Source organism: Rhizobium glycinendophyticum, from assembly GCF_006443685.1.
Classification (GTDB): Bacteria; Pseudomonadota; Alphaproteobacteria; order Rhizobiales; family Rhizobiaceae; genus Allorhizobium; species Allorhizobium glycinendophyticum.
Genome location: NZ_VFYP01000001.1, coordinates 226,214 through 280,398 on the forward strand (window position 1 = coordinate 226,214; position 54,185 = coordinate 280,398).

At 62.4% G+C, this 54,185-nt stretch carries 62 protein-coding genes (2 of these 62 running past the window's edge); 35 read left to right on the plus strand and 27 right to left on the minus strand.

Annotated features, from left to right (window positions below):
* On the minus strand, window positions 1-58 hold the beginning of the coding sequence (locus FJQ55_RS01100) for a carbon-nitrogen hydrolase family protein (RefSeq protein ID WP_140825893.1). 818 nt of this gene lie to the left of the window's left edge; the window shows 58 of its 876 coding nt (coding positions 1-58); its start codon is at window positions 56-58; its stop codon lies off the left edge, out of view.
* Window positions 55-648, minus strand: coding sequence for a GNAT family N-acetyltransferase (locus FJQ55_RS01105; RefSeq protein WP_140825894.1), 594 nt, complete (start codon window positions 646-648; stop codon window positions 55-57). The genes FJQ55_RS01100 and FJQ55_RS01105 overlap by 4 nt, the downstream gene beginning before the upstream one ends.
* Before the next feature lie 81 nt (window positions 649-729).
* Between FJQ55_RS01105 and FJQ55_RS01110 the strand changes: the two genes are divergently transcribed.
* Window positions 730-1,131: a ketosteroid isomerase-related protein gene (locus FJQ55_RS01110; RefSeq protein ID WP_140825895.1), complete on the plus strand. Its 402-nt coding sequence runs from the start codon at window positions 730-732 to the stop codon at window positions 1,129-1,131.
* An 84-nt stretch (window positions 1,132-1,215) separates the two neighbouring features.
* Here the strand turns inward: FJQ55_RS01110 and FJQ55_RS01115 are convergent, their stop codons facing one another.
* Complete coding sequence (locus FJQ55_RS01115) at window positions 1,216-1,446, minus strand: DUF2171 domain-containing protein (protein ID WP_140825896.1); 231 nt, start codon at window positions 1,444-1,446, stop codon at window positions 1,216-1,218.
* Between the two features lie 167 nt (window positions 1,447-1,613).
* Between FJQ55_RS01115 and FJQ55_RS01120 the strand changes: the two genes are divergently transcribed.
* Window positions 1,614-3,311, plus strand: coding sequence for an FAD/NAD(P)-binding protein (locus FJQ55_RS01120; protein WP_140825897.1), 1,698 nt, complete (start codon window positions 1,614-1,616; stop codon window positions 3,309-3,311).
* On the opposite strand, the gene FJQ55_RS01125 is transcribed toward FJQ55_RS01120, so the two are convergent.
* Window positions 3,296-4,039, minus strand: coding sequence for an MOSC domain-containing protein (locus tag FJQ55_RS01125; RefSeq protein WP_140825898.1), 744 nt, complete (start codon window positions 4,037-4,039; stop codon window positions 3,296-3,298). The two genes, FJQ55_RS01120 and FJQ55_RS01125, sit on opposite strands and share 16 nt — an antisense overlap.
* Before the next feature lie 104 nt (window positions 4,040-4,143).
* On the opposite strand from FJQ55_RS01125, the gene FJQ55_RS01130 reads away from it, so the two are divergent.
* From FJQ55_RS01130 to FJQ55_RS01140, 3 genes are all read left to right on the plus strand, one after another.
* On the plus strand, window positions 4,144-4,719 hold the full coding sequence (locus FJQ55_RS01130) for a helix-turn-helix domain-containing protein (protein ID WP_140825899.1): 576 nt from the start codon (window positions 4,144-4,146) through the stop codon (window positions 4,717-4,719).
* Between the two features lie 37 nt (window positions 4,720-4,756).
* A complete protein-coding gene (locus FJQ55_RS01135) occupies window positions 4,757-5,275 on the plus strand; it encodes a GNAT family N-acetyltransferase (protein WP_140825900.1) in 519 nt (172 codons plus the stop codon).
* Between the two features lie 111 nt (window positions 5,276-5,386).
* On the plus strand, window positions 5,387-5,755 hold the full coding sequence (locus tag FJQ55_RS01140; protein ID WP_425467484.1) for a hypothetical protein: 369 nt from the start codon (window positions 5,387-5,389) through the stop codon (window positions 5,753-5,755).
* A gap of 101 nt (window positions 5,756-5,856) precedes the next feature.
* Here the strand turns inward: FJQ55_RS01140 and FJQ55_RS01145 are convergent, their stop codons facing one another.
* A complete protein-coding gene (locus FJQ55_RS01145) occupies window positions 5,857-7,086 on the minus strand; it encodes an MFS transporter (RefSeq protein ID WP_140825901.1) in 1,230 nt (409 codons plus the stop codon).
* Window positions 7,087-7,146: 60 nt separating this feature from the next.
* Window positions 7,147-7,761: a TetR/AcrR family transcriptional regulator gene (locus tag FJQ55_RS01150; RefSeq protein ID WP_140825902.1), complete on the minus strand. Its 615-nt coding sequence runs from the start codon at window positions 7,759-7,761 to the stop codon at window positions 7,147-7,149.
* 200 nt (window positions 7,762-7,961) lie between these two features.
* Between FJQ55_RS01150 and FJQ55_RS01155 the strand changes: the two genes are divergently transcribed.
* Window positions 7,962-8,990 carry a histone deacetylase family protein gene (locus FJQ55_RS01155; RefSeq protein ID WP_140825903.1) on the plus strand — a complete coding sequence of 343 codons (1,029 nt, stop codon included), beginning with the start codon at window positions 7,962-7,964 and terminating at the stop codon, window positions 8,988-8,990.
* A gap of 12 nt (window positions 8,991-9,002) precedes the next feature.
* Here FJQ55_RS01155 and FJQ55_RS01160 read toward each other — a convergent pair whose 3' ends face one another.
* The 4 genes from FJQ55_RS01160 to FJQ55_RS01175 all read right to left on the minus strand — a co-directional run bounded on the left by FJQ55_RS01160 (window position 9,003) and on the right by FJQ55_RS01175 (window position 14,687).
* Entirely contained in the window at window positions 9,003-11,849 is a 2,847-nt protein-coding gene (locus FJQ55_RS01160) for an EAL domain-containing protein (RefSeq protein WP_140825904.1), read from the minus strand.
* Window positions 11,850-11,905: 56 nt separating this feature from the next.
* A complete protein-coding gene (locus tag FJQ55_RS01165) occupies window positions 11,906-12,751 on the minus strand; it encodes a FecR domain-containing protein (protein ID WP_161596930.1) in 846 nt (281 codons plus the stop codon).
* A 204-nt stretch (window positions 12,752-12,955) separates the two neighbouring features.
* Complete coding sequence (locus tag FJQ55_RS01170; protein WP_140825906.1) at window positions 12,956-14,053, minus strand: TRAP transporter substrate-binding protein; 1,098 nt, start codon at window positions 14,051-14,053, stop codon at window positions 12,956-12,958.
* Between the two features lie 163 nt (window positions 14,054-14,216).
* Window positions 14,217-14,687 carry a group III truncated hemoglobin gene (locus FJQ55_RS01175; RefSeq protein ID WP_140825907.1) on the minus strand — a complete coding sequence of 157 codons (471 nt, stop codon included), beginning with the start codon at window positions 14,685-14,687 and terminating at the stop codon, window positions 14,217-14,219.
* A 130-nt stretch (window positions 14,688-14,817) separates the two neighbouring features.
* Between FJQ55_RS01175 and mbfA the strand changes: the two genes are divergently transcribed.
* On the plus strand, window positions 14,818-15,801 hold the full coding sequence (gene mbfA, locus FJQ55_RS01180) for an iron exporter MbfA (protein ID WP_140825908.1): 984 nt from the start codon (window positions 14,818-14,820) through the stop codon (window positions 15,799-15,801).
* An 85-nt stretch (window positions 15,802-15,886) separates the two neighbouring features.
* On the plus strand, window positions 15,887-17,077 hold the full coding sequence (locus tag FJQ55_RS01185) for an MFS transporter (RefSeq protein WP_140825909.1): 1,191 nt from the start codon (window positions 15,887-15,889) through the stop codon (window positions 17,075-17,077).
* A gap of 1 nt (window position 17,078) precedes the next feature.
* On the opposite strand, the gene FJQ55_RS01190 is transcribed toward FJQ55_RS01185, so the two are convergent.
* Window positions 17,079-17,696 (minus strand): transglutaminase-like cysteine peptidase, encoded by a 618-nt coding sequence (locus FJQ55_RS01190; protein ID WP_140825910.1) that lies wholly within the window; start codon window positions 17,694-17,696, stop codon window positions 17,079-17,081.
* A gap of 170 nt (window positions 17,697-17,866) precedes the next feature.
* On the minus strand, window positions 17,867-18,670 hold the full coding sequence (locus tag FJQ55_RS01195; protein ID WP_140825911.1) for an alpha/beta hydrolase: 804 nt from the start codon (window positions 18,668-18,670) through the stop codon (window positions 17,867-17,869).
* Between the two features lie 180 nt (window positions 18,671-18,850).
* On the opposite strand from FJQ55_RS01195, the gene infC reads away from it, so the two are divergent.
* The 14 genes from infC (at window position 18,851) to pheT (ending at window position 29,344) form a co-directional block, all read left to right on the plus strand.
* A complete protein-coding gene (gene infC / locus FJQ55_RS01200; RefSeq protein ID WP_244474700.1) occupies window positions 18,851-19,387 on the plus strand; it encodes a translation initiation factor IF-3 in 537 nt (178 codons plus the stop codon).
* A gap of 199 nt (window positions 19,388-19,586) precedes the next feature.
* On the plus strand, window positions 19,587-20,102 hold the full coding sequence (locus tag FJQ55_RS01205; RefSeq protein WP_140825912.1) for a hypothetical protein: 516 nt from the start codon (window positions 19,587-19,589) through the stop codon (window positions 20,100-20,102).
* Between the two features lie 146 nt (window positions 20,103-20,248).
* Window positions 20,249-20,794, plus strand: coding sequence for a PepSY domain-containing protein (locus tag FJQ55_RS01210; RefSeq protein WP_140825913.1), 546 nt, complete (start codon window positions 20,249-20,251; stop codon window positions 20,792-20,794).
* 3 nt (window positions 20,795-20,797) lie between these two features.
* Window positions 20,798-21,463 (plus strand): response regulator transcription factor, encoded by a 666-nt coding sequence (locus FJQ55_RS01215; RefSeq protein ID WP_140825914.1) that lies wholly within the window; start codon window positions 20,798-20,800, stop codon window positions 21,461-21,463.
* Window positions 21,460-22,809 carry a sensor histidine kinase gene (locus tag FJQ55_RS01220; protein ID WP_140825915.1) on the plus strand — a complete coding sequence of 450 codons (1,350 nt, stop codon included), beginning with the start codon at window positions 21,460-21,462 and terminating at the stop codon, window positions 22,807-22,809. The genes FJQ55_RS01215 and FJQ55_RS01220 overlap by 4 nt, the downstream gene beginning before the upstream one ends.
* Before the next feature lie 143 nt (window positions 22,810-22,952).
* Window positions 22,953-23,156: a 50S ribosomal protein L35 gene (gene rpmI / locus FJQ55_RS01225; RefSeq protein WP_054151415.1), complete on the plus strand. Its 204-nt coding sequence runs from the start codon at window positions 22,953-22,955 to the stop codon at window positions 23,154-23,156.
* A gap of 39 nt (window positions 23,157-23,195) precedes the next feature.
* A complete protein-coding gene (rplT, locus tag FJQ55_RS01230; RefSeq protein ID WP_140825916.1) occupies window positions 23,196-23,600 on the plus strand; it encodes a 50S ribosomal protein L20 in 405 nt (134 codons plus the stop codon).
* Window positions 23,601-23,707: 107 nt separating this feature from the next.
* A complete protein-coding gene (locus FJQ55_RS01235; RefSeq protein ID WP_140825917.1) occupies window positions 23,708-24,574 on the plus strand; it encodes a lipopolysaccharide kinase InaA family protein in 867 nt (288 codons plus the stop codon).
* A 1-nt stretch (window position 24,575) separates the two neighbouring features.
* On the plus strand, window positions 24,576-25,661 hold the full coding sequence (pheS, locus tag FJQ55_RS01240; RefSeq protein ID WP_140825918.1) for a phenylalanine--tRNA ligase subunit alpha: 1,086 nt from the start codon (window positions 24,576-24,578) through the stop codon (window positions 25,659-25,661).
* An 84-nt stretch (window positions 25,662-25,745) separates the two neighbouring features.
* The gene (locus FJQ55_RS01245) at window positions 25,746-26,036 is read left to right on the plus strand and encodes a DUF2442 domain-containing protein (RefSeq protein WP_140825919.1); all 291 of its coding nucleotides are present in this window, start codon (window positions 25,746-25,748) and stop codon (window positions 26,034-26,036) included.
* Window positions 26,037-26,080: 44 nt separating this feature from the next.
* Window positions 26,081-26,323: a DUF4160 domain-containing protein gene (locus FJQ55_RS01250; protein WP_140825920.1), complete on the plus strand. Its 243-nt coding sequence runs from the start codon at window positions 26,081-26,083 to the stop codon at window positions 26,321-26,323.
* A complete protein-coding gene (locus FJQ55_RS01255) occupies window positions 26,298-26,573 on the plus strand; it encodes a DUF2442 domain-containing protein (protein WP_140825921.1) in 276 nt (91 codons plus the stop codon). Before FJQ55_RS01250 ends, FJQ55_RS01255 begins: the two co-directional genes overlap by 26 nt.
* The gene (locus tag FJQ55_RS01260; RefSeq protein WP_246084996.1) at window positions 26,570-26,839 is read left to right on the plus strand and encodes a DUF2442 domain-containing protein; all 270 of its coding nucleotides are present in this window, start codon (window positions 26,570-26,572) and stop codon (window positions 26,837-26,839) included. Before FJQ55_RS01255 ends, FJQ55_RS01260 begins: the two co-directional genes overlap by 4 nt.
* An 81-nt stretch (window positions 26,840-26,920) precedes the next feature.
* Window positions 26,921-29,344 carry a phenylalanine--tRNA ligase subunit beta gene (gene pheT / locus FJQ55_RS01265; RefSeq protein ID WP_140825922.1) on the plus strand — a complete coding sequence of 808 codons (2,424 nt, stop codon included), beginning with the start codon at window positions 26,921-26,923 and terminating at the stop codon, window positions 29,342-29,344.
* 53 nt (window positions 29,345-29,397) lie between these two features.
* Here pheT and FJQ55_RS01270 read toward each other — a convergent pair whose 3' ends face one another.
* The 4 genes from FJQ55_RS01270 to FJQ55_RS01280 all read right to left on the minus strand — a co-directional run bounded on the left by FJQ55_RS01270 (window position 29,398) and on the right by FJQ55_RS01280 (window position 32,450).
* Complete coding sequence (locus FJQ55_RS01270) at window positions 29,398-29,757, minus strand: nuclear transport factor 2 family protein (protein WP_140825923.1); 360 nt, start codon at window positions 29,755-29,757, stop codon at window positions 29,398-29,400.
* A 289-nt stretch (window positions 29,758-30,046) separates the two neighbouring features.
* The gene (locus FJQ55_RS23390) at window positions 30,047-30,208 is read right to left on the minus strand and encodes a hypothetical protein (protein ID WP_167507680.1); all 162 of its coding nucleotides are present in this window, start codon (window positions 30,206-30,208) and stop codon (window positions 30,047-30,049) included.
* A gap of 151 nt (window positions 30,209-30,359) precedes the next feature.
* Window positions 30,360-31,382 (minus strand): ribosome small subunit-dependent GTPase A, encoded by a 1,023-nt coding sequence (gene rsgA, locus FJQ55_RS01275; RefSeq protein WP_246084997.1) that lies wholly within the window; start codon window positions 31,380-31,382, stop codon window positions 30,360-30,362.
* 159 nt (window positions 31,383-31,541) lie between these two features.
* Complete coding sequence (locus tag FJQ55_RS01280) at window positions 31,542-32,450, minus strand: DMT family transporter (protein ID WP_140825925.1); 909 nt, start codon at window positions 32,448-32,450, stop codon at window positions 31,542-31,544.
* A 210-nt stretch (window positions 32,451-32,660) separates the two neighbouring features.
* Between FJQ55_RS01280 and FJQ55_RS01285 the strand changes: the two genes are divergently transcribed.
* On the plus strand, window positions 32,661-33,527 hold the full coding sequence (locus FJQ55_RS01285) for a helix-turn-helix transcriptional regulator (protein WP_140825926.1): 867 nt from the start codon (window positions 32,661-32,663) through the stop codon (window positions 33,525-33,527).
* 152 nt (window positions 33,528-33,679) lie between these two features.
* Window positions 33,680-35,137, plus strand: coding sequence for a sensor domain-containing diguanylate cyclase (locus tag FJQ55_RS01290; protein WP_140825927.1), 1,458 nt, complete (start codon window positions 33,680-33,682; stop codon window positions 35,135-35,137).
* Between the two features lie 66 nt (window positions 35,138-35,203).
* Here FJQ55_RS01290 and FJQ55_RS01295 read toward each other — a convergent pair whose 3' ends face one another.
* Window positions 35,204-36,199 carry an aldo/keto reductase gene (locus FJQ55_RS01295; protein WP_140825928.1) on the minus strand — a complete coding sequence of 332 codons (996 nt, stop codon included), beginning with the start codon at window positions 36,197-36,199 and terminating at the stop codon, window positions 35,204-35,206.
* A 144-nt stretch (window positions 36,200-36,343) separates the two neighbouring features.
* On the opposite strand from FJQ55_RS01295, the gene FJQ55_RS01300 reads away from it, so the two are divergent.
* Window positions 36,344-37,234, plus strand: a complete 891-nt coding sequence (locus FJQ55_RS01300; RefSeq protein ID WP_140825929.1) for a LysR family transcriptional regulator — start codon at window positions 36,344-36,346, stop codon at window positions 37,232-37,234.
* A gap of 7 nt (window positions 37,235-37,241) precedes the next feature.
* Here FJQ55_RS01300 and FJQ55_RS01305 read toward each other — a convergent pair whose 3' ends face one another.
* From FJQ55_RS01305 to FJQ55_RS01320, 4 genes are all read right to left on the minus strand, one after another.
* Window positions 37,242-37,697, minus strand: a complete 456-nt coding sequence (locus FJQ55_RS01305) for a GNAT family N-acetyltransferase (RefSeq protein WP_140825930.1) — start codon at window positions 37,695-37,697, stop codon at window positions 37,242-37,244.
* Window positions 37,694-38,644, minus strand: coding sequence for an aldo/keto reductase (locus FJQ55_RS01310; RefSeq protein WP_140825931.1), 951 nt, complete (start codon window positions 38,642-38,644; stop codon window positions 37,694-37,696). The genes FJQ55_RS01305 and FJQ55_RS01310 overlap by 4 nt, the downstream gene beginning before the upstream one ends.
* A gap of 167 nt (window positions 38,645-38,811) precedes the next feature.
* Window positions 38,812-39,780, minus strand: coding sequence for a GlxA family transcriptional regulator (locus FJQ55_RS01315; protein WP_140825932.1), 969 nt, complete (start codon window positions 39,778-39,780; stop codon window positions 38,812-38,814).
* Window positions 39,781-39,788: 8 nt separating this feature from the next.
* Window positions 39,789-40,349, minus strand: a complete 561-nt coding sequence (locus FJQ55_RS01320; protein ID WP_140825933.1) for an isochorismatase family protein — start codon at window positions 40,347-40,349, stop codon at window positions 39,789-39,791.
* Between the two features lie 192 nt (window positions 40,350-40,541).
* Between FJQ55_RS01320 and FJQ55_RS01325 the strand changes: the two genes are divergently transcribed.
* Window positions 40,542-41,528, plus strand: a complete 987-nt coding sequence (locus tag FJQ55_RS01325; RefSeq protein ID WP_140825934.1) for a Gfo/Idh/MocA family protein — start codon at window positions 40,542-40,544, stop codon at window positions 41,526-41,528.
* Between the two features lie 15 nt (window positions 41,529-41,543).
* On the opposite strand, the gene FJQ55_RS01330 is transcribed toward FJQ55_RS01325, so the two are convergent.
* Both FJQ55_RS01330 and FJQ55_RS01335 read right to left on the minus strand, forming a co-directional pair.
* Window positions 41,544-41,918 carry a GtrA family protein gene (locus FJQ55_RS01330; RefSeq protein ID WP_140825935.1) on the minus strand — a complete coding sequence of 125 codons (375 nt, stop codon included), beginning with the start codon at window positions 41,916-41,918 and terminating at the stop codon, window positions 41,544-41,546.
* Entirely contained in the window at window positions 41,915-42,952 is a 1,038-nt protein-coding gene (locus FJQ55_RS01335; protein WP_140825936.1) for a glycosyltransferase, read from the minus strand. The genes FJQ55_RS01330 and FJQ55_RS01335 overlap by 4 nt, the downstream gene beginning before the upstream one ends.
* 150 nt (window positions 42,953-43,102) lie before the next feature.
* Between FJQ55_RS01335 and FJQ55_RS01340 the strand changes: the two genes are divergently transcribed.
* From FJQ55_RS01340 to FJQ55_RS01370, 7 genes are all read left to right on the plus strand, one after another.
* The gene (locus FJQ55_RS01340; RefSeq protein ID WP_140825937.1) at window positions 43,103-44,938 is read left to right on the plus strand and encodes a hypothetical protein; all 1,836 of its coding nucleotides are present in this window, start codon (window positions 43,103-43,105) and stop codon (window positions 44,936-44,938) included.
* Window positions 44,939-45,012: 74 nt separating this feature from the next.
* The gene (xseA, locus tag FJQ55_RS01345) at window positions 45,013-46,623 is read left to right on the plus strand and encodes an exodeoxyribonuclease VII large subunit (RefSeq protein WP_140825938.1); all 1,611 of its coding nucleotides are present in this window, start codon (window positions 45,013-45,015) and stop codon (window positions 46,621-46,623) included.
* A complete protein-coding gene (locus FJQ55_RS01350; protein WP_140825939.1) occupies window positions 46,623-47,222 on the plus strand; it encodes an NAD(P)H-dependent oxidoreductase in 600 nt (199 codons plus the stop codon). Before xseA ends, FJQ55_RS01350 begins: the two co-directional genes overlap by 1 nt.
* Window positions 47,223-47,467: 245 nt before the next feature.
* Window positions 47,468-47,677, plus strand: coding sequence for a cold-shock protein (locus FJQ55_RS01355; RefSeq protein ID WP_025427963.1), 210 nt, complete (start codon window positions 47,468-47,470; stop codon window positions 47,675-47,677).
* Window positions 47,678-47,809: 132 nt separating this feature from the next.
* The gene (locus tag FJQ55_RS01360) at window positions 47,810-48,034 is read left to right on the plus strand and encodes a hypothetical protein (protein WP_062277048.1); all 225 of its coding nucleotides are present in this window, start codon (window positions 47,810-47,812) and stop codon (window positions 48,032-48,034) included.
* A gap of 30 nt (window positions 48,035-48,064) precedes the next feature.
* Window positions 48,065-48,445 carry a DUF6481 family protein gene (locus FJQ55_RS01365; RefSeq protein ID WP_140825940.1) on the plus strand — a complete coding sequence of 127 codons (381 nt, stop codon included), beginning with the start codon at window positions 48,065-48,067 and terminating at the stop codon, window positions 48,443-48,445.
* 239 nt (window positions 48,446-48,684) lie between these two features.
* Complete coding sequence (locus FJQ55_RS01370) at window positions 48,685-49,050, plus strand: hypothetical protein (protein WP_140825941.1); 366 nt, start codon at window positions 48,685-48,687, stop codon at window positions 49,048-49,050.
* Between the two features lie 77 nt (window positions 49,051-49,127).
* On the opposite strand, the gene FJQ55_RS01375 is transcribed toward FJQ55_RS01370, so the two are convergent.
* From FJQ55_RS01375 to FJQ55_RS01385, 3 genes are all read right to left on the minus strand, one after another.
* On the minus strand, window positions 49,128-50,378 hold the full coding sequence (locus FJQ55_RS01375) for an aminopeptidase (RefSeq protein ID WP_140825942.1): 1,251 nt from the start codon (window positions 50,376-50,378) through the stop codon (window positions 49,128-49,130).
* Between the two features lie 72 nt (window positions 50,379-50,450).
* Window positions 50,451-50,924 (minus strand): Cys-tRNA(Pro) deacylase, encoded by a 474-nt coding sequence (gene ybaK / locus FJQ55_RS01380; RefSeq protein WP_140825943.1) that lies wholly within the window; start codon window positions 50,922-50,924, stop codon window positions 50,451-50,453.
* 3 nt (window positions 50,925-50,927) lie between these two features.
* Window positions 50,928-51,275: an ArsC family reductase gene (locus FJQ55_RS01385; protein WP_140825944.1), complete on the minus strand. Its 348-nt coding sequence runs from the start codon at window positions 51,273-51,275 to the stop codon at window positions 50,928-50,930.
* 203 nt (window positions 51,276-51,478) lie between these two features.
* Here FJQ55_RS01385 and FJQ55_RS01390 point away from each other — a divergent pair, with 203 nt between their 5' ends.
* Window positions 51,479-52,375 (plus strand): Tll0287-like domain-containing protein, encoded by an 897-nt coding sequence (locus FJQ55_RS01390; protein ID WP_161596931.1) that lies wholly within the window; start codon window positions 51,479-51,481, stop codon window positions 52,373-52,375.
* Entirely contained in the window at window positions 52,372-53,886 is a 1,515-nt protein-coding gene (locus FJQ55_RS01395) for a mechanosensitive ion channel family protein (RefSeq protein ID WP_161596932.1), read from the plus strand. Before FJQ55_RS01390 ends, FJQ55_RS01395 begins: the two co-directional genes overlap by 4 nt.
* 56 nt (window positions 53,887-53,942) lie before the next feature.
* Here FJQ55_RS01395 and guaA read toward each other — a convergent pair whose 3' ends face one another.
* A protein-coding gene (gene guaA, locus FJQ55_RS01400; RefSeq protein WP_140825947.1) for a glutamine-hydrolyzing GMP synthase crosses the window boundary here: on the minus strand, window positions 53,943-54,185 show its end. Its footprint extends 1,320 nt past the window's final position; 243 of the gene's 1,563 nt are visible here — the last part of the coding sequence; the start codon falls outside the window, past its right edge; it ends in the stop codon at window positions 53,943-53,945.

A 54,185-nucleotide genomic window follows, 5' to 3' on the forward strand; every position in this document is an offset into this window, starting at 1 on the left:
CCCAGGTCTCGATGAGGTCGATCTTGTACTGGCAGGCGGCGAGGGTCAGGACTGTCATGCGGAGAGATCCCGGATCCAGAAGGACAGCGGCTTGGGGCTCTCGACAGTTTCGTCGAGGTCGCGCCAGGTGAAGGTCGTGCGAAGCTCGGGGTGATGGGTATAGCCGCGCTTGGCCCAGAAGGCGTCGAGCGGCTGGTAATCGGCGGGCCGGCGGGGATGGTCGGCAGGGCGTTCGACGGCGCAGAAGGTGGCGTAGCGCAGGCCGAGCTTCTTCGCCTGCGCCTCGCGGCCCTCGAAGAATTTCACGCCGATGCCCTGACCGCGATACTGCGGCAGAAGCACGCTCTCGCCGAAATAGAAGAACTGTTCGGGATCGAGCCCTGCTGCAAGGAAGGGGCGTTTGACCTCATCCGTTTCGCCCGCCATCGGCGTTCCCGTGGCAACACCGACCACCCGGTCATCATCGCGCGCGATGACGAAGACGGAGCCTTCGGATTTCGCATAGGTGGAAAGATAGGTCTGTTCATAATCCGGATTTCCCTCGTAGAGATAGGGAAAGGCTCGGAAGACAGTCGTTCTGAGCCGCGCCAGGTCGCCGAAGAAAGGCGTGGCGTCGCTGCCGGAAAAGGATTGGATCGTGAGCGTCATAGAGTGTTTTCAGTCTGTTGCGGAGTGTTTATACCCATCTCCCACGACCCGAGAAAGCAATTCCACGACGAGGAGTGATCGATGACCGCCGCCGCCACCATCCGTGCCTATTACGATGCCTTCAATGCCGGCGACATGGACCGTTTCCTCTCGCTCCTGACCGATGACGTGGCCCACGACATCAACCAGGGTGCCCGCCAGACGGGCAAGGAAGCGTTCTCCAAATTCATGGACCACATGAACCGCTGCTACAAGGAAGAGCTCACCGACATGGTGATCATGGTCAACGAGGACGGCACGCGCGGTGCGGCCGAATTCATCGTCAACGGCACCTATCTGGCAACCGACGAGGGTCTGCCGGAAGCCAATGGCCAGACCTACCGGCTGCCGGCGGGTGCCTTCTTCGAGATCCGCGCCGGCAAGGTCGCCCGCATCTCCAACTATTACAGCCTGCCGGACTGGATCGCCCAGGTCGGCGGCTGACCATTTCAAATAACGAGAAAAGGGCCGTCACGCTGACGCGGGACGGCCCTCTCTGTTTGCCGGCATCATGCCAGCCATGATCGGTCAGTTGACCGACCAGTCGCGCTTCACGTCGTCGGAGTTCTTCGACAGATGGACGTGCTGATCGACGTGATCGACCCAGTCCAGCGGAATGTAGTGGTGCTGGCCGTCCATCGAATCGGTGCGGGTGAGCTTGATGCGGCTCTGGCCGTCCATATGGTCGACGGTGCCGACATGGGCGCCATCGAGGCCACGGACTTCCATGTGTTCACGAATCTGATCTGCAGAAATCATCGGGATATCCTCCGGTCTGGTTGCGATGACAGAGAAAGGCCGAACGGCCGGCATTTGTTCCTAAAGCACCGCTGCAGGCTTTGGCGTCCTCACAGGGAACAATTTCCCGCGACGGAACATTCTGTGGCATCCGCATGCGAGATCCCTCGCGCGGCAGCGAGACCCAAATGCGTCCCAGAATTGCGATCATCGGCACCGGCCCGACCGGCCTCTACACCTTCAAACAACTGATCAGCTCCACTGTTCCGATCTCGATCACGCTTTTCGAGGCCTATGACGAACCGGGCAAGGGCGCGCCTTATCACCCCGACGTCAACGACCCGGCCATGCTGTCGAACATCCCGAGCATCGAATTGCCAGCCTTTGCCGAAACGCTGGTTGACTGGCTGCGTCGCCAGGGCGACGACCGGTTGCTGCAACTCGGGATCCGGCGTGACGCGATCGACGATCGGGAGTTTTATCCGCGTGTCGTGCTGGGCGACTATATGCAGGCGCAATTTGACCTCATGCGCCGGGCCGCCGCCGAGAAAGGCCACGAGGTCATGGTTCTCGGTCGCCACAAGGTGGTCGACATCGAACTGCAGGCGGAGCAGATTCGCCTGAGCGTTGAAGGCCCCGATGGCCGCCAAGACGCATTCTATGATCATGTCGTGATGGCAACCGGGCACAACTGGCCGGAGACAACCGAGATCAGGCCCGGCTACTTCGTCTCCCCCTGGCCGGCGACAGCGCTTAAGACAGTGCGTAATGAGCGCGTCGGCATCCTCGGCACGTCGCTCAGCAGCATCGATGCGCTGATGACGGTGGCTACCGCGCGGGGCATGTTTTACGCCGATGCGGCGGGTGACCTGCAATATCAGCCGGCCGAGGGAACCGAGGAATTCCACGCAACGATGATGTCGCGCAAGGGCGTGCTGCCCGAAGCGGATTTCTATTGCCCGCTGCCCTACGAGACGCCGAAGGTCTGCACGAACGAGGCCATCGATGCCTTGATCGCGACCGGCCGCCACGATCTGCTCGATGATGTCTTCGAGCTTTTCCGCCGGGAAATCGTGACCGCCGACCCTGACTATGCGGCCCGCATCGGGCTGTCGCAGCTGACGGTCGAGACTTTCGCTGCGGCCTATTACGCCGACCGCATCAAGTCTGATCCCTTTGTCTGGGCGGCACGCAATCTGGCAGAAGTCGAAGAGAACCGGGTGAAACAATATACGGTGCCCTGGCGCTATGCGATCCTGATCACCCACGAAATCGTGGCGCGTGTCATTCCCCATCTGAACGAGGAAGACTTGAAGCGCTTCCACAAGTACTTCAAGAGCATTTTCATCGACGACTACGCCACCGTTCCGCTCACCTCCATTCGCCGCCTGCTGGCGCTGTCGCGGGCGGGAAAGCTGGAGATCCTGAAACTCGGCGACGACTACCGGATCGAGACGGATGAGAGCGGGGCGGAACGTGGCGCCCGTGTCATCGTTGGTGATGTCGAGCATCGCTTCGGCTCGTTCATCGATGCGACCGGCCAGGAGACGCTGTCGGCAACGGACCTGCCATTCCCGACCCTCGTCGCCCAGGGGGGCGTGAAGGAATCCGCGACGCCGCGCACCGGCGCTCTACACACGCTGGAGGATGGACCTGACATGGTGCGCACCGGCGGGATCGATGTCGACGAGCACTACCGCCCAAAGATCGACGGGCCTCTCAGCAATCGGCTCTATTGCGCGGCCATCGCCTTCCTGCTGCACAAGGAACCTTTTGTGCAGGGTATTACCAGCGCCTGCGAGATCGGCGAGACGGTGGCCCAGGCCATTCTCGCAGATGTTGCACCTAATACGGGCGAGGCTCCGCTGTTTCAGATCCCGGCATAGACAGGGTCGCCGACGGAAAGGGTGACCGGCGCCTGCACCGTCGCATAGACGCCGAGGTTGCGCGCATTGTGCCGCATGATGGTGCGCAGGACCTGCGGCTCTTCGTCGACAGCGGGCTGTGCCACAATCGTCAGGCCACAGCGGCGGGTCGGCTCGGTCACGGTAACCACTGTCGCGCCGATGGTGGTTTCGTGTCCTATCCAGGCGTTCTCAATGAAACCGTCGTCCTCATCCGTTTCGATCAGGACGGATGGGCGGAAACGGCGATGGTCGATCGGTGGCAGGCTCCCGGCCTTGGCCAGAGCCCGGAGCGAGGCCGTGGTGACAAGATGCAGCGCGGCGGGGGCATATCGGTTGGAAACGATGGGGAAGCGCATGTCCGCCCCGTCATCCAGCCCGCCATACGCCCCGATGCGGGCGGCAAAGCCGAAGTGCGCCTCCAGCCGGTGGTTGAGCCGGGCGTCATCCAGCCAGAAGGTCTCGCCATCCGGAAAGCGCAGCTGCGGCAGCAGGGCGGACTCGTCGCGCACGGCATCAAGGAAAAGGGCCGGCCGCCAGCGTGGCTCCCGCTCGGGGGCGGCCGCAAGGCCGCTTGCCGGATCAAACAGCGCAAAGCGGCGGTCACCCTCGATGCCGGTGGGGGAAACATCCAGCTGTGGCAGCGATTGCCCGCCGACCGAACTGACCGGATATCGCCATAGCTCCGCCACCCGACCTATTCTGCGCATGATGTTCCCTCTTGCTGTTGCGTCACCATAAGCCTTTCTACCGGGAAGTGTTCCACCTGTTTCTGCCTCTTGACTCCATGATCGTAGTCGTCAATTCTACTATCATGGAAAATCTGAACGACGGTTTCGAAAAGACGGTGGGCGAGCGCATCAGGGGGCTGCGAGTCAAACGCGCCTTGACGCTCGATCAGCTCGCCGAGGCCTCCGGCGTCAGCCGGGCGATGATTTCCCGCATCGAACGGGCGGAGGCGAGCCCGACGGCGGCCCTTCTGGCGCGGCTTTGCTCGGCGCTTGGGGTGTCTCTTTCCGTTTTCTTTGCCGATGAAGCGGAGGCGTCCGATCCACTGATGCGCCGCGCCCGCCAGCCCGTGTGGCGCGATCCGGAAAGCGGCTATCTGCGCCGAGCCGTCTCTCCGCCGGGCACCGGCAGTGGCACCGATATCGTCGAGGTGGAGTTTCCGCCGCATGCCCATGTCCGGTTTCCCGGCCGACCGACCGGGCGCAGCCAGACCCAGCATGTCTGGGTCTTCGAGGGGATCATCGAGCTCACGGTCGGAGATCATGTCTACCGGCTGGAAGCGGGCGATTGCCTCTACATGAATGTCGGCGACGTCCATGCCTACCATAACCCGACCGACGCGCCTGCCCGTTATGCCGTGGTCATCGCCCTCGGAGCCTGAACTTTACATCCCGCCACCTGCGCACCCGGAAAATCCCATGCCCGATATCCGCCAGCTTTCCGCCACCGAAGCTCTCGACCAGATCCCGACGCTGACCGAAGTGTTGGCCGATTGCATAGCCGACAATGCCTCTGTCGGATTCATGCCGCCTTTCACGGCCGAGGAGGGGGAGAGGTTCTGGCGCGGCGTGGCCGATGCCGTCGGGCGCGGTGAGGTGCTGCTCTACGGAGCCTTCGTCGGAGGGCGGCTGGTGGGAACGGTGCAGGTTGGGTTCGCCCTGAAGCCAAATCAGCCGCATCGGGCCGATCTGATGAAGCTGCTCGTGCATCGAGCAGCACGCGGAAGGGGTCTGTCGACAGCGTTGATGAGGGCAGCCGAAGCAGGCGCAGTGCAGGCCGGACGCAAGCTGCTGGTGCTCGACACGGCGAAGGGGGAACTGGCGGAGAGGATCTACGAGAAGCTCGGCTGGCAACGTTCGGGCGAGATTCCGGACTATGCGCTCTATCCGGACGGTCGCTTCTGCGACACCGTGATCTTCTACAAGCGACTGGGTTGAAGGCCTCGGCGCGATCAGCCCAAAAAACGTCCAAGGCGACCCTTTCCACAAGTGTTTCCATATGTTTATGGTCGCCCCCCGATAGGCTTTTTTTGGGCAGAGGGGGCAAGCATGGCAAGACGTAAGACAATGATCGGCTTGGCTGCAGGGCTGGCACTGGCCGCCGTCGCGCCGGCCTTTGCCGCAGACGTGACCTTCGTCATGCGCAACGATCATCCAAACGCGGTCGAGGTCGAGTTGTACAGCCAGGACCGGGACTATGTCTGGCCGGGCAACAACCAGGTCTTTTATCTCGACGATGGTGAGACCAAGGAGATCCCGCTCTCCTGTGACGAGGGCGAGAAGATTTGTTACGGCGCCTGGATCTCCGGCGACAAGCAGAGCTACTGGGGCGTCGGGCCGGAGAATGCAGAAACCTGCGAAGATTGCTGCTATACCTGCGAAGGTGGACAGACCGAACAGATCAATCTGACTGAGTAAGTTCGACTACGGCGGGGGCCGGGGGGAAGGGGCGGTTTTCGGGTCTTTGGACCTGGAGGCCGCCCTTTTGGGTTTCAAGTGCAGAGTTCGCGCGACGCGGTTCAGCGCTTCCGGAACTCGGTGAGAAAGACGAGCAGTGCCGCTGCGGGCAGGGTTGCCCCGACAAGCGCTGCCGCAACCCATCCGCCATGGGCATAGCTATAGGCGCCGACCGCGGAACCAATGGCGCCGCCGGTAAAGAAGATCGCCATGAACAGCCCGTTCAGCCGGCTGCGCAATTCGGCACCGAGGCTGTAGATGGCGCGCTGGCCGGTGACGAGCGTGGTGGTGACGCCGAAATCGAGGAGGATTGCGGCGAGCGTCAACAGGGCCAGCGCGATCCCGGAGCCTTCGGGTGTGATCAGGGTCATGAGGAAGGCCGCGAGCACGCTCGTGAGACCGAAGGCGGTGGCGGGACCGGACAGGCCACGGTCGGCGAGCCGTCCGGCAATTGGCGAGGCGATGGCACCGGCGACGCCCGCGAGCGCAAAGAGGGCGATGCCGGTTTGCGTCAGGCCGAAGGCCGGGCTGGCGAGATAAAGCGGCGTGACGGTCCAGAACAGACTGAAGGCCGAGAACTGGAAGGCCTGGTAGGTCGCGCGCCGCTGCAGAACCCTCTGCGTGGCGAGCAGGCGGCCCATCGAACCGATCAGCGCCAGATAGCCGAGATGAGTCTTCGGGACGCGCCGTGGCAGCTTCGTGGCGAGAACGGCGCCCAGCGCCACCATGACCGCGGCGGAAATGAAGAAGATCGTATGCCAGGAGCCGAGCCGCGCAACCAGGCTCGAGACCGGCCGCGCCATCATGATGCCGACCATCAGCCCGCTCATGACATTACCGACCACCTTGCCGCGCGCGTGATCCGGAGCAAGCCCGGCCGCGAAGGGCACGATCATCTGCACGGCGACGGCGCCAAGCCCGATCGACAGCGAGGCGGCGAGGAAGGGAAGCGGTGTCGTGGCAAGTCCGGCAGCGACGAGGGCCGCCGTGACGACGCCCATCATGATCAGGATCAGCTTGCGGTTTTCGACGAGATCGCCGAGCGGCACCAGGAACAACAGGCCCAGCCCGTAACCGATCTGGGTCAGCGTGACGATCAGGCCGCTGGCATGGAGCGGCAGCCCGATCGACCCGGCGATGGGTCCGGCGAGCGGCTGGGCGTAGTAGAGATTGGCGGCGATCAGCCCGCAGGCGGCGGCCATGATGAAGGTGAGTCCGGCCGAGAGGCCTTGGCCTCTCGCGACGTGATGGGGGGAAAGTGCAGGATCGGCGGTGGAGGAGGTCTGGGTCATGGCACGGCTTCCGGGGGAGGAGGGGGAGGATCGGAAAGTCAAAGTGAGGGTGAACAGGGATCAGTCGAGAAGGGTGAGCACGGCATCGGCGGCAGCCCGGGTACGGCCCGGGTCCTGGCCGGACTTGCCCGCGATGCGGATGCCCTGGAGGAAGGAGAACACGGCGAGCGCCGTGGTGGGAATGTCGATGGCCGTTGAGACGGAGCCGTCGGCCCGGCCGGTTTCCAGGAAGCCTTCGATCTGGGCGAGCGTGACGGCATGTCCACGTGCGACGCGCTCGGCCACGTCGGCATCGAAAAGGGCGAGTTCGACGGCGGCCCCGATGGCGAGGCAACCGCGCCGTCCGGTCTCGCCGCAGGCGGCCTCGGCGTAGAAGTGGAGGATCGTCCGGACCTGGTCGCGGCCGCTTGAGGCATCTGCGAGCTTTTCCGCCAGCAGCGCTGCCCGCACCTGCTTGTAGCGGTCGAAGGCGGCGAGGAAGATCGCCTTCTTGTCCTTGAACGCCTTGTAGATGCTGCCGGCCGTCAGGCCCATCGCCGCCTTGAGATCGGTGATGGACGTGCCGTGATAGCCGCGCTCGGTGAACACGGTGATGGCCGCATCGAGCGCGGTATTGATCTCGAATTCGCGGGGCCGGCCGGCTGTGCGTGCGGAGACGGCGGTATCGGACAACATGACTTTCACCTGATTAGGAAATGATCGTTTCCAAATAGGCGGATTTCGTTGGAAGGTCAAGTACCCAGGCTGCCTCGGCCGATTTTTGGTCGCTTGACCCGGAATTCGACGGGCCCCCTTGCGACCGCGCCGGGGCAGGCGCTAGGTTTCTGGCAGAGGCCCAGGACCCGCACAGCGGCCGATCAACAAGAGGGAACGAGATGCGCGTCTACTATTCGGAAAAGCACAAGCTGAGGGACGCCAAGACGGAGCTGCATGGCGGCCTGCTGGTGAAGCCTTTCGAGGGGCCGTTCCGCGTCAAATGGATTCTCGAGGCCGTGCAGAACGCCGGTTTCACCGATGTGCAGGCGCCGGCCGAACACGGCCTGGAGACGGCACTCAAGGTGCATGATGCCGGGTACTTGGAATTCCTGCGCACCTGCTGGGACCGCTGGGAGGCGCATGGCTTCGAGGGTGAGGCAATCCCCACCTCCTTCCCCTGCCGCCGCAGCCAGACGGGCCGGGTGCCGAAGCATATCGACGGCGCCGTGGGCTATTACACCAATTCGGCGGAGACCTCGATTTCCAAGGGCACCTACGAAGCCGCGATCGCCTCGATGGACGTGGCGCTATCGGGCGCCGACTGGCTGAACGAGGGCCACCGCTTCGCCTTCTCGCTCTGCCGCCCGCCGGGCCACCATGCTGGCCGCGATCTCTTCGGCGGCTATTGCTTCATCAACAACGCCGCCGTCGCCGCACAAAGGCTGATCGATCACGGCGCGAAGAAGGTCGCGATTCTCGACGTCGACTTCCACCATGGAAACGGAACGCAGGACATCACCTACCGTCGCGGTGATATCTTTTTCGCCTCGCTGCATGGCGAGCCGGAAAATGCCTTTCCCTATTTCCTCGGTTATGCCGACGAGACGGGGGAAGGAGACGGCGAGGGGCTGAACGCCAATTATCCGATGCCCTCGGGCACGCCCTGGGATGTCTGGTCGGCAGCGCTCGAGGACAGCCTCAAGCGCATCAAGACCTATGGCGCAGAAGCGATCATCGTTTCCCTTGGCGTCGACACGTTCGAGCAGGACCCGATCAGCTTCTTCAAGCTGAAGAGCCCCGACTATATTCGGATGGGAGAGATGATCGCGGCGAACGGCGTGCCGGTGCTGACCCTGATGGAAGGCGGCTACGGAGTGCCGGAAATCGGCCTCAACGTCGCCAATGTCCTGAAAGGGCTGGAGGCATAAGCCGCGTCGGTCTCATCCGGCCGCCCGTTTGACCTGCCGCACTGCGGGGCCGATGTCCTGTCGCGCGAGCAGGTTCAGACTCGCCGCCGGCTGCGGCTTGCCGAACAGATAGCCCTGGCCCTGGCTGCAGCCCAGTTGCAGCAGATGCCGCGCCTGGTCCTCGGTTTCGATACCCTCGCACAGCATGGTCATGCCGAGGCCGGCGCTGAGCGCCTGCACCGAAGACACGATCGCCTGGCTGGCGGCGCTTTCGGTGAGATTTCGGACGAACATCTGGTCGACCTTGATCTTGTCGAGAGGGAAGCGGGCGAGATAGCCGAGAGAGGAATAGCCGCTGCCGAAGTCGTCGAGCGCGAGACCGACGCCGAGCGTCTTCAAGCACTGCAGCTTTTCGATGAGGTCGTCTGCCGCAGTGATGAAACTGGATTCGGTGATCTCGAGCTGCAGGCGCCCCGCCGGCAGGCCGCTTTCTGCGAGAGCCGCCTCGACATCCGCCACGAGATCACGGCGTTGCAGTTGGAGTGGCGCGACATTGACGGCAACTACCGTTTCTTCGGGCCAGGAAACGGCGTCGCGACAGGCCTGTTTCAGCGCCCAGGCGCCGAGCTCGACGATGAAACCGTTCGCTTCGGCAATGCCGATGAAGGTCAACGGCGAGATCATGCCGTGCTGGGGATGCTGCCAGCGGATCAGCGCTTCCGCCCCGACAAACGCCCTGCTGTCGAGCGCGACCTGCGGCTGGTAGAGGAGCTTCATCTGGCCGCGATCCAGCGCATGCCAGAGTTCGGATTCGAGTTGACGCGCTTCGGCATGGCGAACGCCGCTTTCGGGGTCGAATTCCACCAGACCATCCGCTCCGGCGTGGCGCGCCTCGTCGAGGGCGAGTTCCGCCTCGGCGACGAGCTGCGCGCCGCAGCCTTCGGCGAGATGATCGGATGTGGTCATGCCGAGGCTCGCACCCACGCGGTAGGGTGTGCCATCGGGTTCAAATGGCACGGAAAACTCCTGCCGGATCCGCTCGGCGAGCAACCGCGCGAGCGCGGCCGGGATCGGCTTCACGGTGTGCAGGGCGAAGCTGTCATTGCCGAGCCGGGCCGGCCGCGACAGCATCGGGTCGATCTGCCCCAGCCGATCGCTCACGGCTTTGAGCAGCGCATCTCCCTTGGAGCGGCCGAGTGTGGCGTTGATCGTCTTGAAGCGATGGAGATTGAGGGCATAGACCGCATGCACCATGCGTTCGCGCTCCCCGGTTTCGGGCGGGGGCGCGTGAAGGGCAAGTGCGTTGAGATCCGCGATCAATGCCGAGGCGCGCAGTGCGCCCGTCAGCACGTCATGGCGGGAGAGATAGGCGATCCGTTCCGCCTGTCGCCGCCTTTCCGTCACGTCCCTCGCCGTGATGCAGGCGACCCGAACCTTGTCACGCGCCTGATGCCGCCGGCTGCTGCGATCGAGTTCGGAGACGGTGACGGTATATTCGAGGATGCGCGGTCCGGCCTCGTTCGGCACTTCGATCTCGCGCAGCGCGACCGTGTGCTCCTCGGTCGGCAGCGGTGAGCCGAGTGCCGTGTGCACGTCTTCCTGCCACGTGAGCGGCAGGCGGGCGAAGGTCAGTTTTTCTTCGGGGCGAAGCCCGAGGCCGGAAAGAAGCGGCAGCAGCCGGCTGCTGTGCCGCACGATCGTGCCTTTGTCGTCGATGATCAAGACCATGTCCGCACTGTCGCGGATCACCTGCTCCAGCAGGTTGCGGCTGTTGTTCGCCTCCGTCGACATGCGTTTGAGCAGCCAGGCCCGCAGATCCAGCTCCTGCAGGGCCCGGGCTGTGAGGGCGACGAGGACGAAGACGATCGATGAACCGGTGGGCAGGCTGACCGCATAGGCGACTTGCAGCCAGAGGGCACCCGCCTCCAGAAAGGCGATCGTGACGCCGAGCGAGAGCAACTGGCGGCGCAGTGACCGGGTCAGCGAGAAGGCCAGCCAGACGACGAGCGCCGTAACGCCCAGCACGGGCCAGGACGGGGGAGACAGGAGATGGCGACCCTGCAGCAGCGTTTCCGCTGCGAGAACATGGACCACCGGACCCGAGACCAGGCCGTGGACCGGGACGATGAAATTGTCCTTGAGTTCGATTGCGCTTGCGCCAAAGACGACAATTCGATCGTGCAGGATGGCGGGATTCACCCTGCCTTCGATGACGTCTATGGCGGATATCCGGGTGATGCTCGCGGGATCGATGGAGAAATCGATCATGAAGGATGCCGCGCTCTTGCCGGCGATGCCGGCGAGAACGGCCGGGACCGAGAGCACATAGGCACCATCCTGTGTCTCGCCAAGCGGGAAACGGCGGACGATCCCGTCCTCGTCGGCAGAGAGGCTGGCGCTGGCAATCCAGGCATGAGGGGCAAAGAGCGGATTGGGCTTCGTCGAGGCCACGACCGGAACGTTGTCGGCCATCGAGTGATACTGCTGGAAGGACGGCAGGATGACACCGCCACCGGCCGCCTCCAGCGCGGTTGCGAGCGCCTTGTCACCTACGGCTTCAGAACGGGCGCTGAAGTCGATGTCGAGGAAGATGTCGCGCGCTTCCGCCGCCACCAGGCGGTCGATCAGCCGTGCATGGATCGACCGGTTCCACGGCCATGTGCCGACAGCATCCAGGCTCTTCTTGTCGATCTCGACGAGCACGATGTCACCGCTCGCGTCACGGGGTACGCTCGCCATGCGCCAGGCCGAAAGCTGTCGATCGAGCGGTTCGAACAGACCGGCGAGGCTGCTGAGGCCGACGACCACGAGAAGACAGGCAACCAGAGCCGTCTGGAGGATGTGATGGCGCCGACTGCCATGGTTTTGTTTCTGCGTCACCCGCGATGAACCCTGTTGGAAGAGGCTGGCGTCTGCGCTGTCAGCACGAGAACAACTCAGTCGTCGTCGTCGTCCGAATTGCCCTTACCGGAGTTCCCGTTCCCGTTCCCGTTCCCGTTCCCGTTACCGTTACCGTTACCGTTGCCGTTGCCCTTATCACCGTTGTTCCCGTTACCATCGCCCTTGCCAGTGTTTCCGCCTGAACCGGCCTTGCCACGGCCGTTGTTCGCCGATGCGGCGTTGCTCTTGGCAGAGGAATTGCCGGCAGAAGCGGCTTTTTGACCGGCCACGCTCTGGTCCGCCGCAGGGACGAGAGGTTTCGACACCGGGATGGAGACGATCTTCGGCTTGGTGCCCTTCGCCCTAACGCTCAGCCCTTTTGCCGCGCTGACATCCGCCGATTGGCCTGCGGTCAGATCGGTGGCGCGCCCATGGCTCGGGTCGCGTACACCGACGACGCCATGCGTGACGGAGAGGCTGGCGCTTTCTTCTCGAACCTGGACCGTGAAGCCGGTGCCCTTGACCACGGCCGCCAGGAACGGGGTCTGGACGCTGAGGTTCCGGCCGGGACGCCTTTCGAATTCGACGGCGATTTCGCCCGATTGCTGAACCACTTCGAATTGGTCCTCGCCGGACGATTTGGAGAACACCGCGCTCATGGTGCCGGGCTTCAGCGTGATCATGTCCTCGCCATGCTGCAGCACGACGCGCCCACGCGGCCCGGTGCTGATCCAGGCGCCATCGGGCACGGAGGTGCCGGCGACAAGCCGTTGCCAGCTGACCTTGTCGACCGTGTAGTTCACGGGCTGCCGGACCGCGGTGGCGGTCCAGGTGCCTGCCATGGCGGGCATGCCCGCAAGCAGGCCCCAAAGGAAAACGGCAAAAGCCGAGCGAAGCTGCATGATGTCGGATCCTCTCATTCTCGTCCGATGATAGCCGGCAGGGCATGAAGAATGACTAAATCAAGGCCGCTTAATTTAGAGAGAATGATATTCTTCCATGGTCGCGTTGCATGCCGTTCCGGAGCACCGGCGCCAGGAGTTCCCGACAACGAAAAGGCCCGGGACGATGCCCGGGCCGTGATCGCTCGATCGGATGCGCAGAGATCAGAGCGTGCCCTGGCGCTGCTGGATCATCTGATAGGTATCGAAGCTGTATTCGGCGATTTGGCTCCACAGATAGGCGTCCTGCTTGAAAGCCTGCTGGCTGTCATAGAGCTTCTTGAACCACTCGTTCTTTGCCGTCAGATCGGCATAGGTATCCTTTGCAGCCTTGTGGCAGGTGTCGAGGATATCGGTGGAAAAGGCGCGCAGCTGCGCCCCGCCGGCGACGAGTTCGCGCAGCGCCTTGGCGTTCGACGCATCGTAGCGGGCGAGCATACGGGCGTTCGCCGCAGCACATGCGTCCGTCAGGATGCGCTTGTAGTTTTCCGGCAGCGCGTTGAACTTCTCCAGATTGAAGAAGGCATGGACCGTCGGGCCGCCTTCCCACCAGGCGGGATAGTAGTAGTAGGGCGCGACCTTGTAGAAGCCGAGCTTCAGGTCGTCATAGGGCCCGACGAATTCGGTGGCGTCGATCGTGCCCTTTTCCAGCGCCGGATAGACGTCCGAGCCGGCGATCTGCTGCGGCGTGACGCCGACCTTCGACATGATCTCGCCGGCAAGGCCGGCAATTCGCATCTTCAGACCCTTGAGGTCGTCGATCGTCTTGATTTCCTTGCGATACCAGCCGCCCATCTGGGCGCCGGTATTGCCGGCCGGCAGCGCGTAGAGTTTGTAGGAAGCGAGGAATTCGTTGAGCAGATTCGTGCCGCCACCGGCGGTGAACCAGGAATTGGTCATGCGGGCATTGAGGCCGAAGGGGATGGCCGTGCCGAGCGCGAAGGCCGGATCCTTGCCGATATAGTAGTAGCAGCAGGTATGGCCCATTTCGACGGTGTCGTCTGAGACCGCGTCGGCAACCTGCAGCGGCGGCACGATTTCACCAGCGGCATAGACCTGGATCTCGAATTGGCCATCGGTCGCCTTCGACACGCTCTCGGCGATATCGGTCGCAGCACCGAAGATGATGTCGAGGCTCTTGGGGAAAGAGGAGGCGAGGCGCCAGGTGACCTTCGGGTTTTCCTGGGCGAGGGCAGGGGCGGCCAGTGCGGCGGCGCCTACGCCGGCAACGCCGGCCTGCTTGAAGAATTGACGGCGGTTCATGATCTCTTGCCTTGATTTCCTGGATGACAACGCGTCCCTGCTCCCGCGGCGGGTCTAAAGGGGCAAACCAAGACGTGCAAGGGCAAAAGCTCGTGAAATTGCCAGGCAACGCGGCTGAGTTTGCGTTTTCTTTCTCTCGGATCCCGTTCCGCGCAAGGAACAGTCAGTCCGCCGGTTTGCGGGCCGGATCGTCGAAGGCGGGGTTGTAGAAGAGCGACACGACGAGGCTCTTGGCGATGCGCTCGGCGCTGGTCATGAACCAGCCGTGGATCTCTTCCGTGGCGCCGACCTCGACCAAGGTGTCGGAAAAGAGCTGCAGCCACTGGTGAAACAGACCCTCGGCCATGCCGTCGACCCCGTGATGCGCCTGAACCGGCTTGCCGCCATAGGCACCGGTCTTGAAGGCGATCGACGACCAGAAGGATTTCATCTTCACCATATGCTCCGGCCAGCGGCCGGCAAGCCGGCCTTCAAAGACCGGGCCGAGATCGGGATGTCTGCGGATGTGACCATAGAAAGTCTCCACCAGACGATCGATGAAGGCGGCGTCCACGCCCATGGCCGCCATCTGGGCTTCAGCGCGGGCAGTGATTTCGGCGCGATGCGCGGCGCGGCCGGAAAGCTCCATGGTCATGACGGCTTGATCCTTATGTGCTGTGCTCTGGCTACGTCCGCAGCAGCGCGATGGTCAAGCGGCAAGTTGTCGCTTGAAAAGCGAAGAGCAGAGAGCTAAGTTTAGAATAATTCTAAAAAGGTGACAACAGATGTTTGGTTTATCCCTTTCGACCGGCAAGCGCTCCTTCGACAGCCTCAGCGAACAGGAGATTCTCGGCCTGGCCATCTCCTCGGAAGAGGATGATGCCCGCATCTACCTCGCCTATGCCGACCAGCTGCGCGCGACCGCGCCGCAATCGGCGAAGGTTTTCGAAGACATGGCCGAGGTGGAGCACACCCACCGCAACATGCTGATCGAGATGCATCGTGAGCGTTTCGGCGAGCGCATCCCGCTGATCCGCCGCGAGCATGTGCGTGGCTTCTACGATCGCAAGCCCGACTGGCTGCGCAAGAATTTGACGCTGGACCAGATCCGTACCGAGGCGGAGTTGATGGAACAGGGCGCCTATCGCTTCTACATGGCGGCCGCGCAGAAGACCTCCGATGCCGGTATCCGCAGGCTTTTGGGCGATCTGGCGCTGGCCGAGCAGGGTCACGAGGAGATCGCCGGCATGCTCGGCGAAAAACACGTGACCGAGGAGGCGAAGACCGAAGAGGACGAAGGCGCCCGCCGCCAGTTCATCCTGACTTATGTCCAGCCGGGTCTGGCCGGCCTGATGGACGGCTCGGTCTCGACGCTCGCGCCGATCTTCGCCGCCGCCTTCGCAACCGGCGATACGTGGTCCACCTTCCTCATCGGCCTTTCGGCCTCGGTCGGTGCCGGCATTTCCATGGGTTTCACCGAAGCAGCCCATGACGACGGCAAGCTCTCTGGTCGTGGTTCGCCAGTCAAGCGCGGTCTGGCCTCGGGCATCATGACGGCGCTCGGCGGCCTCGGCCACGCCCTGCCTTATCTGATCCCGCATTTCTGGACGGCGACGATCACGGCGGCCATCGTCGTCTTCTTCGAGCTCTGGGCCATCGCCTTCATCCAGAACCGCTACATGGAGACGCCCTTCTGGCGCGCCGCCATGCAGGTGGTGCTGGGCGGCTCGCTGGTTCTGGCTGCGGGTGTGCTGATCGGTCAAGGCTAAGCGGGTTAGGCGAGGCAGGGCGGCTTGACGACAGGGCGCCGGGCACTGTCATCTGGTGATCATCAAACCGGACTAGCAAGGCGCCATGAAATTCTCACCCGCCACCATCGGTCTGGGCGTGACCATGACCATCGGTTACGGGACGCTCTATTATTCCTTCTCCGTGCTCGCGCCCGAGATTGCCGGTGAGTTCGGCTGGAGCCGCAGTTTCGTCTTCGCTGTCTTCTCCTTCGGCCTGCTTGCGGGTGCGGTCGCCGCACCGATCGTCGGCCGTCTGGTGGATCGCCTCGGTGCGCGCCTCGTTCTCTGTATCGGGTCGGTCGCAGCGGCTGTTGCGCTGGCGCTCTTTGCTCTTATGCAGAATGTCTGGCACTTCGCCCTGATCACGCTCGCGGCGGAATTCATCGCGCTCGCGGTTCAATACGACGCCGGATTTGCAGCACTCGCCCAGAACCATGGCCGGGAAGCACGCGCCCACATCACGCTGGTCACGCTCATCGCCGGCTTCGCCTCGACCATCTACTGGCCGCTCCTCCAATGGCTGCTGACGGTGATGACCTGGCGCGACATCTATTTCGTGCTGGCGGCGATGAACCTGCTGATTGCCCTGCCGATCCATCTGGCTCTGCCGATGACCCGCATCGATGCCGCCGGCATCGTAAAGCCGGTGACCGATGCCGCAGTCGATGGTCTTCCCGGCGAACGGACCCGGCAGATGGTGCTGATGGCGGTCGCCTTTGCAGCCGGTGGCTTCGTCATCTCCGCGATCGGGGCTACGCTTCTCGTGCTGATGCGCGATCTGGGCTATGCGACAGGCATCGCGACCCTGGCCGGCAGCCTGATCGGGCCGAGCCAGGTGGCAGCGCGCCTGGTCGAATATGTCAGGCGCAATCTCTTCTCGCCGCCGTTGACGGCGCTCATCGCGGCGGCCGTCATGGCGCTGGGCATTGCCCTTCTGGCGGGATCACTGCTGATCCCGGCCACCGGCTTCGCGCTTGCTTTTGCGCTTTTCTACGGCGCAGGCCAGGGGCTGACATCGATCGTGCGCGGCGTGCTGCCGCTACATTACTTCGGGGTCCAGGGATATGGCCGGACGATGGGGATCCTGTCGGCGGTGCGCATCGTGGTCTCCGCAATCGCCCCGGTCTCGGTGATCTGGTTGAACGACGTGGCAGGACCCGCGGCGGCCCTTGCAAGCCTGGCACTCGCATCGCTGGCGGCGGTCCTCGCGACGCTTGCCCTAACGGCTGGTACCACGTCGAAGACGGCGCTGTAGCTTACTGCAGCGCGCCGACCAGAACGTCGGAGGTGCCGTTCTCGATGGTGACCCAACGACCGCTGTCCGTCGAGGACTGCCGCTTGAGAAACGTGTAGTGGGTTTCGTTCCAAAGCTTGACATCGTCGTTTAGGTTGTCGAGGACGAAATCGCCCGTCTGGCTGCGCACGGTCAAAACGGCATGACCCTCGCCATCAGGCTTGCGCACGACGGTGATGAGGAGGTCGGCGACGGAAAAGCCGGCTTCCATCAGCTTCTTGCGCTTGAGCAGGACGAAGTCTTCGCAGTCGCCCGCATCAACAGGATAGGCCCAAACTTCCTCGCGGCCATAGATCTGCTCGTCGGTCATCGGCACGATGGCGTGGTTAACCGAGGCATTGATGTCATGGATAATGCCCCAGCCGTGATCGGTGATCTTCGGCGGCGTGGTGGGGCGTGTCCGCATGGCGCATTCCTGCGGAAGCGACTTGCAGAATTCATAATGACCGATCGGCTGGGAGGTCACGTTGCCGGTCACCATCGAACGTGATGGCGACGGTGCCGAATAACCCGCATGAGCGGGCGCAAGCACCGCAGCAGCAATGATCAGCGCCTTGATGGCGCGTGAACCGTTCGTCATGAACCTGTCCCCTGTATCCTTAACAAAAGGTTAAGAGCGGCACAGGGTATGAGTCAACGTTGCGGCGTAGGAACGCCACCGCAATTCAGTCACTATGGTTAAAATGCGACAGTTCCAACCTGCCAGGCTCGCAGAGGCCGGTGGGCGGTGTAGGGGGTCGGGTCGCCCTATCAGAGCATGGACAGGATGGCCGCTTTCATCCGGGCGATGTCCTCGGGACGCGACAGCCGATGATCGCCGTCGCGCACCAGCGTCAGGACCACATCATCGAGCGGCAGGAACTCCATCAGCTTCAGCGCATGGCTGTACGGTACGTCAGGGTCTTTCATGCCTTGAAGGATATGAACAGGGCAGCCGGTCTCGATCAGGCCGGTCAGCACGCGGTTCGCCCGCCCATCCTCGATCAGTGCACGGGTGAAGATGTTCGGCTCCGGGCTGTATTCGGACGGTTCCTCGAAGAAGCCGCGCTCCTCAAGCGACCGCCGCTCGGCCTCGGTGAGGCTGGGTTCGATAAGTTCGGACGTGAAGTCGGGGGCGGGGGCAATCAGCACCAGGCCCGCCACCGTAAAGTTCAGTCCCTGCCGGCGCGCCTCCTGAATGACCCGCAGGGCAATCCAGCCGCCCATCGAGGAACCGATCAGAATGACCTGCCGGGCACCGGAGGCGGATATCACGGCGAGCGCTTCTTCCGTCCAGCGCGAGATTGTGCCGAGGGCGAAGTCACCGCCGGAGACGCCGTGGCCGGAATAGTCGAAGCGGATTGCCCCGATCCCGTGTTCCGCAGCGAGCGCGTCCATTTCGACCGCCTTGGTGCCCGACATGTCGGAGCGATAGCCACCGAGCCAGACCAGAACCGGCTTATCAGGCCCCGTCTGGGGCGGAGCAGAGCGCTCGATAATGCAGATCGATCGCGCCGAGGCGTCAGACCCGACGGTGATTGTCTTTTCGGCCAGGATGTTCGCGGGCTGGTTCATAAGGACCTCCGATTCGCTGCACGGCTGTAAATCACATTCAGGAAGTGACCGACAACAGGTGATTTTCTTCACGAGGCATGCTATTGACTCCGCCGACGCAAGTATCACATAGCCCTGTCACGCGTATGTGCGCGGGCCGGGCCTGCTCGCATATCGAAACAGTTCGAGGAGAATACGACCATTCGCAGACCGTTTAAGACCGATGCCCCCGTGAAGGACGGGCCGCGCTCCAACCGAGAAATTCGCATACCCAAGGTCCAGTTGATCAACGAAGAAGGCCAGAACCTCGGTGTCGTGCCGACGGATCAGGCGTTGCGTATGGCAGAAGAGGCCGGATTGGATCTGGTCGAGATTTCGCCGAATGCGGAGCCGCCGGTCTGCAAGATCCTCGATCTCGGCAAGCTGAAATACGCCAACCAGAAGAAGGCGGCGGAAGCGCGCAAGAAGCAGAAGATCGTCGAAGTCAAAGAAATCAAGATGCGCCCCAACATCGACACCCATGACTATGAGGTGAAGATGAAGGCGATGAACCGATTCTTCGAAGAAGGCGACAAGGTCAAGGTGACCCTGAAGTTCCGCGGCCGCGAAATGGCCCACCAGGAACTTGGCATGAAGCTTCTGCTTCAGGTCAAGGAAGACACGTTGACCATTGCCAAGGTCGAAGCCGAGCCGAAGCTCGAAGGCCGCCAGATGATGATGGTGCTCGCTCCGAAGTGAGCTGAGCCCACCGTCCGACCCGCTGATCGGGCCACAGATCAAAGCCGCCTTATGGGCGGCTTTTTTCATGCCAACTGTGCCGATCGGCTCTGCGCCTTGTTTTCCTGACAGAACGCTGACAGAAGCCGCAGGCTGTCTGTCAGCCAGATCGGTGCATGATCTCCTCACGAAGGCATATTTGTCTCTGGAGGAACTAGGAATGACGACCCTTGCCCGGCGTACCCTGCTCGTATCCGGCACGGCGGCACTCGCGCTTGCCATTCTTGCGCCCCTTGGTGCGGTGGCGCCAGCCTCTCTTTCCTCCCTCCTCAACCAAGAGGCCTTGGCGCGCGGCGGTAGTGATGATGGCGGCGGCGACAGCGGTGGCGACGACTCCGGCGGCGGATCGAGCCATGACGACAGTCACGATTCCTCCGACAATTCTTCCGACGATGACGGCCCGGACCATGATGCTGGCGATGACAATGGTGACGACGGAGCTGAGGACGATGGCGACGACGACACCGGCAAGGGCCGTGGCGGCAATCGGGACGAGATCCGTCTGATCGTTAACCAGGCGCAACTTCAGGGTCTGGTCAACGGGACGATGATACCGGTTGACCAGAATGGCGTGCGGCTCGCTTTCGAGATCGAGCAGGAACACGGAAAGACCGAGATAAAGTTGCGGGCGCCAAAGGGAACGCTCACGGGCGTGACGGTCATTCCTACTCCCTAATGTCCTATGAACGGCAATGGCCGGCCGCCGCAGGTTCATTGTCGTTTTACCCCGCCCGGCCCCCACCGGGCGGGGATTGCTCATTTGCCAGTTGGCGAGCCGATGTGGCCGCGCTAGGTTTGTCCTTTACCGAAATCGAGCCCGTGATGGATCGCCGACGTTTTCTGCTCATGCTTCTCTCCTCCACCTTCGTGACGGCACTTGCGCCGGCGCCGGATGCTGCCGCGAAGAGCGGCAGCGGTGGGAGTGGCAACGGCAGCAGCGGCAACAATGGTGGAGGAAGCGGTAACGGCAGCAGCGGTAGCGGAGGAAGTGGCAGCGGCAACGGCGGCAACGACAACAGCGGTAGCGGTAGCGGCAGTTCCGGGGGCGATGACGATTCCGGTGACGATGATGATAACGACGGCGATGATGATGGCGAAGATAGTGCCGGGGATGACAGTCCCGGCGGTTTGAGTTCGAGCCCGGATCATCAGCGTGCTCGAGATGCGGTGGGTCGGGGGCGCATCCGGCCTTTGCGCGAAATCCTGCAGCAGGTTGAAGACACGCATCAGGGGCGCGTTATCGCCGTCAATCTCAATCTTGACGCGCGCAATCCGTTCTACACCTTGAAGGTTCAGAGCGGAGCAAAGGTTCGGACCCTAAAATTCGATGCCGCGACGGGTCGGCGCCTGAACCTGTTCGGATGGTGAGCGATGCGAATCCTGCTGGCTGAAGACGACGCAACCATTGCCGAATTTACCCGCTCGAAGCTGGAGACAGAAGGCTTCGTCGTGCACCATCTGGCGACGGGACCGGACGTTTGGGCGGAAGGTGAAACCGGCGAATACGCCGCGATCGTACTCGATCTTGGTCTGCCGGGAATGGATGGCCTGTCGATTCTGAAGCGGTGGCGGGTATCCGGTGTCGAAACGCCGGTCTTGATCCTCACTGCGCGGGGTTCCTGGATGGAGCGGGTGGACGGTTTCGAGGCCGGTGCCGACGACTATCTGCCAAAACCGTTCCGCAGCGAAGAACTGCTGGCACGGTTGAAGGCGCTGCTTCGGCGCACCGGCGGTCGTGGGAAGACGACGGCGTCGGCCGGGGGTTTCGTGATCGACGATGCCGCCCGTCGCGTCACCTATGAAAACCGGCCGATCGAGCTGACGCCGCTCGAATATCGACTGCTGTCCATGCTGATCGCGGAGCCGAAACGGGTTTTCGATCCGCTGGAGATCGCGCGGCAGGTGCAGGGCCGCGACGACGATGCGGCTAAAAATGCCGTCGAAGCCATGATCGCTCGCATTCGTCGCAAGACCAACCCGCTCGCCATCGCGACCCGCCGCGGCTTCGGTTACACGCTGACGGACGACGGCGCATGATGCAATCGCTGCGTCTGCGGCTCGTGATAGGCGCCGTGCTGGCGATTGCCTTTGTGCTGCTGCTGGTCGGCTTCGGCCTCAGCCGTGTCTTTTCCACCTATGCAGCCGAACGCTATCGCTCCGATATGTCGGCGATCATGGACCAGCTCGCGGCGAGCATCGAGATCCGCAACGCTGACGCTGTGGTGACCGATGAACCGAGTGATCCGCGTTTCGGCCTCCCGGGGAGCGGCCTGTACTGGCAGGTTGTCCCGAAGGACGGCAAGGTCATCCGCTCGCGCTCGCTTTGGGATGTGGAGCTGTCGCTGGCTGCCTTGCATGATGGCCCCTATCGTTTTCGCGAGACGCTGGGGCCGGACGGCGCGCCCATCCTCGTCGACATCAGACAGATCGAGGTGGAGACAGGGCAAGGCAATCGTCCCTTCACGCTTCTTGCGGCCTTTGACCGCAAGGTGCTGGACGATGCGATTTCGCAGTATCACGGCTCGATGACCGGCATGCTGATCGCTACCGCCGCCGTTCTTCTTGCTGCGGCTTTCCTCCAGATCGGCATCGGCCTTGCACCGCTGTCGCGTCTTCAGGCAAACCTTGCTCGGGTGCGGGCAGGTTCGCTCGACCAGTTCGAGGGCGAAGGCCCGACGGAACTGAAGCCTTTGGTGCTCGAACTCAATCAACTGCTGAAGGAGCGCGAAACGGCTGTCGAAAGGGCCAGAGCGCGAGCGAGCGACCTTGCCCATGGCTTGAAGACCCCGCTCACCGTTCTGCTGCATGTGGCGGATGGCCTGCCGGGGCCTGAAAAGGCCATGATCCGCCAGCAGGTCGACCTCATCCGCCAGCGTTCAGACCGGCAGCTGCAATCGGCGCGCCTCGGTGTCGAACAGATGACGCAGACGGGGCTGGCGTCGCTGACCGGCAAGCTGGTTTCGGTGCTGAAGCCGGTTACCACCGCCCGCGGGATCGATTGGGATGTGCGGCTGGATGATCAATTGACGGCCGACATGGACCCGGCGGATCTGGCCGAGGCACTTGGCAATGTTCTCGACAATGCGACCCGCTTTGCCCGAGGTGTGATCCGCGTATCGGCCGCGCAAGACGAGGCGGCTGTCCGGCTTGTTGTCGAAGACGACGGGCCGGGTGTCGAGGAGGCAGGGCTGGCCGAGATTGCCGGGCGCGGGGTGCATCTGGGGGACGGCGAAGGGTCCGGTCTCGGACTGGCAATCAGCGCCGACGTTCTTGCTGCCTATGGCGGAGGCCTTTCCTTTGCTCGATCTGCCCTCGGCGGATTGAAGGTGACGCTGAGCATGCCGACGCGCACCTCGCGCAGGACCCGCTCCGTAAAAGAATAAACTGCTGCCCAGTTGCGCTTTTCCCCCTCCGCGGTTATAAGCGCCCGTCCGAACGGTCCGGCAGGGCATGCCGTGGCCGTTCTTTATGCTTGAAAACGGGCATTCGTCAGCCTGTTTCGATACAAGAACAATGGAGTAGCAAAATGCCCAAGATGAAGACGAAATCGGCTGCCAAGAAGCGGTTCAAGATCACCGCCACCGGCAAGGTCCTCGCAGCTGCCGCCGGCAAGCGCCACGGCATGATCAAGCGGTCCAACAAGTTCATTCGTGACGCCCGCGGCACGATGGTTCTGGCAGAACCGGATGGCAAGAAGGTCATCAAGAACTACCTGCCCAACGGTCTCTGAGACCAATTGCGCTTTTGGATCAATTAAGGAGATCATGACATGGCACGCGTAAAACGTGGCGTAACTTCCCGCGCCAAGCACAACAAGGTATTCAAGGCAGCCAAGGGCTTCTACGGCCGCCGCAAGAACACGATCCGCGCAGCCAAGGCTGCCGTCGATCGTTCGAAGGCATTCGCCTACCGCGACCGCAAGGTTAACAAGCGCAACTTCCGCGCTCTGTGGATCCAGCGTATCAACGCAGCCGTCCGCGAATTCGGCCTGACCTACGGCCGCTTCATCGACGGCCTGAACAAGGCTGGTATCGAAGTTGACCGCAAGGTTCTGTCCGACATGGCCATCCATGAGCCGGCCGCTTTCGCGAAGCTCGTAGACGCTTCGAAGAAGGCACTCGCCTACCTCAAGGACGCCGGCACGGCCAACGAGTTTGAAAGCGCGGTCAAGTAACCAGCGCTTCCCGAACGGTTGAATTATTGGGAAACCCGCGCTGGACCGCCAGCGCGGGTTTTTCCGTATGAAATGCGCGTATGACGTGACGCGCGGATGGGGTTTTCATGGCATATCCGGATGGGCCGGAAAGGACAGGCGGGCACGACATCGACCTCGGGAATGACGAGATCGGCGAGCTTCTGCGCGCGATCATGCAGAGCGACGGCCGCGTGCAGCGGTTGGAACTGGAAGGCCGGACCGTCTGGATCAAGCGCCAGGGCAGCAAGTCCCTGCCGCCGCTGGTGGCCTTGCAGGGCCTTTTCGCCGGACTGTTTCGCCTTCCCGTCCTTCGGCCGTCCCCGCAGCTCTCGCCCGAGGCCATGCAGGCCCGCGAGCTCGCCCGTATCCGCGCCTTTGCCGACGCCGGATTCCCGGTTCCCAAGATTGTCTATGCCTCGGCGACCGCCATGGTGATGTCCGATGTCGGTCCGACGATCGATCGTCGCATGAAAATGCTGAAGCGTACCGATCCGGCATCACACGATGCTCTGCTGGTCAAGGTGGCCGATGCCCTGGGCCGGGTGCATGCCGCAGGGCTCAGCCACGGCCGGCCGCATGTGCGCGACTTCTTCCTGGAGGAAGACGGGGTGGGCTTCATGGACTTCGAAGAGGATCCGGCCTCGGTCATGCCGCTCGCCGTGGCGCAGGCGCGGGACGTTCTCCTCTACTTCCTGGTGGTGACCGCGCTGGCCCTCAGCCCGGACACCACCTGTCCCGCCGCCTTGCAGGCCTGGCTCGCGCATGCGCCGAAAGCGGCCCGCGTCGAATTGGTCCGGTTGACGGCCCTGATCAGCCGAATTTTGCCGCTCGCACGGTTGATTGGCCGCCTGCACATGGGTAGTGATCTGCGACGCTTTATCATGGCAACGGAATTTCTGATGAGGGTCCCCCCGATTGCGGTGGATGGCCCGGGTATCGCCAAGGCAGGATGAGATGGTTGAACTAGACGCATTGAAGGCACAGCTGCTCACGGAGATCGGAGCAGCCGGCGACGAAGCCGCAATCGAGGCGGTGCGCGTGGCGGCCCTCGGCAAGAAGGGGTCCGTCTCGGAACTCCTGAAGACGCTCGGCACGATGACGCCGGAAGAGCGCCAGACGCGCGGTGCCGCGATCAACGCGCTGAAGAACGAGATCACCGATGAGATCACCACCCGCAAGGCGGCACTGAAGGATGCGGCGATCAACGCCCGCCTGAAGGCGGAGACGCTGGATGTCTCGCTTCCCGTGCGCTCGTCGCCGGCCGAGCGCGGCCGCATCCATCCGATCAGCCAGATCGTCGACGAGATCACCGCGATCTTCGCCGACATGGGCTTCTCGATCGCCGAAGGTCCCGATATCGAGACCGACTATTACAACTTCACGGCCCTGAACTTCCCGGAAGGCCACCCGGCCCGCGAAATGCACGACACCTTCTTCCTGCAGCCGGACGAGAAGGGTGAGCGCAAGGTGCTGCGCACGCACACCTCGCCGGTGCAGGTGCGCACCATGGAATTGCAGAAGCCGCCGATCCGTATCGTCATCCCCGGCAAGACCTATCGCCAGGACTCGGATGCCACGCATTCGCCGATGTTCCACCAGGTCGAGGGCCTCGTCATCGACAAGACGGCGAATGTCGGCCACATGCGCTGGATCCTGGAAGAGTTCTGCAAGGCCTTTTTCGAGGTCGACAGCGTCACCATGCGGTTCCGCCCGTCCTTCTTCCCGTTCACCGAGCCGAGCTTCGAGGTCGACATCCAGTGCGACCGCTCCTCGGGCCCGATCGTCAAGTTCGGCGAAGGCAAGGACTGGATGGAAATCCTCGGCTGCGGCATGGTTCACCCGAACGTGCTGCGATCAGGCGGCCTCGATCCGGACGAGTACCAGGGCTTCGCCTGGGGCATGGGCCTCGACCGCATCGCCATGCTGAAATACGGCATGCCGGACCTGCGCGACTTCTTCAACGCCGATGTCCGCTGGATGAGCCACTACGGCTTCCGCCCGCTGGATGTACCGACGCTGTTTGGCGGTCTGAGCAGTTAATCTGGGCTTGAGTGGCCGCAGTGACGGCCAGATGGAGGGGGCGGTTGGAGGCTGCCCCATCCCGGTGAATGAAGGCAATGCGACGTGATTGAACATCTCGACAACATGCGCCCGGTCGATCTGCTTTGCGATGACGACCTCTTGCATGTGGAACTGACGGACGGTCGTATCGTCAGCGTTCCGGTCTGGTGGTACCCGCCCCTGAAGGAGGCGCTGCCGGTGGAGCGGAACAACGTGGAATTCATGCCGTCGAGCATCCATTGGCCCGACATCGATCTCGATGTGACGGTGGTCAGCATGCTCCTCGGGAGACAGGCGTCGGGCGCGCGACCGCTGGACGCTTCGGGCAAGATGCAGATGGGAACGAGACAGTAGGATTAGGCCCTTCAGTTGAAGGATATTGTGGAAGGGGTGAGGTAATGCCGACGGTCCTTCGCAAGTATGGGTTCCGCTTCCATTTCTATGGGTTCGATATGGGTGAACCTCGGCATATCCATGTCACCGGGCACGGCGGCACGGCGAAAATCTGGCTCGAACCAATCGAACTGGTCGAGGCCAAGGGGTTTAATACCGCAGATCTGAGACGTATTATGGATGTCGTCGAGGATCACCACGGGCAGTTTGTGGAGGCATGGAATGAGTTCGCCAAGTCTGTATCCTGAAAACGAACGGCCGGTTGAGGCGTGGTGCGACCTTCACAATGTTCACGTGCGGCTCGCGGATGGACGTGAGGTGATCACTCCTTTGTGGTGGTATCCCAGCCTTTACGCAGCGACGCCCGCCCAGCGAAACAACATCGAGCTTATGCTGGCAGGTGTGCATTGGCCGGATGTCGATGAGGATCTGTCCATCCGGGGCATGCTGGCTGGCTGGAAATATCCGCAGGCCAAAGCGCCGGAGAAGGCGGCGTGACGGAATTTGAAACCGAGGAAATGCGTCCGGTAAAAGCATGGTGCACAAAAGACGAGGTGCATGTGACGCTTGCCGATGGGCGCACGATCTCCGCACCTCTCTGGTGGTACCCGTTTTTGTCTGGCCTCGATGAGCAGGGCTTGAACGAGATTGAGCTAATGTACGAAGGCATCTGGTGGACGAAGGTCGATGAGGGAATCTCGGTGAAAAGCATGTTTCTAGGTGTCAAGGCTCCCGGGGCCAAGGCACCCGACAAGGCGGCCTGATAGACGCGCAGACGATCGAAGACATCGCGACGGAATTTGGAATTTGCGCGGCTGGCGCATTGAGGAAGACGAGAAAGTCCAATGAAATTCACACTCTCCTGGCTGAAGGATCACCTGGAAACCGAGGCCTCGCTCGAGGAAATCTGCGAGCGGCTGACCGCCATCGGCCTTGAGGTCGAGGACGTCGACGACAAGGCTGCCTACAGGCCCTTCGTCATCGCCAAGATCCTGACGGCGGAAAAGCATCCGGAAGCCGATCGCCTCAAGGTCCTCACCGTCGATGCCGGTGACGGCAAGCCGGTGCAGATCGTCTGCGGTGCGCCGAATGCCCGCGCTGGCATGATCGGTGCCTTGGCGCGTCCGGGCACCTATGTGCCGGGCATCGATGTCACGCTGTCCGTTGGCAAGATCCGTGGTGTCGAGAGCCATGGCATGATGTGCTCCGAAAAGGAGCTCAACATCTCCGACGACCACAACGGCATCATCGACCTGCCCGAGGATGCGCCTGTTGGTACGTCTTTCGCCTCTTACGCTGGCCTCGACGATCCGGTCATCGAAATCAACCTGACGCCGAACCGTCCGGACTGCACCTCGGTCTTCGGCATCGCGCGGGATCTGGCTGCTTCCGGTTTGGGCAAGCTCAAGGCGCCTAAGGCGCCAGCCTTCAAGGTCGAGGGAGAAACCCCGCATCAGGTGAAGCTCGAGCTCGAAGACCATCTCTGCCCCGGCTTCGCCTATCGCCTCGTGCGCGGCGTGAAGAACGGCCCGAGCCCGAAATGGATGCAGCAGCGTCTGCTCTCGATCGGCCTTCGCCCGATCTCGGCGCTCGTCGACGTCACCAACTACATGACCTTCGACCAAGGCCGTCCGATGCATGTCTTCGACGCCGACAAGGTCAAGGGCGCGCTGGTCGTCCGTCGGGCGAAGGAGGGCGAGGAGATCCTCGCGCTCGACACCCGTACCTACAAGCTGAACCCGAACAATGTCGTCATCGCTGATGATAACGGCCCGGAATCGATCGGCGGCATCATGGGCGGCGAGCATTCGGGCTGCGATGACAACACCGTCAACGTGCTGATCGAGTCCGCGCTCTGGGATCCGATCAACATCGCCAAGACCGGCCGCGCCCATGGCATCATTACGGACGCACGCTACCGCTTCGAGCGTGGCGTTGATCCGGAATATATGGTGCCGGGCCTTGAGCGCACCACCGAGCTGGTGCTTGAGATGTGCGGTGGCACGGCAGCAGCAGCCAAGGTTGAGGGCTACAAGGGGCACCAGAAGAAGGTCGTCGATTTCCCCTATTCGGAAGTCAAGCGCCTGACGGGTCTGACCGTTTCCAACGCGGAGTCCCGCGAGATCCTGACGGCACTCGGTTTCGAGATTCTGTCAGGCGACGAGACGTCGGCCAAGGTCTCCGTTCCCTCCTGGCGTCCTGACGTCGATGGCAAGGCGGATCTGGTGGAAGAGGTCATGCGCATGTTCGGCGTCGACAAGATCAAGCCGGAACCGCTGCCGCCGACCGGCTCCGTCAACGGCAAGATCCTCACCACGCTGCAGATCCGCACGCGGTCTGCCCGCCGGGCGCTCGCCTCGCGCGGCATGCTGGAAGCGGTTACCTGGTCCTTCATCTCGGCCGAGCATGCCAAGCTCTTCGGCGGTGGCAGCGACAAGCTCAAGCTCGTCAACCCGATCGCGGCTGATATGTCCGACATGCGGCCCTCGCTGCTGCCGGGCCTGCTGACCGCTGCCCAGCGCAATGCCGACCGTGGTTATGGCGACGTCGCGATCTTCGAAGTCTCCGGCACCTATGAAGGCGACACGCCCGACACGCAGCGCCGCGTCGCCGGTGGCGTGCGTCGTGGCACGGCCTCGATCGCCGGTGCCGGCCGCATGTGGTCCAATCAGGCCAAGGGTGGCGGCAAGCCGGTCGACGTCTTCGACGCCAAGGCCGATGCACTCGCCGTGCTCGAAGCCTGCGGCATTCCCATGAGCAATGTCCAGATCGAGCAAGGCGGTCCGGAATGGTATCATCCCGGCCGCTCCGGCACGATCAAGGCCGGCCCGAAGGTCGTGCTCGGCACCTTCGGTGAATTCCACCCGAAGACGCTGGAAGCACTCGATGTCTCCGGCACGCTGTGCGGCTTCGAGATCTATGTCGATGCCCTGCCTGAGCCGAAGAAGAAGGCGACCCGCACCAAGCCCGCACTCGAGCTCTCGCCCTTCCAGATGGTGAAGCGCGACTTCGCCTTCGTCGTCGAAAAGGCGGTCGAAGCCGGTGCGATCATCAAGGCAGCGACGAGCGCCGACCGCAAGCTGATCACGGGCGTCAACGTCTTCGATATCTTCGAGGGTGCGTCCGTCGGCGAGGGCAAAAAGTCGGTGGCGATCGAAGTCTTGATCCAGCCGGCCGACAGGACGCTGACCGACGAGGATTTCGACGCGCTGACGAAGAAGATCGTCGGCAATGTCGAGAAGTCGACCGGTGGTGCGCTCCGCGCCTGATTAAAGAAAGAGAGCGAGCGCTGTTTGGCGCTCGCTCTTCTCATCCTGCACCGTCAGGGATGGATGTAGTAGACCTTGTTGACGATCTTCCAGTTGCCGGCAACTTTCACCATAGACAGGATGTCGGTGAAGCGGAGCCCCGCAAATTCGTCAATAACCGTCACGCATGCGGTATCTCCGATCAGGGTGGCGGATTGCACGTCGCAGAGAGGTGTCGACCCGGGCGCGGCGGGTGTTTCGGCGAGGATGGCCTCAATGAAGGCATCGAGGCTGAGCCATTCCAGAGCGTTCTGATAGTTCCCTATGATGGCTGCATCCGGATGGAATGCCGTGCGGAGCTGGCCTTCGTCGCCAAAGGCCATTGCCTGCACGTAAGAGAATGCAAGATTACGGACCGCCTGCTCGTCTGTCATCGCACAAGCCCCCTGGTTTTGCCTGCAACTTATCACACCGCGTCTTCCGGCTGAAGTGGGTCAGGCTTCTCTGGCCTCGCCGTCGGCTTACACGGTTGCGGTCACCGGGCGAAACGGACCCCTTGAACGTCTGGGGCAGCAACAAGTCGGGGCATAGGCTGCCTTGCTGAGCCGTGCGCGTCTGATCCGGTTCCGGCAGTACCGGATTGTCATCCAGTCAAGAAAAAGCCCTTCCCCTGTATTCGGGGAAGAGCTTCTTACATGTCGAGGCCTGAACGGTGGGTCAGCTTCAGAGGCTGACGCGGCGGCCTTCCTTGTCAGCGGACTTGCGGTCGCTGCCATGCTTGGCAAGGATCGCCTTGGCGTCTTCGACCGAGATGCGATGCTTCTTGGCGAAGGGGATGGGCTCATAGCCCTTGGGCGCCACGGGGGCGGTGTTTTCGTCTGCCATGCTGGTCTCCAATTCGGAATATGCCCCGGCAGGATGCCGAAGCCCTAGATGTCGCGGTAAACGGGGAAGAAGGGCTCGTCGGTGGCGAGCGGATGCGACGCGTGCGAAGGGCGTCGCCTATGGCGCTATGTAGGGATCACCAGCCCAAAGCTCAATACTTCTTCTTCCGCAACATCTTGTTGCCCTTCGGCCCGGTAAAGACCGGGGTCCGGTCGCGGTTCTCCGCCTGAAGTTGGCGCCAGCGGTCGAGGCGGTCAGGATCAAGCGTGCCGCCCTTGATCGCGCCTTGCACGGCGCAACCCTTTTCGTGGGAATGGCTGCAATCGCGGAACTTGCAATGCGGCGCAAGTTCGGTGATTTCGGCAAACAACGTGTCGATACCGTCGGTGACGTCGCTGACATAGAGCGTACGGATACCGGGGGTGTCGATCACCCATCCGCCGCCGGCAATCGCATGCAGCGAGCGCGCCGTGGTGGTGTGGCGTCCCTTGGCGTCCTGTTCGCGGATGGTGCCGGTCTTTTGCGGCTCTCCGGCACCCGGGCCCGAAAGCGTATTGACCAGCGTCGACTTGCCGACACCCGACGAACCGACCAGCGCGACCGTCTGCCCCGGTCCGCACCAGGGCATCAAGGGGTCTATGGCGTCTGGCGAACGGGCATTGACGATCACCACCGACAGATCCCGCTGCAGGGCTGACGCCTGAGCGGCATAAGTCTCGGCGTCGTCGACCATGTCGGCCTTGGTGAGCACGATCACCGGCCGGGTGCCCGCTTCGTTCGCCATGATCAAATAGCGTTCGAGCCGCGCCGGGTTGAAGTCGGCATTGCAGGAGGTGACGACGAAGAGTGTATCGACGTTGGCGGCGGCAAGTTGGTGACCGATGACGCCTTCAGCACGGCGCTGGAAGACGGTTCGGCGCTCAAGGCGTCGTACCATGAGGCGGGTATGAGGATCGGCCAGCACCCAGTCGCCGACGGCATAGTCGGCCGTATTGGCATTCGGGGCAAGCTCCAGGTCAGCCGGGCCGCTGCCATCGATCGCGTCGACCCGGTCGCGGTGAACCGACGAGATACGGCGCACGAGCAGATGGCTTTCGTCAGGCCCCACCTGTTCGGCGAAGAAGGTGTCGAAGCCCAGCCGGTCGAGGGCGGCCGTGTCGGTCAGCCGCGTCAAGGGCGGACCCAGATCTGGAGAGAGGAGAACATGGTCTGGCTTTCCTGAGCAGGTCGGGGATCGGTCAGTCCTCATAGCGCAGAACGTGGGCGCTGACGCGGGAAATCTGCGCGTCAGCTCATTTCATCGCCAAGGACAGACTGTCCCGCAGGGCTCTGGTCAGGCGGGCTGCTTATCCGGGCCGAGCATTGTTTTGCGCGCCGGCAGCTTTGCAAACATCACGGCATTGCCGGCAAGGGTCAAAAGCAGGCCGAGGCCTGAAAGCAAGGTCCAGTGATAGTCCTCGTAGAGTGTCGAGAGCGTCAGCGCGACGACGGGGAAGAGCACTGTGGCATAGGCCGCCTTCTGCGAGCCGATACGTGAGACGAGCATCAGATAGGTGGTGAAGCCCACGACGGAGCCGATGGCCGCGAGATAGAGCATGGCGGCGAAATAGGTCAGCGTCGGCGGCGCGATGATCGGGGTGCCGGTGACCGCGATCAGCAGCAACAGGGCAAACGCCCCGTAACTCATGCCCCAGGCATTAGCGGTGATCGGTGCGATGCCGGAGGCGCTGTTGCGCCGCGAGGCCATGTTGCCGAGCGAGAAGAACAGGGTGCCCAAAGCTGAGAGGCCGATGCCCTTCCAGCTGTCGGGGTTAAGGGTGAACAGGATGTCGACCCCGAAGAGCAGCACCAGCCCCGTGGCGCCGAGTGCTGCGGCGATCAGGGTGCGGGAGCTGATCCGGTCGCCGAAAAAGAGGCGGGCATTGACGGCGTTGTAAATGGTCGCCAGCGAAAAGACGACAGAGATCAGGCCGGAGGGCACATAGCTTGCGGCGTGGTAGAAGCAGAGGAAGTTGCAGCAGAACAGGCAGAGCGCCTGAGCGAGAATGAAGGGCTGCTGTTTCAGCGTCGGCACCTTCAACCGTCCTGTGATGGCAAGGGCTGCGGCCAGAATGAGCGCGGCGGTGGCGAAGCGGTAGAACACCGAGACCAGTACCGGGACAGGTCCGATCTGAAGCGCGATCGCGATCCAGGTCGTACCCCAGATCAAGACGGTTGAGGAAAACAGCAGGAAATTCGTCATCGGGTGTCATTCCATGTCTGAAAGCGGATGGACGCAAAATGCGTACAAGCGCCGCGCGGGAGCCTTGGCGCTGACTTCAACGCGCATTTGGCGCGAAGTTCTTGCACGATCTTGCGGCGAACTGCGCCTTAAGGTGCCGTCTTGGCCAAGCAGTGGTGGCGCAAGCCCTGTCTTGCGCTAGGATGCCTGCGATATCACTGGATTGTCTCCATGCTGCATGCCTCATCCGTCTTTGGTTCGCTGTCCGCCTCGTCCCGTGCCGAGCGGCTGGATACGCTTGACCTCGGCGAGGGTAGAGCAAGTGCCATCTGGCGCAATAGCCACGACCGCATGCGCTATGAGCGCACCGACGGCCACACCTTCAGCTGTTACCTCTTCGGTGGGGACGGCACCCGCCGTGTTGATGCCGGCTCCATTCAAGGTTGGCCGGGTGCGCTCTGCATCATGCCGGAGGGCGCCTCATCCGAGTGGGAGATCACCGACAGCTTCGAATTCGTCCATCTCTACGTCTCGGATCATGAATTACGGCGGCTGTTTTCGCAGACCTTCGATCGCGATGCCAGGCTGATGGTGATCCCCGAAACGACATTCGATGAAGCCCCGCAGCTTACCGCTGCGCTGGGGCGTCTGGCCGCGGCGACGAGAAGCGGGGAACGGCTCCTGGCGGAACAGGCGCTGACAACCGCCGTCGGTCATCTCTTCCTCGACCCCCGCTATGGCGGGGAGAAAGCGGTGACGCTGCGCGGCGGGCTTACCCCCGTGGTTCGTCGGCGTTTGGTCGAGTTTATCGACGCCTCGCTCGACCGAACCATCACGCTGCAGGACCTGGCAGCCCTTGCGGGTTTGAGTGAATTCCACCTGCAGCGCATGTTCAGCGTCAGTTGCGGCGTCTCGCCCCATGGCTTCATCCTCAACCGGCGCATCGACCGCGCTCGTTCGATGCTGGCCGGTGTCCAGCCGATCGCCCAGATCGCCACTGCCTGCGGCTTCAGCAGCCAGAGCCACCTGACGCGCATGTTCAAGGCGGTGACCGGAACGACGCCGTCTGCCTATCGGGGTTGCATCGTCTCAAACTAGGCCACTGAACGCACTGTTCACCCGAACACATCCATGATGAGGCGGATTCTGCCCTTGCGGCGCAAGGTTGCCTTAATCAACTCTGCCTAGGGTGCGTTGCATAACCATCGTCAAATTTTCATGACGCAATGAATGTTCAGGCAGGCAAACTCATGACCAATTCCGTGGACGCGAACATTTTCGAACTCGCGCCAATCGCGATGTGGATCGAGGACTTCAGCGGCGTAAAGGCGCAGTTTGACACCTGGCGTGCGGGCGGCGTGACCGATCTTCGCAACTTCCTGAAGCAGGATGTATCGCGCGTGGCGGAATGCTCGGCCAAAATCCGCATTCTGAAGGTGAACCGCAAGACGCTCGAACTCTTCGAGGCCGCCGATCTCGAGGAACTCTCCGGCAATCTCGACAAGGTCTTCCGCGACGACATGTGGGAGACCCACATCAACGAACTGACGGATCTCTGGGATGGCAAGACCGAGTTCGTCGGCGCCACCGCCAACTACACGCTGACCGGCCGGCGGCTCGACATCCAGCTGCGCGGTTCCGTTCTGCCTGGCCATGAGGAGACGCTGACGCAGGTGCTCGTCACTACCGAGGACGTGACCGATCGGGAAGACGCCCGCCGGGCCGAACTCGAAAACCGCCGCTATGCCGAAGGGGTTTTCGAACATTCCCCGGTCTCGCTCTGGATCGAGGACTTCAGCAGCATTCGCAACCTGATCGAAGACGTCCGCTCCCGCGGTATCGAGGATTTCCGGGTCTTTACCGATGTGCATCCGGAGTTTGTCCGGCAATGCATGTCCGAGATTCGCGTTCTCGACGTGAATCAGGCGACGCTTGATCTCTTCGGTGCACCGGATCGCCACACCCTGCTGATGCGGCAGGGCGAGATCTTTCGTGACGAGATGGAAAAGCCGTTCCGAGAGCAACTTATCGACCTCTGGGATGGCCGGCTGTTCCACAGCCGTGAAGTGGTGAATTACGCCCTCGACGGCAACGTGCGTCATATCCTGCTGAACTTTGCCGTCTTCCCCGGCCACGAGCGTGACTGGTCACGGGTGCAGGTGGCGCTCACCGACATCACCGCGCGCAAGAAGGCCGAGGCCTATCTCGAATATCTCGGCAAGCACGACATCCTGACCAAGCTGCACAACCGCGCCTTTTATACCGACGAACTGAACCGCCTGGAGCGCAAGTCGTTGCGCCCGGTCTCTGCCATTGTGATCGACCTGAACGGTTTGAAGGAAGCGAATGACGAGCGCGGGCACGATGCCGGTGACCAATTGTTGCGTCGCTTCGGCGAAGTACTGAACAGCGTGGTGAAGGCGCCGCATCATGCCATGCGCATCGGCGGCGACGAATTCGCCCTGCTGATGCCGGGCGCGGATCAGCAGGCGGCCCAGGGCATGGTGGAGACGATCCACGAGATCCTGAAGATCAACAACCAGTTCTATTCGGATGCAGCACTCAGTATCTCCATCGGCACGGCGACGAGCGAGCCGGGCGAGAGCATGGAAGCTTTGATGAAACGCGCCGACGACGCGATGTATGAAAACAAGCGGTCCTTCTACGCCGGAAAGTCGACAGCCGAGGGGCGCCGCGCCCGAAGCTGAGGGCGCGCCGCTTCCATTTGATGCTTGAACGAGGCAGGGCTCCTGGAGCAGCCTTCTCTTGGTAAGTTAGCGACCGGCCATCTTCGCCATCGACTCATTGTAGCGGGCGCCGGCCACCTTGTCGGGCGCCACGATGGCGCCGAGTTGAGCCAGGTCCTGCGGCGACAGCATGATCTCGGTGGCCGCGACATTGCTTTCCAGATTGGCGATTTTGGTGGTGCCGGGGATTGGCACGATGAAATCGCCCTGGGCGAGGACCCAGGCGAGCGCCAGCTGGCCGGCAGTCACGCCCTTGTCGGCAGCCATTGCTTCCAGCGCAGTCACGAGCGCCAGATTGGCGTCGAAATTCTCCTGGTCGAACCGCGGAAGGCCACGGCGGAAATCGTTTGCGCCAAGCTTGCCGAGATCCTTCAGCGCGCCCGTCAGCATGCCGCGGCCGAGCGGCGAAAAGGGCACGAAGCCGATGCCGAGTTCCCGGCAGGTGTCGAAGACGCCATTGTTCTCCGGATCGCGGGTCCAGAGCGAATACTCGCTCTGGATGGCGGCGATCGGATGCACCGCATGGGCCCGACGAAGCGTCGCGGCACTCGCTTCCGATAGGCCGAGCGCCCTGACCTTGCCGGCCTTGACCAGATCCGCCATGGCACCGACCGTCTCCTCGATCGCCACATCGGGATCGACTCGGTGCTGGTAGAAGAGGTCGATCACCTCGACACCCAGCCGCTTCAGAGAAGCGTCAGCCACGGCACGCACGTGTTCCGGCCGGCTATCGAGGCCTGAAGGACGGGCGGCCTTAGCCTCGTCGCCGACGGTGAAGCCGAACTTGGTGGCGATCAGCACGGTGTCGCGATGCTTGCGCAGTGTCTTGCCGACCAGTTCTTCATTGGTGAAGGGCCCGTAGACTTCGGCCGTGTCGAAGAAGGTGACGCCGAGCTCGACGGCACGATCGATCAGCGACTGGGCCGAAGCCTCGTCGATATTGGTGCCATAGGCATGGCTCATGCCCATGCAGCCGAGGCCGAGGGCGGAAGGGGAAAGGGAACCGAGACGACGGATTTGCATGAGGGCCTCCTTCGAGGACTGGATCTGGCTGGAAGCCTAGCATGGCAGCGAAAGCTGGCACAGCAGGCAGACTGTAAACTAGGGCGACAGCTCAGTTCTGAAAACAGGTGCAAATGCTCATGGGTTGTTCTATCTGTTGGAACAATGAACCGAACACAGCTCTCCCAACTGGCCGTGCTGGCCTGTGTCGCAAAACGCGGAAGTTTCCGCGCCGCAGCTGACGAACTGGGCATAGCGCCATCTGCCGTCAGCCACGCCGTCTCTGCGCTGGAAACCAGTCTCGGCCTTCGTCTGATCGCCCGCACCACCCGCAGTGCGGCGCCGACGGAGGAAGGTCGGCGGCTTCTCGAGGTGCTGGTGCCAGCGCTGAGCGATATCGATACTGCGCTCACCGCCCTCTCCGACGGTCGCGCCCACCCGGCCGGCCCCTTGCGCATTACCATGCCGCTGCTTGCCGCCCAGGACGTGATCGCTCCACGCCTCGGCGAATTCACCCGCCTTTATCCCGAGATCGAGCTTGAGATCGCGACGGATGACCGATTTCAGGACATCGTCGAGCAGGGATTCGATGCGGGTCTGAGACTGGGGGAGCACCTGGAGGCGGACATGGTGGCCGTGCGTGTCAGCGGACCGTGGCGCGGCGCGGTCGTGGGCGCCCCTGTGTATTTCGAGCAGCATGAACGGCCGTCGCATCCGCGCGATTTGGCCGCGCAAGTATGCATCCGCCGACGCTTTTCCAGCGGCAGCATCTATCGCTGGGAGTTCGAAAAGGACGGCCGCGCACTCTCCGTTGACGTGCGCGGCAGCCTCATCCTCTCCGATCAGACCCTGATGCGCCGTGCCGCGATCGACGGGGCTGGGCTCGCCTATATCTTCGACGCCCGCGTTCACGAGGACATCGAAGAGGGGCGACTGATCCGCGTTCTCGAAGACTGGTGCCCGCCCTTCGACGGCTTCTCGATCTATTACCCCACCCGCCGCCAGATGCGCCCGGCCCTGCGGGCCTTTATCGATTTCTTCCGCTGGCGCGGATGACTAGGCGTCAGCCGAATTTCAGTCGATAGCGCACGTGACCATCTTCGGGGGCATAGGTGTCGTAAAGCTTGCGCGCTGTCTCATTGCCCCGGTCGGTGTGCCAGTAAAGCCGCGACCAACCCCTGGCCTTGCTGATCGCAATCAAGTCGTCGATCAGAGCCCGGCCGATGCCGCGACCCCGAAAAGCCGCGTTCAGGAACAGGTCTTCCAGATAACAATCTGGCGTCTTCACCCAAGTGGAATCATGGAAATGATGGATGGCGAAACCCGCCAGCACCCCGTCGACCTCCGCCACGCGCATGGAGACGCGCGACGAAGCGTCGAGAATGCGGGTCCAGGTGTGCGCGGTCACATCGTCAGGTAGGTCCACCTTGTAGAAGGTAAGATACTGGCCCCAGAGATTGCGCCATGCAGTCTCGTCGGCAGCTGTGGCGTCGCGGATGACGGCGGCTGAAACACTCATGCGGCCGACTCGTTGAGCTGGGCGATCTGTGCATCCGAGAGCGTCAGCCGACCGGCCGCAATCAGGCTATCAAGCTGGCGCAGGCTGGTGGCCGAAGCGATCGGGGCGGTAATGCCGGGCTGTGCGGCGACCCAGGCGATGGCCACGGTCGCAGGGCTGGTCTGGGTTTCAGCGGCAACCGCGTCGAGTGCATCAAGGATGCGCAGGCCGCGCGGGTTGATATAGTCGCCGACCCGGTAGGCACGAGAGGAATTGGTCGTGTCCTCGGCCTTGCGGTATTTGCCGGTCAGGAAGCCGGCCGCGAGCGCATAATAGCTGATGACGCCGATTTCCTCGGCAAGGCAGAGATCCCGGACCGGGCCTTCGAATCGGTCACGGGTGTAGAGATTGTATTCGGGCTGCAGCACGTCGAAGCGGGGAAGCCCAGCCTTCGCGGCAGCATCAAGGCTCGCCTTCAACTGCACGGCATCATAATTCGAGCAGCCAATGGCGCGAACCTTGCCGGCGTCCTTCAGTCGGCCGAAGGCTTCCAGCGTCGCTTCGATCGGCGTCTCCTCGTCCGGCTTATGGGCGAGATAAAGGTCGATGTAATCAGTGCTGAGACGCTTGAGTGAGGCATCGACGGCCTCGCCAATCCACTTTGGCGACAACCCGGTCTTGCGCCCCTGACTGTCGAAGCCGACCTTGGTGACGATCACCACGTCTTCACGCCGTACATGGCCCCGCGCCAGCCATTTGCCGATGATCGCTTCGCTCTCTCCGCCGACATGGCCATCAACCCAGGACGAATAAACATCCGCTGTGTCGATCGTGTTGAAGCCGGCATCGACGAAGCGGTCGAGGAGAGCAAAGGAGGTCCTCTCGTCGGCGGTCCAGCCGAAGACATTCCCGCCGAAGATAACGGGGGCGATCGAAAGGCCGGTGCGGCCGAGAGCACGTTTCTGCATGGGAGCCTCAAATACGGATCGGGGAACGAAAACTTGTGGGGACGCTATCAAGCGTCAGCCGAAGGCACCATTCAAAAGCTTTGATGGGTTCAGAAACGAAATGGTTCAAGCGGCTGGGAATGGTATCGATATGGGCCGATCGGTGCCGCTTTCCAGTGTCCCGGCGCTCAGTCCGCCGTCTTGCGGAAGGCGCTGGGGGACAGTCCGTGATGCTGCGCAAAGACCCGGCGCATGTGCCGCGACGAGGTAAAGCCTGCGCGATGGGCGAGGTTTTCCATATCGAGCCGGGACTGTTTCAAGAGTTCCTGGGCAAGTGTCACCCGCATCAGGTTGACGTAGTCGACGACCGACAGGCCGACATGCTCGCGAAAAAGCCGCGACAGGTGCCGCTCGCTCAAATGCGCGATCTCGGCCAGCCCCGGCAGCGACCAGTCTCGCGCCGGATCGGCCATGATTGCATCCTGAGCGCGGTGGATTGCCGGGTGGATGTGATTGCGGCCCGATAGCCAGGGCGACATCTGCGGGTCCTGGCCGCTGCGCCTGAGATAGATGACCATCTTGCGCGCGGCTGCAAGTGCGGCTTGAGGCGAGGCAAGGCGGCTGACGAGATGCAGCATCAGGTCGATGCCGGTGGAAATTCCAGCGCTTGAGAAGCGATTGCCGTCTTCGACATAGAGACGGTTTTCCAGCACGCTCGCGGTCGGGGCAAGAGCGCGCAGTTCGTCCAGGCACTCGGCATGCGTGGTGCACTGATGACCTTCCATCAGCCCGGCGGCGGCGGCGAGCAGTGCGCCAGAGCAGATGGTCGCAAGCCTCGTGTCGGGGCGAACCGTGCCTGCAAGCCAGCGCGTCAGCGTCCTAAGCTCCGCTTCCCGCGCCATCTCGGCAATGCCGACCGTTAGGCTGCCGGAAATGATCAGGATCGCATTCTCCGGCAGGCTGTCGGGCAGAGGCTCCAGCCCGTCGAGAACAAGCCCGATCGAGGTCTGCTGCCGGGGCTTTGCCGAGATGTAGCGATAGTCGAAACGGACCCGGTCCTGCTCCTGGTTCGCATAGCGCAGCACCTCCAGCGGACCGGCGATGTCGATCAGCAGGGTGTCGGGCGGAACGAGGATGAAGACCGGGATCACGTCCATGGCAGTTCTCAGGCGGCGACGGAAAGGGTGCCGAGCGCCTGCTCGACAGTGGCAATGCGGGCGAAGCGACCCGACAGCACCAGTTCGGTGCGGATGCGGATGTCGTCAGCCGTGAAGACTCGGCCCGATGCATGCGTCATCGGGAAGGTGAGGGTCGCCTCGGTGACGAAGTCGACATCAAAACCGAGATCGGACGCATGGCGGCTCGTGGTTTCGCAGCATTGCTCGGTCCGGATGCCGGAAACGATGACGCGACGGATGCCCTTTTCGCGCAGCCACGCCTCAAGACCGGTGTCGACCAACGCGGAATGTACACCCTTGTGGAAGGTAACGTCGGGATCGATCGTGATTTCCTCCAGCGCGCGCACCAAGCCGCTTTCGAGCGTGAAGGGTGCGTCCGTATCGACGTGGAATATCTGGACGATCGGCATGCCGACCGCCTTTGCCCCATCGATCAGCGCCTGCTGGCGGGCGAGATAGGCGGGCAGTTCCGATGCATCCCAATAGGGCGCCTGGCGAAAACTCTCCTGAACGTCGACGACGATGAGGGCGGTATCTTGAGCGGACATATCTGTCTCCTGTCGTTGCGATGAAGCTTAGCATAAGTCCTTTCATTGCAGCTACCATGCGCCCTCCGGACGAAATTCGGACATTTTCGGCCATCATGCTTTCCGTATTCGCGTGGCCTCGTCAGCGAACGCCGTTGCGCCCCGCCGGTGCTTCCCCTAATGTCCGGCCCGATGATTTCAGGGAGGATTGAGATGCTGCGTTTCGGAATTCTGTCGACGGCCAAGATCGGTCGTGAACTCGTGGTGCCGGCCATCCAGGATGCCGAAAACACCGTCGTGACGGCCGTTGCAAGCCGTGATCTGGCCCGTGCCCGTGAAATGGCCGACCGCTTTTCCGTGCCGCATGCCTTCGGCTCCTACGAGGAGATGCTGGCTTCCGACGTCATCGACGCCGTCTACATTCCGCTGCCGACCAGCCAGCATGTCGAATGGGCCATCAAGGCGGCCAATGCCGGCAAGCATGTGCTGTGTGAAAAGCCGATCGCGCTGAAGGCGGGCGAGATCGACGCGATCATCGAAGCCCGCGACCGCAACAAGGTCCTGATCACGGAAGCCTATATGGTGACTTATGCACCGGTCTGGCTGAAGGTGCGCGAGCTTCTGGCCGAAGGGGCCATTGGCACGCTGAAGATGGTTCAGGGCTCCTTCACCTACTACAACCGTGACCCCGGCAATATGCGCAACATCCCCGAGCTCGGCGGCGGTGCACTGCCGGATATCGGCGTCTACCCGACCATCACCACCCGCTTCGTCACGGGCAAAGAACCGGTCCGCGTCCAGTCGACCATCGAGCGCGATCCGCAATTCGGCACGGACATCTATGCGAGCGTGAAGGCGGATTTCGCTGATTTCGAGCTGAATTTCTATGTCGCCACCCAGATGGCCAACCGCCAGCTGATGGTCTTCCATGGCACGGACGGTTTCATTGAGGTGAAGTCGCCTTTCAACGCCGACCGCTGGGGTGCCGAGGAAGTCGAGCTTACCAATCGTGGCCACAATGTCTCGCAGATCTTCCGCTTCCCCGACAGCCGCCAGTACAAGCTGGAGGCGGAAGCCTTCGCCCGCGCCGTGGCCGGCACCAAGGGGGAGGTCGTGACGCTGGAAAGCTCCAAGGCCAACCAGAAGCTGATCGACGCGATCTATCGCGCTGCGGACAAGGACGGCTGGGAGACGGTGTAAGCGAAGGCTGACGCCTCAGCGGCGAAAGACGTAGCGCGAATAGCCGAAGAAGCTGAACAGCATGGCCGCGACCGACGCGGCCACCAGCGCCGCATAGGGGCTAAGCAGTGGGGCCATGATCAACAGCCCTGCATAGACGCCGTAATTCACCAGCGACGTGATGAGGCCGATGAAGCCGTAGCGAAAGCCTTCGACCACGATCGAGCGGCGCGATGCACCGAAAGTAAAACGACGGTTCAAGAGCCAGGTTGCCGTCATCGCCAGCGCAATCGCGATTGCGCGGCCTGACAGCGGGCCAAGGGGCGTACACGTCAGCAGCAGCCAGAGTATCCCGGCATCGACCAGGAAACCGGCACCCCCCACGATCGCGAAGCGCAGGAACTTGCTCATGCCGCCCGCGAGCGGTCGCCCTTTGCCGCAGCCCGGGCCGAGCGGCCTGTCTTGGCCGGAGCCGCGTCAGCCGTCTGTTCCGGCGTGAAGACCGTGCGCTTGAGGGCGGGCAGGGTCATGTAGTGGATGCGCAACTGTTCTGCCCGCGAGCGTGCCACGGAATCGAGGATCATCGCGGCCGTGAACGACAGGAAGGACATCATCATCAGCGCCATGGCGCCAATCCAGGTCGGCATGCGCGAGACGAGGCCGGTTGTGAAGAATTCGTAGAGCACGGGGGCCATGGCCGCCAGGCTCACCGCCATCAGGCCGGCCGAGATCAGGCCGAAAAAGGCAAAGGGCCGTGTCTCCTTCATCAGCATGGCGAACATCCAGAGGATCTTGAAGCCGTCCTTGAAGGTCGAGAGCTTGGAATGCGAGCCTTCCGGCCGGCGGCCATAATCAAGCTCGATTTCGCAGACCGGCAGCTTCAGCCGCGAGGCATGCACGGACATTTCCGTCTCGATTTCGAAGCCGGCGGATACCGCGGGGAAACTCTTCACATAGCGGCGCGAGAAGGCCCTGTAGCCCGAGAGGATGTCCGTGAAATCATTGCCGAATAGCAGGCGGTAAAGTCCGTTGAACAGTCGGTTGCCGAATGCATGGCCGTTGCGGCCCGCATCGTCATGCACCCCACGCCGCGTGCCGACCACCATGTCGACGCGCTCGGTGATCAACGTGCGGATGAGTTCCTCTGCATCTCCGGGGCCATAAGTGCCGTCGCCATCGGCCATGATGTAGATGTCGGCATCGATGTCGCAGAACATCCGACGAACCACGTGGCCCTTGCCCTGGCGCCGTTCGCGCACGACCGTCGCGCCGGCGAGCATGGCGGTGAGCGCTGTCCCGTCGGTGGAATTGTTATCATAGACGTATATCCGCGCATCCGGCAGGGCAACGCGAAAATCGCGCACCACCTGACCGATGGTCGCTGCTTCGTTGTAGCAGGGCAAGAGAACGGCGATGTCGGGAGCATTGGAGGCCGAGCCACTCATGGGAAACCTGTCGAAGCTGTGGAGGCCCCTATGGTCCTCTGTCGCTTTACTATTTCTTGAGAAGGTTAAGGCTAGGTTTCGCCGGAGTATCCTCTTCGAAGGATTGCAAAGAGCCAGTCCATGCGCGCAGCTTCGGGGAACGGGGGATTGATGGTTGACGTATCCTTACCGGCGTCCGAGCGACACCCATGGCGGGGATCGCTCCTCTTGTGGGTCGGTTTCTACAGCCTGTCCGCCATCCTCCTGATCGCTCTTCTCAATCTTCCGGGCGCGCGTGATTATGTCGGCGGAGACAACGACGACGTCATGCGCCTTGTCGAGGTGCGCGATCTGCTCTCCGGCCAGTCATGGTTCGACCTGATGCAGTATCGCCTGGGTCTAGCCGGCGGCACGCTGATGCATTGGTCGCGGCTGATCGACCTGCCGATCGCGCTTCTCATCCGCCTCTTCTCCCATGTCGTGCCCGGCGAACAGGCCGAAGCGCTGGCGTTGCTGGTCTGGCCGCTGTCGCTGGTCGTGCCGTTGATGACGGCCATGGCATTTGCTGCCCGAAGGATCGGCAACGAGGCCACGCTGCATATCACGCTGATGCTGACCTCGGTCTTTTGCATCACCGGCAACCGCTTCCTGCCCGGCGCCATTGATCACCACAATGTCCAGATGGTACTTGCTGCCATCATGGCAGCCGGACTCCTGGACCCATTGCGGGGCAGGATCAGCCACGCGATCGCAGGCCTCGCGGCAGCAGTGGCCATCGCCATCGGTGCCGAGACGACGCCTCTGGTGGCTGTTGTCTGCGCGATCGTGGGCCTCGTCTGGGTCGTGGAAGGGCCAGCCTATGCGAGCGCCGCCCGGGCTTTTTCGCTGACGCTCGCGCTCGCGCTCTCGGCGCTGTTTTTCGCCACCGTGCCGCCATCCCGTTATGCGGCAGTCACCTGCGATAGCCTGTCTATCGGCTTTTACGCTATTGTCGGCATCGGCGCGGCCGCTCTCTTCTGCGCGACTTACCTCACCGGCAACGCCGGCTTGCGCCCGCGCATCGCCGCAATCCTGGTCACCGGTGCACTGGTTCTGGCGACCGCTGTGGTGATTGCGCCGCAATGCCTGCAGAATCCGCTTAACGAGCTCGATCCCCTGCTGAAAACGCTCTGGCTGGATGGCGTGGTCGAGGCCCAGTCCTTCCGCCAGCAGTTGGCGCTCGATGCGGAAAGTTTCGGCGGCTTCTATGCCGTCGGCTTCTTCGGCCTTTGCGTCTGCATCTTCCGCATTATCGGGCGTGATCGTGTCCGCAGCCATATCATCTTGCTGGCGCTTCTTGGCATCAGCTTCCTCGTGGCGCTCGTGCAGGTGCGGGGCGCGACCTTCTCCAACCTCTACGCCATTCTGCCGCTCTCCCTGCTGATCTCCGATCTGCGCCGCAAAGCCAGAGACGAGCCGGAGCAACTGGGTGCCGGACTGGTCTTCGCATTGACCGCGATCCTGTCGGTGCCCAGCGCCTGGGTCATCGGTGGGGTCCTTTTCGTCGAGGGCACGGCCGGCGTCACCAATCGGATGAAGTCGCTGGTGGAGGCGCCAGCATCGGGGCAGGCGGCGAGCACGCTGGACTGCGATATGCCGGCTTCCTACGCGGCGCTTGCCAAGGTGCCGCCGACGACGGTTGCGGCTCCCTCTGACATGGGCCCGGAGATCCTGCGCTTCACCAAGCACAGGGTGCTGACAGGCCCTTATCATCGCAACCAGGGTGGCATGCTGACCGAGCTCCATATCGGCCTTGCCGAGCCGGAGGAAGCCGCCGCCTTTCTGCGTGGTGCCGGTGTTGGCGTTCTCGCCTTTTGCCCGGGGTTCATCCAGAGCGAGAAGATTGCGACGATGAAGCCGGACGGGCTTTATGCGCAATTGGCCAAGGGCAATGTCCCCGCCTATCTGAACCCGGTCCAGATTGAGGGTCCGTCAGGCCTGAAGATATTCACCGTCAATCTGCCCTGATCATTGCCGGGGAAACCTGCACAGCGAAGCCGGCATGGGCTGATCTCGCCCGAAATTTCGGCTAGCAAGGGGAAATGAGTAATTTCTTCGACAGCGATTCGCCGACGAACGTGACCGAGTTTTCCGTTTCGGAACTCTCAGGCTCGATCAAGCGTACCATCGAAACGGCCTTCGACCATGTTCGTGTGCGCGGCGAAATCTCCGGCTATCGCGGCCCGCATTCCTCTGGCCACGCTTATTTCTCGTTGAAGGACGACAAAGCCCGCATCGATGCCGTCGTCTGGAAAGGGTCTTTCTCGAAGCTGAAATATCGCCCGGAAGAGGGCATGGAAGTGATTGCCACTGGCCGCATCACCACCTTCCCCGGTTCGTCGAAATACCAGATCGTCATCGAGCAGATGGAGCCAGCGGGGGCCGGGGCCCTGATGGCGCTGATCGAGGAGCGCAAGCGGCGTTTTACGGCAGAAGGCCTGTTCGATCCGGCCGCAAAGCAATTGCTGCCCTTCCTGCCGAAGGTGATCGGTGTCGTGACCTCGCCGACCGGTGCCGTGATCCGCGACATCCTGCACCGTATCTCCGATCGCTTCCCGGTGCATGTGCTCGTCTGGCCGGTCAAGGTGCAGGGCGAGGGTTCGGGTGACGAGGTAGCCAATGCCATCCGGGGGTTCAACGCGTTTTCCCCGGGCGGGGTAATGCCACGCCCCGATGTGCTGATCGTCGCGCGCGGTGGCGGCAGCCTGGAAGACCTCTGGAGCTTCAACGACGAGGCGGTCGTTCGCGCGGCTGCCGCAAGTGACATCCCGCTCATCTCCGCCGTCGGTCATGAAACCGACTGGACACTGATCGACTACGCGGCGGACGTGCGCGCACCGACGCCGACGGGTGCTGCCGAAATGGCGGTACCGGTGAAGGCCGATCTGGAGGCTCAGGTCGCAACGCTGTCGGCCCGCCTTTCGGGCGCGATGAACCGCCAGATGGACAACCGTCGCCAGAACCTGCGCGCTTTGGTTCGTGCCTTGCCGTCGCTCGATCAGTTGCTCGCCTTGCCGCGCCGCCGCTTCGATGAGGCCGCGGCAGGCCTCGGGCGTAGTCTCGAACTCAATACGATGAACAAGCGTCGGACCTTTGAACGGGCCGCAGCAAAGCTTTCACCCGACATGCTGGCTCGACGGCTGGTGGAGCGCAGGCAGCGTCTCGTCGAGCGCACAGCGCTCGCCGAGCGCATCATCGAGCGTTTACTCGACCGCAACAAGGCTCGCCTCGACAGGTTTGACGCAACGCTGACGGCGGTTCCGGCCCGGCTGAAGGCGATGACGGAGCGCTCCAAGGATCGGCTGGAAAGCCTGGGGCGTCGCGCCGACAGCGCCGTGGTGACCGACCTGCGCCGCGCCCGCCAGGCGCTCGTCGCGCAGGACCGCGTACTGCAGTCGCTGTCTTATACCAACGTGCTGGCGCGCGGCTACGCGGTGATACGTGATGCAGACAATCGTCCGCTGACGCGGGCAGGTGCGGTAACATACGGTCAGGGTATCGAGCTTCAATTCGCGGACGGCCGGGTAAAGGCTGTTGCTGGCGAAGACGTACCGCCCCCGGATCCTTCAGCCGTTCCGCCGACCCGAGCAGCGCCGGCGCAGAAACCGCAGCGCAAGAGCGAGCCGCCCGCAGGACAGGGTAGCCTCTTCTGATGGCAGCACGGCGTTTCCTCGTCGTGCTGGCCCATCCCTTGCCGGAGAGCTTTGCCGCCTCCGCCACTCGGACGGTGGTCGAGGCTCTGGAAGCGCGAGGTCATCTCGTCGATCTACTCGATCTCTACGCCGAGAACTTCGATCCGCGCCTCTCGGCCGCAGAGCGTGCCGCCTATATGGAACCGGGCTATCAGCCGACGGAGGTTTCAGGCGTCGTCGAGCGGCTTAAGGCGGCCGACGGCCTGGTCCTGGTCTTTCCGCAGTGGTGGTTCAACCTTCCGGCGATCATGAAAGGCTTCATCGACCGCATCCTGGTCCCGGGCGTCGCTTTCGAGCACGACAAGGCGGGTGGGCGTATCGTGCCGCTCCTCACCCATATCCGCACCTTCTGGGTGGTCACCTCCACGGGTTCCCCATGGTGGGTGGTTCATCTCTACATGGGCAATCCGCTGAAGCGCATCCTGAAGCGCGGCGTGGCGGCATTTTGCGCCAAGGGCGTCGATTTCCGCATGCTGGCGATCCATGATATGGATCGGGCGACCGAGGAAAGGCGAAAGCGGTTTTTGGCCAGGATTAGAGCCGTTTTCATGCACTTGTGACGAATAAAAACGGTCTCGGGTTGTAGTGTCAGAAATTACACTCTTGATTGAAAAGACTCCCAGATCAGAACCGATGGTTGACTTTCACAAGCAAAGCCTCTATCTAGGGGTCATCGATATTTGCTTGCTAAGCTTTGGTTGCCGCGCATTCGATGCGCCCTGACGAACCTTCCTTTCAAAAATCGTTATCCTGTCCGCAGCGCAGTCGCGCTGGGGAAAATCTATGCGCTACGAAAGGGTTCATCATGACCACTGGCACAGTAAAATGGTTTAATTCCACCAAGGGCTTCGGCTTCATCCAGCCTGACAACGGCGGCCCGGACGCGTTCGTCCACATCTCGGCTGTCGAACGCGCCGGAATGCGCGAAATCGTCGAAGGCCAGAAGATTGCCTATGACATGGAGCGCGACAACAAGTCGGGCAAGATGTCGGCCTGCAACCTGCAGGCAGCCTGATAAATCCGGGATCTGCTTTCCCTTGACCACGGATGTACTGGCACTGTTGAAAGCGCGATCCCACGGAAGGTCAGGCAATGCGCCTGGCCTTTTTTATTGCCCCTTGAGGGTAATCCTCCGAAGGAGACCAACATGACCGATAATCTCACTAAGTCGCGTCAGACGGCGGAAGCCGCCTTCGCCAAGACGCAATCGCAGTTTCTGGCGCGTGGCCGCGCCATCGACGAACTGGATTCGATCACGGCAGCCCGCGACGAGAAGACCCTGCGCCTGCGCGAGGCTCGCCTCGCCAAGGAGCGCCAGGACCGTGAAAACGTCACAGCCGCGCTTTTGGCCAAGCGCGCGCAAAAACCTTGAACTTTCCCGAGAGAACGACTGGAGCAGAACTTGAAGTTTACCCGAGACAACGGACTTTCCGAGCGCCGTGGCACCGCCGCTGAAGCCAAGGCCGCACAATTGCAGGCCTACAAGGCCGCCAGGGAAGCCGCCGAACCGATGAACGCCGCCCGCCAGGCCGAGCGCCTCGCCGTGGCAGCTGCCCGCGAACAGCGCCATGCTGAACGTGATCGCCTGAAGGCGGAGGAAAAGGCGCGTCTGGAAGCCGAGGCCGAAGAACGTCAGGCCGCCACCGAAGCTGCAGCCCGTGCTGAAATCGAAGCCCGCGAGGCCACCGAGAAAAATCGCATCTCCCGCGTTCTTGAAGATGAAGCCGCCCGCAAAGCCGAGCGCGATCGTCGCTACGCTGCCCGAAAGGCACGCCAGGGCTGAGCAATATCAGGCACCTCGGGTCCGGGATAACCCGTTGACCCGAAGGACCGCTTCTCCCACTGGCCCGATCAAGTGGTAAGACGCTCGTCCAGGACAGGGCCGCCTGCGGGCGCGGCCATTCAATTGCGCGCAATTGATCACCCTGACGTGATGGCGCTGGAAATCAGGCGTCCGAATGACCACATGATACCTCGACACCGGATGATCTCCCAAGCATCCGGCCCGCAAAGGAGAATATCATGAACAGGAAAACAGCATTGGCCATCGCCATGGCCGTCACCCTGGGCGCAGCATCGGCTCAGGCTGGAAATTATGTCGAAGTACAGAAGCTGACCCCGCAGGAAGTTCTGTTCGGCAAGCGCTACGATGACAATGTCACCGCTGTGCGTGTCGTTGAAACCGGTGGTCGAGGCGATCGCGATGCGCGAGACGATCTGCCCCTGCAGGTAGTCTTCCCGACGGGCAACAGCCTGCGCACGGCTCAGGCCCAGGTCGCCGATGACGCCAGCCTTTCGGCCGCACTGAAGACTCGCAAGATCGCCACCCGCAATGTCTTGTGGGTGCAGACGGCCATGAACGGCGGCAAGATCGTCTACTACCGTTGAACCTCCGCGACCTCATGAAGAAAACCCCGCCCTGGCGACAGGACGGGGTTTTTTGTTGACGGCCGCTGGGTCTGTTTTCAGGCCCATTCGCCCTTGCGCATGACCGGCACCTTCGAGCCATCCGCGCGGATGCCGTCGATGTCCACTTTGTCCGAGCCGATCATCCAGTCGATGTGGATCAGCGAGGAATTGCCGCCCTGCGCCTTGATCTGGTCCTGGCTGAGCGAGGCGCCATCGAGGAAGCACTTCGAATAGCACTGGCCAAGCGCGATGTGGCACGAGGCATTTTCATCGAACAGTGTGTTGTAGAAGAGCACGCCCGAGGCCGAGATCGGCGAAGAATGGGGCACCAGCGCCACTTCGCCTAGACGGCGTGCGCCCTCGTCGGTGTCGAGCACCTTGTTGAGCACGGCTTCGCCCTTCGATGCCTTGGCTTCGACGATGCGCCCGCCTTCGAAGCGTACCTGGATATTGTCGATCAGCGTGCCCTGATGGGAAAGCGGCTTGGTCGAGGAGACATGGCCCTCCACCTTCAGTGCATGCGGCGTGGTGAAGACTTCTTCGGTGGGAATGTTCGGATTGCAGGTCACGCCGTTCTTCGCCGTGGACGCACCGCCATGCCACTCATGGCCGTCGGCCAGGCCAACCGTCAGGTCGGTGCCCGGACCGGTGAAGTGCAGCGCCGCAAAACGCTCGCCGTTCAGCCAGCTCGACCGTTTCTTCAGTTCCGCATTGTGCTCGGCCCAGGCGGTGACTGGATCCTCGCGATCGACGCGTGAGGCGGCGAAGATGGCGTCGGCCAGCTTGCGCACGGCTTCTTCGATCGGCAGATCCGGGAAGACGAGCTTGGCCCAGGACGGGTTCGGATAGGAGCAGATGTTCCAGTTGATATCGAAATTGGAGATGTGCTCCAGCGCCGGCTTGTAGGCGATCGAGGTCGCCTTGTTGGCGCGGCCAACCTTGGCCGGGTCTTCAGACGCGAGCAGCATCGGATTGTCGCCGGAGATCGCAAGGCGGGCTGCACCGTTCTCATAGGCCTTGGCCATGCCGTCATAGAGCCAGTTGGGCGCCCGGTCGAAACTCTCGTCATGACCGTGGCGATAACGTGCCAGTGTCGTCTCTTCGTCCGAATAGAAGGTCGTGACGGTCGAAGCGCCAGCCTTATAGGCATGCGCCGTGATCAGCCGCACCAGCGGCACCGCAACCAGCGGCGCCGTCAGCACCAGATCTTGCCCTTTCTGCAACTGCAACCCGACCTTGATCGCCACCTCGGCGAGTTTGTTGAGCTTGGTCGGATCGATGGAGGCGGAATAATCGGGCAGGGTCATTGGGCATTCCTGTTTCATGTTCGGGTGCATCAGACTTAAGCGCAAAGGTGGCGAAGTCTAGACGGCTGTCTCTCAGGCTGTCAGTGGTGCCGCAATCGCGCGGAGCGCCTTCAGCGCATCCTGCGGCGACAGCCGCACCTGCAATCCGCGCTGCCCCCCATTCATGTAGACGAGCGCCTCGTCCATCGCGGAGATCTCGATCGCGGTCGGTACCTGCTTCTTCTGGCCGAAGGGGCTGATGCCGCCGACGACGAAGCCAGTAAGCTTTTCGGCATTTGCCGGCTTCATCATCGCCGCCGATTTGCCCCCGAAAGCGCTCGCCAGCTTCTTCATCGAGACCTCCTTGTCCGAGGGCACGATGACGCAGACCGGCTTGCCGTCGAGTTCGGCCATCAGCGTCTTCAACACCCGCGACGGATGCTCGCCAATCGCTTCTGCCGCCTGCAGCCCGATGCGCTCGGCATTCGGATCGTAGTCATAGGTCGCGGTAGTATAGGCCACACCGGCCTTATCGAGAAACTGCGTCGCGCGGGTGGTCTTCGCCATGGGTCAGGCCTTGAACGTCTGCTGGTAGGTTTCTGGCTTGAAGCCGACCACGAGCTTGCCGTCGACATCGAGCACCGGCCGCTTGATCATGGACGGCTGCTCCAGCATCAGCGCCTTGGCCTTCGCCGCATCCAGGTTGTCTTTCTGCGCCTCGTCGAGCTTCTTGAAGGTGGTGCCGGCCTTGTTGAGCAGCACCTCCCAGCCGACCTTGCCGATCCAGCCGTCGAGCGTTGCCGCATCTATCCCCTTGGCCTTGTAATCGTGGAAGTCATGCACGACGCCTTGGCTCTCAAGCCAGGTGCGGGCCTTCTTCATCGTATCGCAGTTCTTGATGCCGTAGATCGTCGTCATGCAGTGCGTCCTTCAATCCCCCCGCGAGAGATAGCAAGCAGGGCGGCAATTTCAAAGCACCGGAAACCGGTTTCCACCTGCCGAAAAAATAGGTCACTTTTGGACGGCGCGGCCAATTGCCACGGCATGGTTAAGCGATATGCTGCATCGCATTAGCATCTATTCATCGCATGCCCGTCGGACCCGCAGCGCTTGGAGGCTCAATGCGGATAGAGTTTCGTCTCGGCTTGATTTTGGCCGTCTGTTTCGTCTTCGGCCTGCTGATCGCCGGCTATATTTCCTACACACTCGAATTTCGTCAGGCCCGCAGCGAGGTGAACGAGAAATCCCGTGTTCTCCTGGAAATGGGTTTGGCCATGCGCAACTACACCAGCAGCCAGGTGGCGCCGCTGGTGAAGGCGCTGGGTTACGACGAATTTCACCCGCAGATGGTCCCCTCTTACGGCGCCCAGACCACGCTCGGCATCCTCCGGGAGAAATTTCCGGACTATCGCTACCGCGAGGCTTCGCTGAACCCCACCAATATCGACGACCGCGCCAATGACTGGGAAGTGACGCTGTTGCAGAACTTCCAGGACGATGCGGAACTGAAGGAGCAGTCGGGCGAAGTGGGCGAGGGGGCGGAACGGCGCTTCTATCTCGCAAGGCCGCTCCGCATGCCCAGCGAGGCCTGTCTGCAATGTCACTCGACACCCGAGGTGGCGCCGGCTTCGATGGTCGCGAAATACGGCAACAACGGCTTCGGATGGAAGATGGGCGACGTGATCGGCATGCAGCTCATCGAAGTGCCGGTGGCCGGGCCCAATCGCCAGGCGGCCAAGAGCCTTGCCGTCACACTCGGCGCTCTCACCTGCGTCTTCGTCCTGTCGCTCGCGATCTTCCTTCTGCTTTTGCGCCGCTATGTGACGCATCCCCTGGAAACCATCACCCGTCAGACCATCGAGACCAGCCTGGGAGCGGAATGGCAGGGGGCCGAACCGCGAGTGCGCATGAACGGCCAGTTCTACGACCTCGAGCAGTCGATCTCGCGATTGCGCACCAGTCTCAACGAGGCACTGCGGCTCTTTCCGGATCTTGGCGGCAGGAAGAACGACCGATGAGTTACCTGCTTTCGGCGCTGCTCGTAGCCTCGACCGCCCTCACCTGGCTGCTCTTCGTCACCCTGGCGCCTGACAGCGCCGATTGGGCGCCGGTGCTGCGAGATACTGCTCTGTTCCTGACCGCCCTCAGTGTCGCACGTTTCGTCGAGGTTGCGGTTGGCACCGTTGTCGACGATTCCGACGGCAACAGCCGGACCACCGATCTCGTCAAGGTCATGAGTTCGATCGTCATCTACATCGCCGCCATGCTCATCTGGCTGCACTATGGCATGGCTTTCGACATCACCAGCCTGCTCGCCACTTCGGCAATCGTCTCGCTGGTTCTCGGCTTCGCCTTGCAGAATACCCTGGGCAACCTCTTCTCCGGCCTCTCGATCGAGCTGGAGCGTCCACTCAGGGTGGGTGATTTCATCCGCAAGGGCAGCGTCGAAGGCGAAGTGGTGGCCTTGAAATGGCGCTCGATCTTCCTGCGCACACCTGATGGCAGTTCAGTCGTCCTGCCCAATAGCACGCTCGCCACGGATGCGGTCGAAGTGGTCAGGCGCGGACAGCCGGTCCGCACCGCCGTACCCTTTCTCGTGCCGGACCGGGTGCCGCCCATGCGCGTGTTCAAGGTGGTTGAAGAAGTCCTCGACCGTGGCATTCCGGGTGTCGCGGAAGATCCGCTGCCCTCTGCCGTCCTCATCGGTCCGCAGCCTGAGACGGGGGTCATGCGCTACGCTTTGCGCTGCTACACCACAAGGCCGATCGACACAACGTCGCTCGCCTCGCGGGTGCTGACCGCGCTTTGGTACGCTTTCGACAGGCACAACATCCCGATGACCGGCGAGGGCAGGGACGCGATCCCGCCCGCTCTGCCACAGACGGCGGCCTTTCCCGGCTGGCTCGCCGATCGCGGACGGCTGCTACGCTTCGGCCCGGGCGAAACCGTTCCGCCGGAACTCGCCGGCTTCGTCGTCGACGGGGGCCTGCACGAGGAGGTTCTGAGCCACGAGATCGATCTTCAGGTAGAACTGGCGCCGATCCTGGGGGCGGTCTTCGGTTCCAATCTACTGCCGCTGATCCCGCCAAACATCATCCGTCAGGTCGCCCGCCAGGCTGCGCTCTTTCTCGGCCCCGTCGCTTTCACGCTGGCCGAGCATTACGGCAGCCTGACCACCGATCCCTATCTGCTCTACCAGGCGCTCGCAACGCGTATTCCCGATCCCGTCGACCGCCAGCGTTTCCTCTCCAATGCCCCGGACCGACCGCTTCGTCATCTCACATCCGGCGATGCCTTTGGCTGGGCCGACCGTCTGAAGATGGAGCCGATGGCGACCCGTAAACGCACCGTGGTCTATTCGGCAGATCTGTTGGTGTTTGATGAGGTCGCGCAGTCCGCTCTTGCCACGCAGACGGATGCAGAGGAGCTGCGACGGAGGATCTTGGCGTCTTCGCCGCTTCTCTCCGAACTCGGTTCCGACATCCTGTCGGCCTGGCTCCGCCGGCAGGATTCGGCGGAAAAAGTCTAAGGTAGCGTTCAAACGAGAAAGGGGCTGCCTTGTGTGGCAGCCCCGCTGTCATTCCATCATTCCCACTCGATCGTGCCCGGCGGCTTCGACGTCACGTCGTAGACCACGCGGTTGATGCCGCGGACCTCGTTGATGATGCGGGTGGCAGCCCGTCCGAGGAATTCCATGTCGTAATGGTAGAAGTCGGCGGTCATGCCGTCGACCGAGGTGACGGCGCGGAGCGCGCAGACGAACTCATAGGTGCGGCCGTCGCCCATGACGCCGACGGTCTGGACCGGCAGCAGCACGGCAAAGGCCTG

Bases quoted from the DNA above. Each gene is read 5' to 3' on its own strand.
- FJQ55_RS01105 (WP_140825894.1), bottom strand. From the start codon at position 648: ATGACGCTCACGATCCAATCCTTTTCCGGCAGCGACGCCACGCCTTTC.
- FJQ55_RS01340 (WP_140825937.1), top strand. From the start codon at position 43,103: ATGGTTGACGTATCCTTACCGGCGTCCGAGCGACACCCATGGCGGGGA.
- FJQ55_RS23390 (WP_167507680.1), bottom strand. From the start codon at position 30,208: ATGGCAGACGAAAACACCGCCCCCGTGGCGCCCAAGGGCTATGAGCCC.
- FJQ55_RS01375 (WP_140825942.1), bottom strand. From the start codon at position 50,378: ATGACCCTGCCCGATTATTCCGCCTCCATCGATCCGACCAAGCTCAAC.
- FJQ55_RS01305 (WP_140825930.1), bottom strand. From the start codon at position 37,697: ATGAGTGTTTCAGCCGCCGTCATCCGCGACGCCACAGCTGCCGACGAG.
- FJQ55_RS01120 (WP_140825897.1), top strand. From the start codon at position 1,614: ATGCGTCCCAGAATTGCGATCATCGGCACCGGCCCGACCGGCCTCTAC.
- FJQ55_RS01110 (WP_140825895.1), top strand. From the start codon at position 730: ATGACCGCCGCCGCCACCATCCGTGCCTATTACGATGCCTTCAATGCC.
- rpmI (WP_054151415.1), top strand. From the start codon at position 22,953: ATGCCCAAGATGAAGACGAAATCGGCTGCCAAGAAGCGGTTCAAGATC.
- FJQ55_RS01190 (WP_140825910.1), bottom strand. From the start codon at position 17,696: ATGACGAACGGTTCACGCGCCATCAAGGCGCTGATCATTGCTGCTGCG.
- FJQ55_RS01210 (WP_140825913.1), top strand. From the start codon at position 20,249: ATGGATCGCCGACGTTTTCTGCTCATGCTTCTCTCCTCCACCTTCGTG.
- FJQ55_RS01330 (WP_140825935.1), bottom strand. From the start codon at position 41,918: ATGAGCAAGTTCCTGCGCTTCGCGATCGTGGGGGGTGCCGGTTTCCTG.
- FJQ55_RS01235 (WP_140825917.1), top strand. From the start codon at position 23,708: ATGGCATATCCGGATGGGCCGGAAAGGACAGGCGGGCACGACATCGAC.
- FJQ55_RS01295 (WP_140825928.1), bottom strand. From the start codon at position 36,199: ATGCAAATCCGTCGTCTCGGTTCCCTTTCCCCTTCCGCCCTCGGCCTC.
- pheS (WP_140825918.1), top strand. From the start codon at position 24,576: ATGGTTGAACTAGACGCATTGAAGGCACAGCTGCTCACGGAGATCGGA.
- mbfA (WP_140825908.1), top strand. From the start codon at position 14,818: ATGTTTGGTTTATCCCTTTCGACCGGCAAGCGCTCCTTCGACAGCCTC.
- FJQ55_RS01300 (WP_140825929.1), top strand. From the start codon at position 36,344: ATGAACCGAACACAGCTCTCCCAACTGGCCGTGCTGGCCTGTGTCGCA.
- FJQ55_RS01285 (WP_140825926.1), top strand. From the start codon at position 32,661: ATGCTGCATGCCTCATCCGTCTTTGGTTCGCTGTCCGCCTCGTCCCGT.
- FJQ55_RS01320 (WP_140825933.1), bottom strand. From the start codon at position 40,349: ATGTCCGCTCAAGATACCGCCCTCATCGTCGTCGACGTTCAGGAGAGT.
- FJQ55_RS01115 (WP_140825896.1), bottom strand. From the start codon at position 1,446: ATGATTTCTGCAGATCAGATTCGTGAACACATGGAAGTCCGTGGCCTC.
- FJQ55_RS01325 (WP_140825934.1), top strand. From the start codon at position 40,542: ATGCTGCGTTTCGGAATTCTGTCGACGGCCAAGATCGGTCGTGAACTC.
- FJQ55_RS01195 (WP_140825911.1), bottom strand. From the start codon at position 18,670: ATGAACCAGCCCGCGAACATCCTGGCCGAAAAGACAATCACCGTCGGG.
- FJQ55_RS01140 (WP_425467484.1), top strand. From the start codon at position 5,387: ATGGCAAGACGTAAGACAATGATCGGCTTGGCTGCAGGGCTGGCACTG.
- FJQ55_RS01370 (WP_140825941.1), top strand. From the start codon at position 48,685: ATGAACAGGAAAACAGCATTGGCCATCGCCATGGCCGTCACCCTGGGC.
- ybaK (WP_140825943.1), bottom strand. From the start codon at position 50,924: ATGGCGAAGACCACCCGCGCGACGCAGTTTCTCGATAAGGCCGGTGTG.
- FJQ55_RS01280 (WP_140825925.1), bottom strand. From the start codon at position 32,450: ATGACGAATTTCCTGCTGTTTTCCTCAACCGTCTTGATCTGGGGTACG.
- FJQ55_RS01145 (WP_140825901.1), bottom strand. From the start codon at position 7,086: ATGACCCAGACCTCCTCCACCGCCGATCCTGCACTTTCCCCCCATCAC.
- xseA (WP_140825938.1), top strand. From the start codon at position 45,013: ATGAGTAATTTCTTCGACAGCGATTCGCCGACGAACGTGACCGAGTTT.
- FJQ55_RS01155 (WP_140825903.1), top strand. From the start codon at position 7,962: ATGCGCGTCTACTATTCGGAAAAGCACAAGCTGAGGGACGCCAAGACG.
- FJQ55_RS01170 (WP_140825906.1), bottom strand. From the start codon at position 14,053: ATGAACCGCCGTCAATTCTTCAAGCAGGCCGGCGTTGCCGGCGTAGGC.
- FJQ55_RS01220 (WP_140825915.1), top strand. From the start codon at position 21,460: ATGATGCAATCGCTGCGTCTGCGGCTCGTGATAGGCGCCGTGCTGGCG.
- FJQ55_RS01395 (WP_161596932.1), top strand. From the start codon at position 52,372: ATGAGTTACCTGCTTTCGGCGCTGCTCGTAGCCTCGACCGCCCTCACC.
- FJQ55_RS01385 (WP_140825944.1), bottom strand. From the start codon at position 51,275: ATGACGACGATCTACGGCATCAAGAACTGCGATACGATGAAGAAGGCC.
- FJQ55_RS01125 (WP_140825898.1), bottom strand. From the start codon at position 4,039: ATGCGCAGAATAGGTCGGGTGGCGGAGCTATGGCGATATCCGGTCAGT.
- FJQ55_RS01215 (WP_140825914.1), top strand. From the start codon at position 20,798: ATGCGAATCCTGCTGGCTGAAGACGACGCAACCATTGCCGAATTTACC.
- FJQ55_RS01150 (WP_140825902.1), bottom strand. From the start codon at position 7,761: ATGTTGTCCGATACCGCCGTCTCCGCACGCACAGCCGGCCGGCCCCGC.
- FJQ55_RS01250 (WP_140825920.1), top strand. From the start codon at position 26,081: ATGCCGACGGTCCTTCGCAAGTATGGGTTCCGCTTCCATTTCTATGGG.
- FJQ55_RS01175 (WP_140825907.1), bottom strand. From the start codon at position 14,687: ATGACCATGGAGCTTTCCGGCCGCGCCGCGCATCGCGCCGAAATCACT.
- FJQ55_RS01315 (WP_140825932.1), bottom strand. From the start codon at position 39,780: ATGGACGTGATCCCGGTCTTCATCCTCGTTCCGCCCGACACCCTGCTG.
- FJQ55_RS01165 (WP_161596930.1), bottom strand. From the start codon at position 12,751: ATGCAGCTTCGCTCGGCTTTTGCCGTTTTCCTTTGGGGCCTGCTTGCG.
- FJQ55_RS01335 (WP_140825936.1), bottom strand. From the start codon at position 42,952: ATGAGTGGCTCGGCCTCCAATGCTCCCGACATCGCCGTTCTCTTGCCC.
- rplT (WP_140825916.1), top strand. From the start codon at position 23,196: ATGGCACGCGTAAAACGTGGCGTAACTTCCCGCGCCAAGCACAACAAG.
- FJQ55_RS01360 (WP_062277048.1), top strand. From the start codon at position 47,810: ATGACCGATAATCTCACTAAGTCGCGTCAGACGGCGGAAGCCGCCTTC.
- FJQ55_RS01255 (WP_140825921.1), top strand. From the start codon at position 26,298: ATGAGTTCGCCAAGTCTGTATCCTGAAAACGAACGGCCGGTTGAGGCG.
- FJQ55_RS01130 (WP_140825899.1), top strand. From the start codon at position 4,144: ATGGAAAATCTGAACGACGGTTTCGAAAAGACGGTGGGCGAGCGCATC.
- FJQ55_RS01270 (WP_140825923.1), bottom strand. From the start codon at position 29,757: ATGACAGACGAGCAGGCGGTCCGTAATCTTGCATTCTCTTACGTGCAG.
- FJQ55_RS01185 (WP_140825909.1), top strand. From the start codon at position 15,887: ATGAAATTCTCACCCGCCACCATCGGTCTGGGCGTGACCATGACCATC.
- FJQ55_RS01390 (WP_161596931.1), top strand. From the start codon at position 51,479: ATGCGGATAGAGTTTCGTCTCGGCTTGATTTTGGCCGTCTGTTTCGTC.
- FJQ55_RS01350 (WP_140825939.1), top strand. From the start codon at position 46,623: ATGGCAGCACGGCGTTTCCTCGTCGTGCTGGCCCATCCCTTGCCGGAG.
- FJQ55_RS01290 (WP_140825927.1), top strand. From the start codon at position 33,680: ATGACCAATTCCGTGGACGCGAACATTTTCGAACTCGCGCCAATCGCG.
- FJQ55_RS01205 (WP_140825912.1), top strand. From the start codon at position 19,587: ATGACGACCCTTGCCCGGCGTACCCTGCTCGTATCCGGCACGGCGGCA.
- FJQ55_RS01355 (WP_025427963.1), top strand. From the start codon at position 47,468: ATGACCACTGGCACAGTAAAATGGTTTAATTCCACCAAGGGCTTCGGC.
- FJQ55_RS01310 (WP_140825931.1), bottom strand. From the start codon at position 38,644: ATGCAGAAACGTGCTCTCGGCCGCACCGGCCTTTCGATCGCCCCCGTT.
- FJQ55_RS01135 (WP_140825900.1), top strand. From the start codon at position 4,757: ATGCCCGATATCCGCCAGCTTTCCGCCACCGAAGCTCTCGACCAGATC.
- pheT (WP_140825922.1), top strand. From the start codon at position 26,921: ATGAAATTCACACTCTCCTGGCTGAAGGATCACCTGGAAACCGAGGCC.